Raw genomic sequence first — 48,931 nt, forward strand, 5'->3', positions numbered from 1 at the left:
GGATTAAGCCCGGCTCAAGCCCCCGGCACCGTTCACGCGGGCAGGCGGCACTTGCGTTCAAGCACATGGGTGAGCATTTTCCATCCTGCCAAATCCCCCCACCCCCTCCCCCTCCAGTTAAAATCCGGCGCTAGCCTCCGCGCGCAGCGCGGCCCCACTCAAACCCGCTCCGCGTCAAAATGCCCATCCCCTTCGCGCCCCGCCGCGCACTTCTGGCTCTAGCCCTCACCCTGGGCGCCACAGCCGCCTGGGCAGCGCCTGACGTGCCGGCCACCACCGCGCCCGCCAGTAACTGGAAGATCTCTGCCGGCCCGGGCTTGTACGCCGCGCCGGATTTCCCCGGCTCGCGCAGCACGCTTGTTTATCCGATCATCTACCAGGACATCGACTACGGCGGCCGCTTCTTCTCGCGCGGCTTCGACCTGCTCGGGGTCTACGCGCTCAACAACGATATCTGGCAGATCGGCGCCGACTTCCAGTTCGACCCGACCTGGCGCAAAAGCAAGAATGACAGCCGGCTCAGAGGCCTGGGCGACGTCAACATGACCATGCGGGCGCGCGCATTCGCGCAGGCGCAGGTGTCGTTCGTGACGTTCTCGGCGGATGTGGCGCAGGATATCGCTGGCCAGGGCCAGGGCCTGATTGCGAATGGCGATGTGCTGTTCAGCCTGCCAGCCGGTAAGTGGCTATTCACATTGGGGCCAGGAGTGACCTGGACCAACGGCAAGTACATGCAGACGTTCTTCGGCGTCACGGCGGAGCAGAGCGCGCGTTCCGGCCTGCAGACGCATGCCGTGGGTGCTGGCCTGCGCGAGTGGCATGCGAACGGCATCGTCAGCTACGAGATCTCGCGCAACTGGTCCGCGCTGGCCTCCGTGACCTTTGCCCGGCTGCAGGGCGACGCGGCCAGCAGCCCGATCACCGAGCGGCGCCAGCAATGGACCACCATGGGCGCCGTGACCTACCGTTTCCGCTAAGCGCGGGCAGCACGGGTAGCGCAGGTAGCGCGAGGTAGCGAGAGGCAGGCTGGATGGGCGGGATGGCCAGATGGCCGGGCCTTCCGCCGTCAGGGCCGGCCCGGCCCCGACGCCACCGCATTCGCGCTCGCGCTCGCAGCCGGGGCGGCGGGCCGCAGCACCAGCCAGACGGCCATCCCGATCAGCGCTCCGCCGGCGGCGTGTGCCCACGACAACTGCTCGCCAAGGAAGATGGCGCCCCAGACGATGCCGAACGGGGGGATCAGGAAGGTCACGGTCAGCGAGCGAACCGGACCCAGGTCGGCAATCAGCCGGTAGTACAGGATGTACGCAATCGCCGTGCAAAGCATCCCCACCCCGAGCATCGCCATCCACACGCCCGGGCCGGCCGCCGGCAGCGTGTTTTCGCGCATCAGTGCAACCGCGCTGAACGGCAGCAGGAACAGGGTGGCGCCAATCATGCTGCCCGTTGCCACCAGGCGGGCGTCCAGACCGCCCTGCGCGGTGATCCAGCGCCGCGCGAGAAAGCCCGCCAGACCGTAACATGCTGTCGCCACCAGGCAGGCGGCGGCGCCGAGCAGCACCTGGGGCGAGAATGCTACCGGTCCGGTGCGGGTCAGCACCGCGACACCGGCAACGCCGAGGACGACACCGCCGGCCTTGGCCAGCGTCAGCCGCTCGCTAAAGCACAACGCGCCGATCAGCACGCCCATCAGCGGCGTCATGGCGTTGAACACCGCGGAGTAGCCTGCCGGCAGCCACAGCGCCGCAAAGGAGTACATGGCGAACGGGATGCCCGAGTTGATCACGCCCAGCACCATGACCTGGCGCCACTTGCCGCGCATGTCCCAGCGCACGCGCATCATCGCCAGGCAGGCCAGGAGCGTCAGCGCCCCGATCAGTACCCGCAGAAAGGCGGCGGTCAGGGGACCAAGCACCGGCGCGCTGATCCGCAGGAACAGGAAACTGGCGCCCCAGATGGCGGCAAGGCTGAGCAGGCGAATCAGGTCGGTGGGTTTCATGGCGGGGAGGGGGAAGGAGACGAGACGAAACGAGGATGGCGTGCCCGGATTAAACCCCGGTGCCGGTGTGGCCGCAAGCTGGTTTCGGACATCTCCCTGCCCCGGATTACCGCCAATAAGTGAATTAACAGGCTTTTTTTAGCGGGATCGCCACGTTGACACCCTACTGAAGAGGGGACAGCTACATGAGTTGCGTGACAAGTCGTGTTTAGTTATTTTAAAATCTGATCTGCGCCAGAGTTAATTGACCCCTCCGACGCATTCCCGACAAGCCGCCACTCACGTGGCGGCTTCTTTTTTTTGCGGCGCACGGTTCACAACTATAAATCAACGTCAACCGCAATGGGAGATGACGCGTTTGCAGCGTCATGAAACGACAGTTCCTTGGCTTGCTAGCCCGCATTTACGTCCTCCAATTTGCCGTCGAGGTACCGGCCACCGTGGCCATGCTCGCCGAGATGCTGATGGAGTACGGCTTCCAGGTGGACATTGGCACCGTCCGTCCCTTGCTGCGCGCCTTGCAGATGGAAGGCTACATGGAAAGCGTCCTGCGTGACGGCATCGGGCGTGTCTACCTGATCACGGAACGTGGCCGGGAAGAACTGCGCAGCAGCCGCAGCCATGTGGACGATCTGTATCGCCGGCTGCACTCGCGCAGCGATCCCTCGGAAGCGTCCCACAGCTGACTGCCAGCACGGCGGCCAGGCTTGGCCGCTTTTTGCGCCGCGCCCCGACGGCGCTCGCGCCAGGGCAGCGTGAGTCCACACTCACGCCATCGCCTCTCCTCACATTACCCCTGCATGCTGTCCACCAAAAACGCCCAAACGGGGACGTTTTGCCGCAACTCGTCATGCGACGAATAACGTACCCGTTTCTGCGTGGACCACCATGCTTTGCATCAATGAAAGCGCCCGGGCAAGCCGTACGCGCTAGATTGCGCACCACTTGCCCGGGCTAGCTGTCTGGCGCTGATCGCCAGCTTCTGCTTCTTTGCCTTCTGACTGATTTACTTCTTCTCGGCCTTGCCTTCGTAGCGCTTGCTCCACTCGGCAAGAATGCGGTCCCGGTTGGCGCTGGCCCACGTGAAGTCGTTCTTGATCAGGCGCTTCTCGTAGTCGGCCGGCAGCAGCGGATCCGGCTTGGCGATGCCAGGGATGGCCAGCACCGCGAAGTTCTTCTCGTACAGCGCCATGGCGTCGGACGAGGCGGAGAAGTCGGCCAGCTTGCGCGCCGCATCCGGGTTCTTGGTGCCCTTGATGATCGCGGTGGCCTCGATGTCCCAGCCCAGGCCTTCGGACGGCAGCACGATGTCGATGGGCGCACCTTCCTTCTTGGATTTCATCGCACGGTATTCAAACGCGATGCCGATCGGGAACTCGCCTTGCGCCGCCATCTTGCAAGGCTTGGAGCCGGAGTGCGTATACAGGCCGATGTTCTTGTGCAGGGCGTCCATGTAGGACCAGCCCTTTTGCTCGCCCATCATCTGCAGCCAGGCGCTCACATCCAGGTAGCCGGTACCCGACGACGCCGGATGCGGCATGACAATCTTGCCGGCGTATACCGGCTTGGTCAGGTCGGCCCACGACGTGGGCTTGGGCAAGCCCTGCTTTTGCGCCTCGATGGTGTTGAAGCAGATTGCCGCGCCCCATACGTCCATGCCAACCCATGCCGGCGGATTGGCGGCGCTGCGGTATTGCGCGTCCACCGCCGCCAGGTTCTTCGGCGCGTACGGCTGCAGCATGCCTTCCTTGTCGAGAATGGCGAGACTGGAGCCGGCCAGGCCCCACACCGCGTCGGCACGCGGCGCGGCCTTCTCGGCCAGCAGCTTGGCGGTCACGATGCCGGTGGAGTCGCGCACCCACTTGATCTCGATGTCCGGGTTGGCCTTCTCGAACGCGGCCTTGTAGGCGGCGATCTGGTCGGCCTCCAGCGCGGTGTACACCGTCAGCACGGTATTGGCATGGGCGGCGCCGGCCAGCAGCGCGAAGGCGGCCACGGCGGTGGCGGTGCGGAACAGGTGAGTCATGGTTTCTCCTTGTAAGGCGTGTCGTGAAATTCGGGTCGTGAAAGGCGTGTCGTGGCGCAGGCGCCGGTTTGCGACGGCGAATCAAGGCGCCGGCGCGCGCCAGGCTTGCGTGCGGCGCAGCCAGCCGCGCGCGGCGCCCATCAGCAGCAGGCAGGCCAGCGCCGAGGTCAGCAGGATCAGCGTGGACATGGCCGCGGCCGGCGCGGTGTCGCCGGCGTCATCCATGTTCAGCACCGAGATCGCGGCCAGCACGGTATCGGGGCTGTACAGGAAGATCACCGCGGATACCGTGGTCATGGCCGAGACGAACAGGTAGCGGAAGATATCGATCAACGCGGGCAGGCAGATCGGCACCGTCACCCGCCAGCAGGTGATCAGCGGCGCCACGCCCAGCGACAGCGCGGCGGCCTCGAACTCGGCATCGAGCTGGCGCAGCGCGGCGGCGGCGGTGAGGTGGCCGGTGGTGTAGAAGTGGGCCACATTGCAGATCACCAGCAGCGTCATGGTGCCGTAGAGCGCGTGCAGCGGATTGGACGGCGCGTTGAAGAAGAACACATAGCCCAGCCCGAGCACCAGGCCGGGCACCGCCATCGGCAACACAAAGCCGGCACGCAGTACGCCATGCAGCCATGCCGGCCCGCGCGTGCGCTCGGTCAGCCACGCGCCGAAGAAGATCGCCAGCGTGCCGGCCAGTGCGCTCAGCGCGGCCAGGCGCAAGCTGTTGCGATAGGCCAGCCAGCCGCCACCATCCATATTGTCGAAGTCGTAATGCGCCAGCGTGAGCTGCAGGTTGTATGGCCACAGCTTGACCAGCGAAGCACCCACCGCCGCCGCCAGCATGGTCAGCAAGGCGGCGCCGATCACCATCACCACCAGCGTGCAGCACGTGTCGCGCAGCCCGTCGCGGCTGGGCACATAGACCTGGGCACGGCTCGACATCTGCGCGCGTTGCCGGCGCTGCATGGCGATGTCCACGCCGAACGTCAGCAGCGCCGGCAACAACAGCAGCATGCCGATCAGCGCGCCGCGCGCGAACTGCTGTTGCCCCACCACGGCCTTGTAGGCTTCCAGCGCCAGCACCGGATAGCCGCCGCCCACTACCTTGGGCACACCAAAGTCCGTCACCACCAGCGTAAACACCAGGCATGCCGCGCCAAACAGGCCGTGCCGCGCGCCCGGCAGCGTCACCGTGAGGAAGGTGCGCCAGGCGCAGGCCCCCATGGCGCGCGCGGCCTCGTACAGGCGCGCGTCAGCCAGCGAGAGCGCGGCCATCAGCACCATCAGCGCATGGGGAAACGTGTAGAAGGCCTCGCCCAGCACGATGCCCCAGAAGCCATAGATGCCGCCCGCGCCGAATGCGCCCTTGAAGACGCCCTGGTTGCCGAACAGGTAAACCAGCGCGATGCCCGGCAGCAGCGAAGGGGCAAACAACGGCAGCAGCGCAATGCCCCGCCAGAGCGGCTTGAGCGCAATGCGGGAGCGTTGCAGCGCGTAGGCAAAGCCAAAGGCCAGCGGCACCACCAGCGTGGCCACGGTCAGCGAGACGGCCACGCTGCGGCCCAGCAGCGGCAGGAAATTCGGGTTGGCGACCAGTTCGGCCACGCGCGCGGGCAAGGCCCAGCGCCCGGCGTCATCGAACCACGCCTGGCCAAACAGCGCCAGCAGCGGCAGCACCAGCGCCACGGCCAGCCCGGCAAGCCAGAGCCACTTCATCGCGGCGGGCGCGGCATGCGCGATGCGGTCCGCCGCGCCGCCGGTGCCGCGCCCGCAACTGACAGCGGCATCGCTTTCGGCCTTCGCCCCGGCCACGGGCCATGCGCGCGTCATGCGAACACCTGCAGCGCCTGGCTGGGCAGCGACACCCAGAACTTGTGGCTACCCGGCGCCGGCAGCAGATGGCGTTCCTCGCGCAGCACGTCGGCAAACAGCGTGTGGCCCGGCAGGCGGTCAGCCTCCAGCATCAAGCGGTAGCGGCTGCCCAGATAGGTCTGGTCGACAATGCGCGCCAGCAGGCGGTTAGGCTCGCCCTCAACCGGGTGCAGCCGGATGGCCTCCGGGCGGCAGCATAGCCGGGCTGCGCCATCAGCCACCTCGCTGGCACGGGCCGGGGATACGGCCAGGTCGAGTTCGCCCACGCTGAAGGTATCGCGCCCGCTGAGCCGGCCATCCAGCCAGTTGGCCTGGCCGATGAATTCGGCCACGAAGGCCGAGGCCGGGCGCTCGTAGATCTCGCCGGGCGTGCCGACCTGGGCGATGCGCCCGCCCTCCATCACGGCGATGCGGTCCGCCATCGCCATGGCCTCATCCTGGTCGTGCGTGACCATGACGGTGGTGACGTTCAAGCGCCGCTGCAACTGGCGCAACTCCAGCCTCAGGTGCTCGCGCACCCGCGCATCGAGTGCCGACATCGGCTCATCGAGCAGCAGCAGCGACGGCGCCGGCGCCAGCGCGCGCGCCAGTGCCACGCGCTGCTGCTGGCCGCCCGAGAGCTGCCCGGGGAACTTGCGCTCGCTGCCGGCCAGGCCTACCAGCGACAGCATTTCCGCGACGCGGGCCTCGCGATGCGCGCGTCCCATGCCGCGGCCCTGCAAGCCGTAGGCCACATTCCGGGCCACCGAGAGATTGGGAAACAGCGCATAAGACTGGAACAGGATGCCGTAGTCGCGCGCCTGCGGCGGCAAGCCTGTCAGCTCGCGCCCGCCGGCGTGGATACGGCCCGTGTCCTCGCGCTCCAGCCCCGCAATGATGCGCAGCAAGGTGGTCTTGCCGCAACCCGATGGGCCCAGCAGGCACAGCAGTTCCCCCTGCGCCACCGACAGCGAAACACCGTCCAGCGCCTGGAACCCTCCCGCCCCTCCGAAACGCTTGCCTACCTGCTCGACCGCCAGGAACGCGCGGCCCGGCGCGGACTCACCTGCTTGCATGGACAACCCTCTGCGCTTTGATAACAGCGGGCAGCATAGGAGCGGCGCATGCCAGCCGTGTGGCAGTTGGGCAAAGAATCCCGATGCGGGTATCGGCGGATTTTGGGGATGCGCCTCAATCCGCGGCCGGCAGCCGTTGCGCCCAGGCCCGCATGGTCACTTCACCGCCTGCCGCGCAGATCTCCATCAGGCCGGCCAGCGGCACCGCCTGGCAGAACAGGTAGCCCTGCACGGCGTCGCAGCCATGTTCGCGCAGGAAGGCGAATTGCGCGGGCGACTCCACGCCTTCGGCCACCACCTGCAGGTGGAGCTGGTGGCCAAGGGTGATGATGGCGGCCGCCACGGCCTGGTGATGCTCATCGTGCGCCACATCGTCGACGAAGGATTTGTCGATCTTCAGCTTGTCGATCGGCAGCCGCGTCAGGTAGCTCAAGCCCGAATAGCCCGTGCCGAAATCGTCGATCGACAATCCCACGCCGAGCGCGCGCACGCGCTCAAACGTGTCCATGGTCTTGCTGCCGCCCTCGATCAGGATGCCCTCCGTCACCTCGATGGTGAGGCTCGACGCCGGCAGCCCGGCGGCCGCCAGGCATTGCGTGACCATGGCGGGAAACCCTTCCTGGCGCAGTTGCAGCGGCGAGATATTCACCGCCACATCCAGCTCCACGCCAAGCTCGCTGCGCAGTTGCTGGATCTCGCGGCAGGCCGTGGCCAGGATCCACTCGCCCAGCGGCATGATCAGGCCGCTCTGCTCGGCAATCGGGATGAACTCCGTTGGCGGGATCACGCCGCGCTCCGGCGTTTCCCATTGAATGAGCGCTTCCACGCCGGCAATGCGCAACGTGGCCGTGTCAACGATGGGCTGGTAGCGCAGCTTGAACGCCTGGGTGGCCAGCGCACGCCGCAGCAGCCCCTCGATGGTGAAACGTGCCATGGATGCCTCGGCCATCTCGCTGGAGAAACGGCTGAGCTGCGCACCGCCGCGGCGCTTGGCCGCGTACATGGCGGCATCGGCGTTCCTGAGCAGGTCGGCCAGGTTGTCGCCGTCGTCGGGGCACAGCACCATGCCGATCGAGGGCGTCACGCGCAGGCGCTGGTTGCCTAGCTGCAGGTCTTCCGACAAGCGGGCCAGGATCTTGGCGGCGACCAGCTCGGCCTCGCTGTCCTGGCTCAACGGGTCGAGCACCACCACGAACTCGTCGCCGCCCATGCGGGCGACCAGATCGGCGTAGCGCACCGCGGCCTTGAGGCGATCGGCCACGATACGCAGCACCTCATCGCCGATGTGGTGGCCGAGCGATTCGTTGATGCGCTTGAACTGGTCGAGATCGAGCAACAGCAGCGCGATGCGCTCGCCCTTGCGCAGCGCGCGCTGCAGCACCAGTTCCGTGCGCGCATGCAGCTGGGCGCGGTTGGGCAGGCCCGTAAGCGCGTCGTGATGCGCCAGGTGCCGGATGTATTCGTCGGCACGCTTGCGCTCCGTCAGGTCATGCGCGATGGCGAGATAGCCGCCGGCATCCAGGCCGCCGATGCCGGCCTCGCCAGCAAAGGCCGGGGCCGGCGGGTCCCCCGTGCCGCCGGGCACGTGCGCCTCGGGCAGCGCGGTCAGCGTCAGTTGCACCGGCAGGCGCGAGCCGCCCTTGCGGACATAGGTCCACTCCTGTTCGTCGGTCAGCCCGAGCCGGGCCTTGCCGACCACGGCGGCCAGGCCCGGCGCCACCGGCTCGCCCAGCTCGTTGGTGAGCACGGCGGCGCGCGCCGTAACCTCCTTGGGATCGAGGAAGTCCAGATAGCGCATGCCCGCGGCCACCTCGCTGGCCTGGTACCACAGCATGCGCTGGCCGGCGCGGTTGATGCCGGTCACCGTGCCGTTGCGGTCGAAGGTGATGACGCACAGCGCGGTGTGATCGAGCACGCGCGCGCTGCGCTCAGCCACGTCGGCCGCCACCAGTTCGGCACGGCGGATGGCGCTCAGGTCGGTCACTACCCACAGCACCCGGCCGGGCCCGGCAGCGGGCACCGGCGTCACCGCCACGCGCACGGGAATGATGGTGCCGTCGGACCTGCGGGCGTGACTCTCCAGCCGCCCCTCCAACGCCGTCGCGGCCAGCGTGGCGGCATCGGGCAGCAAGGTGGCGATGAGGGTGCCGGGGAACTGGTCCGGCGCCTTGCCGAACAGTGCGGTGGCCGCCGCGCTGGCGATCTGGACACGGCCGCCGGCATCGCATACCAGGAAGGCATCGCTGGCGCTGGCCAGGCCCGCGCGCTGCAGGGCGCTATCCGCCTGCCGGCCCTGGCGCACCCGCGCTGCGAGCTGCCACGCGCTGCGCCGCTGGCGCGCCAGGCCAAACACAATCCAGGCTAGCAGCAGCGTGCCTGCCGTGCCGCCCGCCAGTACCAGCATGGAGCGCCGCGGGCGATGCGCCGATTCGAAGGCTGGCGTGGTGGTGGCGCGCAAGGTCCAGACCCTGCCGCCATAGGTCAGCTCGCGTTCGGCCTGCAGCAACGGCGCCGGGACCGGCGCGCCAGCCGGCACGGGCTCGGCGTCACCGGCCAGGAGCGCGCCGGGGTTGGTGTCGCGTCCTTCATAAAGCAGCAACGACAAGGTGCCGGCCGCAGGCAGGCCGACCCCGCGCAGCAGGTCTTCCAGGCGCAGCGAGGTATAGACGTAGCCGGTCACTGCCAGTTGCCGCTGGGTGGGGGTGTTCAGCGGCAGGCCACTGCCGTACACCGGCAGGTACAGCACCGCGCCACGCTGCGGCGCCTGCGTTTCGCTTTCCCGCGTGAGCTCCACGCCAGCGCTCAGGCGCGCCTCGCCGCTATCGCGGGCAGCCTCGGCGGCAGCGCGGCGCACGGGATCGGACATGATGTCAAAGCCAAGCGCGCGCGTGATGCGCCCGGCGAAGGGCTCGACATACACAACTGGCGCGTACACGTCGCGCGGGCCCAGCGGGTAGACCTCGAAGCCAGGCTGGCCCTCGCGGCGTATCGTCTCGACCAGCCAGTCGAGCTCGCGTGGCGGGGTCAGGCGCGCATAGCCGATCGAATGCGTGCCGGGCGGCAGGTCATCGAGCTGGGTGGTGTACAGGTAGTTGCGCCACTGCTCGCGGGTGAGGGCGGGATCGGCGGCGAACAGCCCGGTGGTGCCGCGCAGCAGCTGCTCGTTGTCCTGCAAGCGCCTTTGCAAGGCGGAGAAGACCGGCGAGAACACCGCCTCGAAATCGTCCCGCGCCACCTCGGCTTCAAGCGTATGCATGCCGCGCCACGCGCCGCCAGTCGCCAGGGCGCCGGCCGCGGCAACCAGCAGGGACAGCAGGACTGGCGAAATTGAGGGCAGTTTCATGAATTGGGGGTGCGCATGGGAGCCCTCGGTGGCCTCGCCCTGCCGCCGCAGGGCGACGGTCCACTATACCGTGGCGGCAATGGCTCGCCCACCCCCGGCGCGCCACCGTAACGTACGGCGCCACACGCTGGCGGGCGCGGCCCGCGCGCGCCCATGCCAGACTCGCGCGGGGCTAGCGCTTGTGGTAGGGTTGGCGGGCCTGCAAGCCTGCCGAAGCCCGACTCCCGGCAACCGTGCGGGCCGGCCGTCCAGAAGGCGCGCGCCGTCCCCCGACACCGCCGGCTCGCATGCCCCAAGTTTCGCTTTCCCTGAAGGCGCGTCTCGCGCTGATTACCACGGCGCTTGCCGCCGTGCTTGGTACCGGCATCGTGCTGGCATCGCTCTATTACGCCCACGACGACCTGCGCGCCGCGCTGCAAGACCAGCAGGATTCCATCGTCAAGCTCGCCTCGGACCAGCTCGACACCGCCATGGAAGACCGCGTCACCCTGCTGTCCCATGTGGCGCCGCAACTGGCCGGCGAGCTTTCCCGCCCGGGCGCCGAGCTGCGCCTGCTGCTGGAGCGGCGGATTCCCGTGCCAGGCGCCTTCAATGCGTTCATGCTGGCCGATGCCCAGGGCCGCGTGCTGGCCAGGGATGGCGTGCAGGTCAGCATCGCCGACCGCGACTACTTCCGCGAAGCCGCGCGCACCCTCGAGCCCGTGATCACCCCGCCTATCCGCGCCCGTATCAATGGCGCGACCGGCGTGCTGGTGGCGGTGCCCATTGTCTCGAAGCAAGGCGAATTCCTTGGCGTGCTGGGGGGCTGGCTCGACCTGTCGAGCGCCAACTTCCTGGTGGAGATCACCCACAACCGGCTCGGCACCACCGGCTTCTATTGCCTGGTATCGGGAGGTCGGATGCCGGTCTATGTGCGGCACCCCGATCCGGCCAAGGCCACGCAGCCGGCCCGCGCGCTGGGAGACACCTGCGGCGTCGACGACCACAGTGGGCGTGTCGAGTTTCTCTCGCCCGCCAGGCCGCTGATCTCGCGCTACCTGATGGAGAGCACCGGATGGGAACTGGTAGCGGTGCTGCCCGCGCAGGAGGCGTTCGCGCCGCTGCACGCCATGCAGGTGCGCTTTCTCGCGCTGGCGCTGCTGTCGCTGGCGGTGGTGGCCCTGCTGATCTGGCTGACGGTGCGGCATCTGCTGACGCCGCTCACGCGCCTGCACCAGGTGGTAAGCGACAGCGCGCGCGACCTCGCGGCCTACGAGAAACTGCCGGCGCAGCAGCGTGACGAGATCGGCGACCTGGCGCGCGCCTTCGGGCAGTTGATGCGTGACGTGCGCGAACGGCGCGAGCAGCTCGACCTGAGCGAGCGCCAGTTGCGCGCGGTCACCGATACGCTGCCCGCGCTGCTGGCCTTTATCGGGCCCGACGAGCGCTATGTCTTCAATAATCTCGCCTACGAGCGGACTTTCGGCATTACGGTGCAGGCGCTGCGCGGCATGACCGTGCGCGAGGTGATCGGCGACACCCGCTATGCCCGCGCCCGGCCGTTCCTGCAAAAAGCGCTGGCGGGCAGCGCGGTGACGTTCGAGACGGAAGAAAACGATCCGGATTACCGCTGCATGGAGACCAGCCTGCGCCCCGAATGGAGCGCGGATGGCAGCCATGTGGTGGGCGTGCATGTGCATGTGCAGGACGTGACCCAGCGCAAGCTGGAGACCCTGCGGCTTTCGCGCATCTCCCGGCTCGACCACCTGACCCAGTTGCTCAACCGCAACGCCTTCGAGGCGTTGCTGCAGGCCGCCATGGCGCGCAGCCGCGAAGACGGCCGGCTCATGGCGCTGCTCTACCTGGACATGGATCGCTTCAAGGCGGTCAACGACTTCCACGGCCACATCACCGGCGACCTGCTGCTGCAGGCCTTCGGGCGGCGCCTGCAGCGCTGCGTGCGCGAGCGCGACACGGTGGCCCGCCTGGGCGGCGACGAGTTCGCGGTAGTGCTGGAGGATATCGGCGGCGCGGCCAATGCACAGCGCATTGCGCAGGCCATCGTGCATTCGGTGAGCCGGCGCTTTTTTATCGACGGGGTGTTTGCCGATGTGGATGTGAGCATCGGTGTGGCGCTCTACAAGGGCGCGCCCATGCCGGACCAGGAGCTGATGCGCCAGGCCGATGCCCTGCTCTACCGCGCCAAGGCGGCAGGCCGGGGCCGCTTCGAGATGGGGCCGCCGGAACTGCTGGACAGCTGACTTAGCTCGCCTGGCTGACTTACTTGCCTTCTTCGAACGGCACGTGCTTGCCATCGCGCGACTGATAGCCGAGCTTGGTGTCCGCACCCATCATCCGCTCCCATGCCACCATGGCATCGGCCACGGCCTGGGGCTCGCCCTTGAATACCAGCACATCGTTGCCGCAGCTCGGGCACTGCCCGCCAAACACGGCATCGATGCCGCGCAGGTTGGGGGCGTCGATGGCATCGAAGGTACTGAACGCCGTCTTGCACGCGCCGCACACCAGTTGCGCAGGCCGCATGCCTTCGAGCCGCGCGCGGGCCTGGTCGGCACGCTCGGCCTGGCTGCCCCGTTGTTTTGCTTCACCCATGATGGACTTCCTTTGCGCAGCCGCCTGGCTGCGCTTGACTTGATTGATTCATCCGTTGCGCGCCCCCTCAGAACGGCGCGGGGCCCACAGCGGACTGCGGCGCCACCGGCGGGAACACGATCTGCCCGGTCTGGCGTTGCAACGCATAACGCACATAAACGCCGGCATACCACTGGCGATAGTCGCGCGCGTTGTCGATGCCGAGCATGCCGCCGACAAACAGCTGCTGGGCCGCCTGGTACTCCATCGAGCCAACCAGATTGTAGGCCAGACCGGTCTTGGACTGGCCGGGATAGACGTTATTGCCGGCCGCCGACTGGGCCGCTCGATCGGTCGGGAAATAGTCCGACGCATCCTCGCGGAACGCCTGCATGCCTAACGCGCCGCGCACATTGTAGGCCAGCCGGCCGCTGCGCCCTGCCAGCGAGAGCGGCACGGTCACGGCGAAGTAGGTCTGCGGGCTAAAGTAACCGCCCTGGCCGAAGGTGAAGTAGCGCAGGTTATCCGCGTACCCCATCGAGGTGAAGTTCACGCCGCTCATCAGGCGCTGCTCGGCGTTGTCGACCAGGCGCAGGTAGAACCCGCCACCGCCTTCCCAACGCGTGTTGCGCTTCACATCGTGCCCGGTCAGCAAGCCGTAGCCGCCGTAGCCGTAGATGCCGAAGAAGCCATCGTCCCAACCCAGGTCGACGCGCCCGCTGCTGTTCATCACGCCCCCCCACTGCAGGCCGGCACGGTCATCGCGCGCGCCTGCGTACGACAGCAAGCTGTCGGTGACGGGGCGGCGCGATGCGCCGAGCGACAGCGTGGTGCGTTGTGTCAGCGGCAGGTTCAAGCGCACACCGGTATTGACGTCGGTGTAGCGAAAGCCCAGCGGCGTGCTGCCAATGTCAGCCTTGATGCGATCCGATTCATAGGCCACACCCAGCGCCACACCAAAGGCATTCTGCTGGCCGGCGGACGCGGACTGTAGCCGCGTGCCGGCCGAGTTGACGAGCGCGCCGCCCACCGGGACCGCCAGCGGGCCGCCGCCAAAGCGCGAGGCGCTGTTGAAGTCGCTGCCGACCGAGCCCGCGTCCAGCGCAACCGGTGTCACGCGCGCCACCAGCTTGCCGTTGCCGACGGCCATCTTGGCTTCAGCCACCACCTGCATCTCGGTGAGCTGGCTCATGCCGGAGTCGCCATTGCGCCCGCGTAGCACAGGGCCACCGGCGAGCGTGCTGGTGCGCTGCGATTCGATCTCGTTGAGTTCCTGCTGCGCGGTCTTGGGCCCGGTCGGGTTGGCCTGAGAATCGGCTTCGGCCAGCCAAGGCGCGCGCGACTGCGCGCCAATCGGCTGGCGCGCGGGGGGGGGGGGGGGGGGGCGCCCCCGGCGCGGGCGCCGCCGCGTAGCCGCCGGCGGCTGGCGCAGCGTACTGCGCAGCGGGATACTGGGGTGCCACGGCCTGCTGCGGCACGGGATATGGCACGCCCGGTTGCTGGGCCGCCTGCGCGTTGGCTGGATAGGCGGGGTAAGCCTGACTGGCTGGATAAGCCTGCGCAGGCGCCTTGGCCGCGCGTGTGTTCTTGCCGCGCGTGCTGGCGGGCGCCTGCATCGGCATGGGCGCTTGCACCGGCTGCGCATAGTAGGCCTGCGGCTGCTGGATCTCCGATGCCATGCCCTGCCCGGCAGCGGACACCGGCGCCGGGATGTAGGGTTGCGAGGCCTGTGCGCCGGCGGTCATCATCACCGGCGCGGGCGCCATTGCCGGCTGGGACGCTGCCGCGGCGCGCGTGGGACCGGGCACGATCAGGTACGGCGCCTGCGACCCGGGCGGCGGCAACTGCGAGCTGCCGCGCTGGCCGGGCAGGCCGACAAACGGGTTGGACGGTACGCGGTCGAAGCCCGCGCCATCCGGGCGCGCGCCGGCCGAGGATATGCCCGCGGCGTTCTCTGCCGCCACCGCTGCGCGGAAGTACTCGGCGGCGCGCGAGGTCTTGCCTTGGGCGCGGTAGAGCCGCCCGGCGGCGGTCAGCACCTTGGGCGATCCGGGCGCCTGCGCCAGCGCCATCTGCAGCGTGCCTTCGGCCCAGCTGTATTCCTTGGCGGCGGTGGCGGTGCCAATCGCCGCCAGCATCAGGTCGAGGTTGCGCGGGTCCTTCTCCAGCACGCTCTCGTACAGCGTCAGGGCCTTCTTGTTCTCGCCCGCCTGCGCGTACATGCGCGCCAGGCTGGCGCGCACGGCACTGTTGCCGGGGCGCTCGGAGAGCCCCGGCGCCAGCATGTCGTAGGCAGCCACGAGGTCGCCGCTCTCGGTCAGCGCATCGGCCTGGCGCACGATGTAGGCGACCCGCAGGTCGTCATAGTCGCGGCGCTGCGAAGTACTCAGGTTGGCATTGGCAAGCTGGCGCAGCACACCGGCCAGTTCCACGTCCTGCTTGGTCTTGAGCAGAATGGCGGCGTACTGCAGTTGCATGCCGATGTCAGGGCGCACCGTGCGGCCCATGACGTTGCGCATCAGCGAGAGCGCACGCGCCTCGTCGCCCGCATCGGCGTAAGCCAGCGCCAGCGCGCCGAGCTGGTCGGGGTCCTGCTGGGCGTAGCGTTCGGCTTGCTGCAGTACGCCCAGCGCCGCGGCCTGCTGGCCGGCGGCGGCGAGCCCGCTGGCTCGCTCGGCTTCGGCGTGCACCCACAGGCGGCGTTGCAGGGTGCCCATGTCGCGGGTGCGGTTTTGCGGGGGAATGCGCTCCAGCGCTTCAAGCCCGCTTTGCCAGTCGCCGGTTTCGGCGGACAGCAGCGCGCTGGCATACAGCGCGTCCGGCATATTGGGGTTGGACAGCAGCAGGCCGTCCATGACGCTGCGCGCCTGCTCCTTCAAGCCCATCGACGCATAGGCGCGCGCCACATCCAGGCGCACCCACGGGTTGGTCGGGTCGGCCGCCATCGCGTCTTCCAGCGCGCGGCGCGCGCCGGCGGTATCGCCGCGCTGCAAGGCGGCGCGGGCCTGGCCACGGGCTTCCTCGGCGCGCAGCTTGCCCAGCGAGCCCACCTTGTCCTGCTGGGCGGGCGTCAGGTTCTGCACGATGGCGAGCGCCTCCGCGCTCTTGTTCTGCGCCGCCAGCACGCCTACCAGCCCGCGCGTGGCGTCGGGGTTGTCGGGCTGCTGCTTGAGCACGCGGCGATACGCGGCTTCGGCCGGGGCATACTGGCCTTCCTCGGCCATCACGTCGGCCAGCGCCACCTGGGCGGAAGGCTCGCGCGGGTCGAGCTTGACCGCCCGCTCCAGCAGGCTGCGCGCCTCGGCCCGGTTGCCGGCGCCGCGCGCGGCGCTGGCCTGCTCGGACAGCAGCCAGTATGTGGCGCTGTTCTGCGCGCTGCGATAGCGGCCGCCGGCCCCACGCTTGGCAGCCTGGTCGAGGAAATCCAGGGCCTCGGCAAACTTCTCCTGCTTGAGGCGCAGCACACCCATGCCGCCGAGCGCGTCGGCGTCGCCGGGGCGCTCCTGCAGCGCGGTCTGGAACCGGTCGCCGGCGCGTTCGAGGTCGCCGGCATCCATGGCATCGAAGCCTTGCTGCACGATCTGGCGCACGGGGTTGCCGGCAGCGCCTGCCGCTTGCGTGGCTTGCCGCTGTTGCTGCTGGGCCTTGACCGCATCGAGCTTGGCGCGGATGGTGGCGTCGTCGGGATGGCTTGCCAGCCAGGCCTGGTACAGCGGCGCGTCCGCCGGGCGGCCGCCCAGCCAGGTCAGCGCCCGCCGCCAGCTCTCGCTGGCCTTGCCAGCTACGTCACTGCTTTTAGACAGCGCCTCCAGCTGGCGAATGCCGTCGCGGCGGGTGGACTCGCGATAGGTCAGGTGCTGCGCCAGCGCGAGCTGCGCGCGGTTGTCCGACGGATTGGCGCGGGCCAGTTGCTCCAGGCCCTTGCGGGCTTCATCCCAGCCCTGCGCCGTGCCGCCCAGCGTCTGGTAGTACTCCAGCGCCAGGTTGCCTTGCGGCACCGCGCCGCCCGCGGCTTGCTGATAGCGCTTGACCGCTTCCTCGCTCTGGCCGCTGCGCGCCAGTTGGCGCGCCTGTTCGACCTGCTGGGTCGCGCCGCCGCTGCTGATCACCTGCGTGAGGCGCGCCACCAGCGGGGAGTTGGGCTGGGCCTTCTTCAGGCGCTCCAGGTAGGTGCGCGCGCCATCCGGGCGGCCCGCCTCGGCTTCGGCCACGCCCATGCCATACAGGGCTTCCGGCTGGGCCGGATTCAGGCGCAGGATCTTCTGCCACGCTTCGGCAGCGCGGTCGCTGCGGCCGCGTTCCTGCCAGTACTTGCCCTGGTCCACCAGCAGCTTGACCGGGTCTTCCTGCGCCGTGGCGGCCGCGGCGAACGCCGTCAGCAGGCTCAGCACCAGCGTCTTGGCACGCAGGCCCTTGCCGCGCGCGGTGTCCGCAGCTATATGCTTCCCGCTCGCCGAGCGGGGGGTGTTCGCGCGTCCGTTCATGGCCGGGCGCTTGCGGTTCGACATGTCTTCTCCCACTCCAGCTCCAGTTGCCCCGAAGGCGCGAACCGGTAGCGGCCTTCGGCAAAGCCGAGGCCGAATAATCCCAATACGGTGTCGTAGTACGTGGCGGCGGATTTGCCCGTGGCCGAGTCAATCATCGTCTGCGCCCGGGTGCGCTGCACCGCGGCTGCAGGCGATCCGGCCGCCTGCAGGAACGGCACCAGTGCGGCGGAAAAGCCCGTCGGGCCGTCGCCGTCCACCGCGCCGCTGTCGGCGTGCATGCGCTCAGGCGGCGCGGCGCGTCCCGCCATGCGCTGCGCCTGCGGCGCCAGTGCCTTCATCAGCATGCGGCCAGCGGCGTCACCGCGTGGCGTCACGCCGGCCCACAGGTAGACGCGGATAGCGTCGTAGCTGCTGACATCGCCCTTGTCCGGGTCGGTGAGAAAACCGGTGCCGGCCGCGTCGCTGCGGTAGGCCGACCAGTCGGGCACGATGCCCTGCCTGGCCACCGCGTCGACCAGTTTTGCGGCCTGCGTGGCGAGCGTGCCCCACGGGCCGGACGGCTCGGCCGCGGCCAGGCGGCGCAGCACCGGCACCGGCAGGTAGCTGGCATTGAGGCGCCACTGGCGCGGGCCATCGGCATTGCCTTGGACAAAGCCCTGCGGGCCCGGCAGCAGCATGGTGCCAAAGCCGGGCAGCGACACCACCTCTTGCTTGGCGACCAGCTTGAGCAGCGCGCGCGCCTGCTCGCCATAACGTGGCTGCTTCCACAACCGCGCGGCTTCGAGCAGCGCGAAGGCGAACCACAGGTCGGCATCCGATGCGGGGTTCGCATCGATCACGCCCCACGAGCCGTCGGCCCGGTGGCCCCACTGCCAGGCAGGCAGCTTGTCCTGCAGGTTGCCCGCGCCGAGGTTGGCAACGCTCCATTGCCACAGGCGCTCGAAGGTAGCGCGGTCGTTGGCCATCAGGGCGAACACCATGCCGTAGGACTGGCCCTCGGAGGTGCTTTGCTGCTCCTTGGTGGACGGGTCGAGCACGCGGCCGTCGGCCTGCACGAAGCGGGACAGGAACTGCTGGTACAGCGGCCACGCACAGGCCGCCGGCGGCGATGCCTTCGGCACGGCGGCATGCGCCAGTGCGGGCCAGCCACCCAGCGCCCCGAGCGCGGCCAGCCCCGGCAAGCCCGCAAGCCATACGCGGCGTGTGCGGTTCACGCTCACTTGTGTTCCCCCAGCTTGCGGCGCGTGGCGCGCGCCCGCAGCGACAGATACATCAACACCGCCAGCAGCAGCGCAGCGCCGCCGATCATCAGCACCATGGCAAGCGGCCGCTGCGATAGCCACCACTGCACATAGGTCCAGGGCGGCAGCTTGCCCACGTGGTAGTTCTGCTGTGCCGCCAGGCTGTCGATCTCCTTGCCGCGCACCAGCGCCAGGCTGCCTTGCACCTTCGTGACCCGGTCGGGATCGAGCAGCACCTCGGTCACGGTCTGCAGGCCTTGCGGCGCGTTGCTGGTGACGGCCACCACACTGCGCCCTGACGCCAGTGGCGACTCGAAGGCGCTTAGCGCGGCATCGGTGCTGGCGCTGCTGACCGACATGCGCGTCTCGACCGGGCGGTTGCGCGTGCCATCCGCGCCGTTCCACCAGCCCGTCACGGCGGACACCAGATCGGTCAGCGCAAAGCGCTTTTCGTTGCCGGCCAGCATGACCGGCATGCGCTCGGCCCATTGCGTGAAGAGCGGCTGGCTCTGCGTGGTGCCGATCACCAGCAGGTCGCGCGCGGCCTGCTTGTCGACCTGCGCGGCGCCGCTCACGGCCACGCCGGTGGCGGGATAGCCGGTGGATTCGCCCATGCGCCCCATCAGCGTGAGGTAGGTCGAGTAGTCCTCGGCAGCGGGCTTGTCCGGCAGGATGACCGCGGTCTCGGAGAGGTCGGCCATGCGCGTGAACGGGAAGCCGCTGTTGCCGAACACCGCCAGGTCAGGCAGCGCGATAAAGTGCGGCAGGCCGGTGATGTTGATGGTCGAGTCCGGGTCGATCGCGCCCTTGACGTTGTCCAGCATCACGTCCTTGCACGCGCCCTGCTTGAGGTAGTCGTAGTAGAAATGGAACTGCAGCTGCGACTGCGCGGGCAGCATGAACAGCGGCAGCTCGATGCGCTCGTCGACCGGCACCGAGCCATCCGGCAGCACTTTGGCCAGCAACTGGCTGGCACGGCCATCCTGGTTCTTGACCGAGCGCAGCGCGTAGGCGCGCAGGAACTGGCTGCTCACGCTGATGTTGAGGGTGGACTTGTCCACCACCGGGCGCGGCGTATAGCGGTACTTCAGGTCGATCGGGATGCCCTTGCTGCGCCAGCCGAACAGGTCGGGCGGCAACCGGAAATTCACCCGCACCAGGTCCGGGTTGTAGCCCGAGACATTGAGGTCGCGCACCTCGGCTAGCTCGCCGAAGCGCACCGGGCGGTCGCTGCGGATCCAGTTGGGCGCGTCGTAGGGCACGCGCGGTGCCACGTCGTCGAGCTTGTTGATGGTGGCGCTCTGCCCGGACAGCGCGCGCGCGCCAAGCGTGAGCGCTTGCGCCGCGGTCTTGAGCTCGGCGCTGTCGCGGCCCATCACCAGCAGCAGCTTGCCGTTCGCATCGCCCGGATTCGGCACCACCGCGATCGACGGCCCGCCGATGGCGGGCACCTGCACGCCGGCGGGCTTTTCCTCGTTGGTGACGAACACCACCGCATTGCCGGTGGCCGGTACCTGGTTGAGCGTGGCGGCAAACGACGCGCCGCGATAGCCGGCCAGCGCGCCGAACCACGACGAGACCGTGCCGGCGGCTTCCAGCGTGGCCGTCGACGGCGCGCCGGCGAACACGAAGGGCAGCCTGAGGCGGCTAACGTCGCGGCGATCGAAGAACGGCAGCGGCAGCAGCGCCAGGTCATTGGCCAGCGCCACCGGCGTGAGCGTGAGCTCCAGCACGCTGCTGTTGCCAACGGTAGCCCACAGGCTGGAGTGGAAGGGATCTTCGCAATCGGTGGTGTAGTGGCCGATCAACTGCAGGTTGAGGCGGTTGAACTCGGTGATCAGCCGCGGCTCGATCGGCACATCGCGCTCCAGGCTGTTGCCCGCGGTGTCCTTGGGCACCGGCACGGTGCCGGCAACCTCGCCGTTGACCATCACATTGATATGCGACAACGCCGGTATCAGCGCGGGCGAATACGTGTAGCGCAATTTCAGGCGCGCGCCGGTCACGACCTCGTCGGCGCGGATCGAGAACGGCACGCCGTTGATGGCGTCCACGCCGCGCAACTGGAACGGTGCGATGGCGCCCAGCTGCTTGAGCGTGAGCTGCACGGTGCGCGCGCCGCTGCGGGGTGCCGCTGCGGCGGCCTGCGCCGCCACCCCGGCGGGCGACTGCGCGGCGACCGCGTCGCGCGTGGTGTCGGGCATGCCGGCGCGCTGGGCGCCGGCCGGGGTCACCGTCAGCAAAGCGAGCGCGAGCAATGCGCTAAGGCGGGTCGCGGCGGGCCGGCCCGAGGTGCGGCGCGCGGTTGAGCGCGCAGGCGAGCGGTCGGTCAGGCGTGGTGTCTTGGTCAAACGCATTCTCTATTTTTTGCCAGTGGTCCGGTGCGTGTTCAAGCCGCGGCCCGAACCGTTCCGGGACGCGGCGCTGGGCCGACGAGGCCGATCACCGGGTGGAAGCGCCAGGTTCTGGACGGCGCAACAATTGGCGCATCTCGCGCCCGAGGTGGAACATCACGTTATGGAAGCCAAGCAGGCCAATGCGCAGGATCTGGCCGGCGGCCAGCCCCGGGGCATCCGGCCGCTTGCGGCCCCACGAATCGATCCATGCGTCGGCTCGCGCAAAGGTGCACTGCACGAAAGCCATCTCCTCGCGCGGGCTCATTTCCGCCAGCTCCAGGCCGGTGTGCGTGTCGCCCTGGAACACCACCTTGGCGGGGAACATGTGCTCGTCGTTCTGCAGGTAAAGCGAGATCTGCACCTGCTCGCCCACAGCTGCCTTCATACCCGGCGGCAGCCGCATGCCGATGCCGCCCTCGGCGAAATCGATGGTCTCGCACACCAGCGTGCGGCCATCGGGAAAGTGCAGGGTGGCAGGCAGTTTCATCGCCACGCGGTGCGCCACGCGGATCTGGCGCGTCTCGCTGGCGACCGCAATGGAGGCGCCGAGGATGATCAGGTTGTAGAACGTCCAGATCAGGTTGAGCACCACGGTGGTGGCCTCGAACTGGTTCCACAGGAACAGCCGCAGGAAGCCCACCACCACGCCCAGCACGTTGAACAGCAGCAGCACCAGGTAAGGCCGCGAGATTACCCAGTCGAAGTAGGCTTCCTCGATCACGCCGCCCTTGGGCGTCACGTTGAACTTGCCGGCCGCAGGGTTGACGAACGCCACCAGCACGGGCCGCATGATGTACCACGCAAGCACGGATTCGTACACCTCGTTCCAGAACGAATGGCGGAACTTGCCCTGTATGCGCGAGTTGGTCATGTTCGCGTGCAGCAGGTGCGGCAGCGCGAAGGTGGCGATGGTCAGCGCCGAGGCCTGGATCACGTGGGCGCCGAACAGCAGGTAGGCCAGCGGCGCCGTCAGGAACACCAGCCGCGGCAAGCCGTAGAAGAAGTGCAGCATGGCATTGAGGTAGCACAGCCGCTGCGGGATCGACAGGCCCGGCCCGAACAGCGGGTTGTCCACCCGGCAGATCTGCGCCATGCCCCGGGCCCAGCGAATGCGCTGCCCGACGTGGCCTGAGAGGCTTTCCGTGGCCAGCCCCGCAGCCTGGGGGATCGCCAGGTAGGCGGTGCCGTAGCCCTTGCGGTGCAGCTTGAGCGCGGTGTGTGCGTCCTCGGTCACGGTTTCCACCGCAATGCCGCCCACTTCCAGCAACGGCGCCCGGCGGATCACGGCGCACGAACCGCAGAAGAAGGTAGCGTCCCACAGGTCGTTGCCGTCCTGCACCAGGCCGTAGAACAACTCGCCCTCGTTGGGGACCTCCTGGAATGTGCGCAGGTTCTTCTCGAACGGATCGGGCGAGAAGAAATAGTGCGGCGTCTGCAGCATGGCCAGCTTGGGGTCCTTGAGGAACCAGCCCATGCTGATTTGCAGGAAGGAGCGCGTGGGAATGTGGTCGCAATCGAAAATCGCCACATACTCGCCGTGCGTGCCCTTGAGCGCTTCGTTGATGTTGCCTGCCTTGGCGTGGCGATTGTGGTTACGCGTCACATGGGTAACGCCAACCTTCTCGCAAAACTCGCGGAATTCCTCGCGCCGGCCGTCATCCAGCACGTAGACGTTGATCTTGTCGCGCGGCCAGTCCAGCGACATCGCCGCGAATACCGTCGGCTTGACCACCGACAGCGGCTCGTTGTAGGTCGGGATGAAGATATCCACGGTCGGCCAGCTGGCAATGTCCGCGGGCATGGCCACCGGACGGCGCTTGAGCGGCCACGCGGTCTGGAAGTAGCCCAGCATCAGCACCACGAACGCGTAGATCTCTGCCAGCACCAGGCCAATGCCAAAAGCGGAGTCGAACCAGCCGCCCAGCCCCACCGTTTCCGTCAGGCGCCAGTACATATAACGGCTGGAGGCCGCGATCGACAGGATCACCATCATCAGCGTGGCGAGGTGGCCCTTGACCCGGTTCAGCCAGACCGCCAGCCCGAAGCACACCGCGGCAAACCCGACCTGCTGCCAGAAATCCAGCGGCACCGTGATGACCAGCGCGAACATGAACAACCCGGCCAGCAACGCCAGCATCCGCGCCACGGCGCTGTCCCAGAAGGGAAGCGCGACGAAGGTGTTGCCGAATCGCTGCAATGCGGCCGACAGGACGTTGGGCTTGTCGTTGACCTTGCTTTTGACTTTATCCTTGCCCTTGGCCCGTGCGCCCTTGGGCGCCGCGGCGGCTTTTGCCTTGGCTGGCTTCACGCGGCTTCTCCGTAAGCGGCCAGGGCCTGGCGCACCCATGCGGCGCAGCGCTGCAGGTCGTGCGTGGCCTGGCTGTGAGGGTTGTACTCGAGCACGCTGCGGTCGTAGGCCAGCGCCTCCGCCACCGCCTGGTCCTGGTGGATCACGCCCAGCACACGCTCGCCGAGCTGGGCGCGCAGCACCTGCACCACATCTTTGCCAAGCTGACGGCTCACGTCGACCTGGTTGATCACCAGCATATGGCCCAGGTAATCGGGCCGGCCCTCGCAATAGGTGCGGATCAGGTCTTCCATCAGGGGCATGGTGGCGTAGGACGCGGCATCCGGCAGCGACACCATCAGGCACAGCTGCGCACATGACAGTGCCTGGCGCATGTATGGCGACGGGCCCGGCGGCGTATCAATCACAACGACATCGTCGCGGCCCAGGCCAAGTCCGGCAAGCTGGGCGCGCAGCCATCCCGGATGGGTGGAGAGGTGCGCTTCAAACGCGGAGCGGTCGGTCTCGTTGAGTGAGCCGAACGGCATGACCAGCACGCGGGAGCGGCCCTTGTACATGCTCTGCTGCCACGCTTCTGCGGCCAGCGTGGCGCGCGCATGCCCGGCAACTTCCTGCGGCGGCATGCCGAAATGCAGGCGCAGCGCATTCTGCGGATCCAGGTCCACGGCGAGTACGTTCTCGCCGGCAACCGCCAGCGCTTCGGCCAGGTTGGCCGACAGCGTGGTCTTGCCCACGCCGCCTTTGGCCGAGACAACAGCAATGATCTTCACGAGCGATTCAGCCGATCTAGAAAGGAGCGGCGCGCGGGTGCGCGCTCGCTGGTGGTGGCGGGCTCCTGGCGGCCTTCGAGGCGGGCGAACACCTTGGATAATTCGGTGTCGGCGGGGCGGGCCGGCTCAGCCGGCGGCGCGGCCGCGGGAGCCGCCGGGGACCAAATGCTGGCCGGCTGGGGCGCGGGGACAACCGCCGGGTTCGCTGCGGCTGCCGATGGAGGCGGCGCAGCGGCAACTTCCGGCGCTGAAAGCGGCATCGGGGCCGACATCACCGGCGCCATGCCTTGCGGCGTGCGAAAACGCGGCATCATCGCCGAGGCGGGCACGCCCGTTGCCGCCAAAGCAGCCGGGGGGGCAACCCGAGCGGGCGCAGCCTCGGCGGCGTGAGCCGGCTCCGCGGCAGGCGCAAGCTCGCCTGCCGGCAGGGCCGCGCGCCACAATGGCGCGGGCGGCGCGGCCTGTGCCGCTGCCGCACCGGCAGCCTCATGCGCATGCGGCGCGGCGGGCTGCACGGGAGGCACTACGGCGGCGCGGTCGACCCGCACGGACGTCAGCAGCGGCCAGCGCTCGCGCGCCTGCATCGCCGCGTCTTCGCGCACGATCTCTTTGTATGACTCGGCCTTGCCGCCGAAACGATGGAACAGCTTGGACAAATCGTCGGATTGACTCATGGGATCTCACTCACGCAAGGCTGTGCGCCAGCGCCAGAACTGCCGCAAACCGCTAGCGGCTCTTCAACGCCCGAACCGGAATTCCACGCATCCGGTGGCATCGATCGGTGTACTTTGGCTGACCCGCAGGGTCTCGGACGAGCCGAGCATGCGGAACCAGTGCTGGTACGCCCCCTCCAGGAATGCCGGCGACCAGGTGTCGGCTCCGTCTCCCAGCGCCGCGTTCAGCGGCGCGCAGAAATGCCGGACCACCAGAGCCCCCCCCACATCCTCGATGTTGGTCCAGCCCCAGTCCACATCCAGCCAGATCTGCGCGACGGCGCGCTCCAGCTCGGCAAGCGTCGCGCAGGCGCCAGGATCGAAACGCTTGGCAAATCGCGCACCAACACGCCACATCACGGCGCGCAGGCCAGCCACGTCCATGGTCTCGGATAGTTCTTCGGCGAGCGCCGACAGTACATCACGCCATTGCGACGAGCAATGCCGCTCAGTGAGATATTGCAGAATTGCTTGATTCACCCCGAGATCCTGTTTTAATGGCTTACTGTCAATATTTTTCTTATTGTTGGAGCGTCATTTTCTTACCAACCCTGCGATCTGGGCAAATGCTTTGCGAGCAACAATGGTTATGTTCCATCCTCGCAACATCCACAACGGCGGCCGCCGTACCCCGATCCGGGCGATTTCCCGCGCGGGCAGGCGCCACGGCCTTTTGCGGTCGACCCAAGCCTGACAGTTTCCACGTCATAGGGAAACCCACCCCCTTCCGAAGCGGGGAACACTTTACGTTGCCAGTTTAATGTCTCTACATTAGCGCAGTAAGGTACTGCTGCCGGTCCGCAAAGACTGCCCACGATGCCATTCTGGCGCGATAAGTCGCAGACCAGTGCATGTAATTTCTCCATGTGGGGAAATAGCGCGGGTTTTGGGCGAGAAACGATAGGACCGGACCCGTGGCAGTCAAGCAAGCGGCTGCGGACTAGTCCGGCATGACTTGCGCGCCGGGGCGGGCCGCAGCGACGAACGCATCGATCAGGCGCGCCCCGCGCCGTTCGCGCAAAGAATAAAGATATTCGCTCATTTCCTCGCTACTATCCTCAAAATCCAGCATTTTCAGCTGCGGATGACTCGACACCTCGTGGCGGGCAATGACGGATACACCGAGTCCGCGAATGACCACCGCGCGCATCAGCGGCCGGCAACCGGCCAGCGCGGCTATCGGCACCCGACGGGGCCAGCCGCCGCCCGCCGCGATGGAACCGCTCGACGCCGCAGGCCTCCTCCAGCGCGCGGATCTGGGCGGTGATGGTCGGCAGCGACAGGCCGAGCCGCTTGGCTGCCTGGGTCACGCTGTCGATGCGGGCGACCATGAAGAAGGATTTGAGCTGGGCAATGGGCATGCTGCAGACGCGTGGTGATAGCGCGGGTGAATCGGGCGCCGTTACAGCCGGGGGCGTATTCTAAGGCCCGGGGATCTGTTGCCACGCCGCCGTCGACCGAACAGGAGAATGCCATGCCCGAGCGCAAGCAGGACGCCACCCGGATCGAGACCGACAGCCTGGGCGACATACCGGTGCCTGCCCGGCACCTGTGGGGCGCGCAGACCGAGCGTTCGCGCCAGAACTTCCGTATCGGCTGCGAGACGATGCCGCCCGCGCTGATCGAAGCATTCGCCATCCTCAAGCTCTGCGCAGCGCGTGCAAATCGAGCGCTGCACGTGCTCAAGCCGGAACTGGCCCACGCCATCGAGGCGGCGGCGCAGGAGATCATCGCCGGCAAGTGGCCGGGAGAGTTTCCGCTCTCGGTCTGGCAGACCGGCTCCGGCACGCAGACCAACATGAACCTGAACGAGGTCATTGCCAACCGTGCGATCCAGCTGCTAGGCGGCGAGCCGGGCGCGAAGCAGCCGGTGCACCCCAACGATCACGTCAACGCCAGCCAGTCTTCAAACGACAGCTTTCCCACGGCGATGCATATCGCCGCCACCCGGGCGATCCAGCTGCAACTGCTGCCCGCGCTGGAGCGCTTGCAGCAGGCGCTCGGGCGCAAGGTGGACGCGTTTGGCGACATCGTCAAGGTGGGCCGCACGCACTTGCAGGACGCCGTGCCGCTGACGCTCGGCCAGGAGTTCTCCGGCTACGAAGCCCAGGTAGGCGATGCCCAGTCGCGCCTGCGCCAGGCCATGCTGCGCGCCATGCCGGTGCCGCAGGGCGGCACCGCAGTGGGCACCGGGCTGAATGCACCGCATGGTTTTGCCGCGGCCTTTGCGCGCGCGCTGTCGGACTACACGGGCCTGCCGTTCGAGCCCGCGCCGAACCGCTATGCGCTGCAAGCCTCGCACGATGCGCTGGCCGACCTGTCGGGCGCGCTCAACACCACGGCATCGTCCTTCCTGAAAATCGCGCGCGATTTCATGCTGCTCGGCTCCGGCCCGCGCGCGGGCTTTGCCGAACTGATCCTGCCTGCCAACGAACCCGGCTCTTCGATCATGCCGGGCAAGGTCAATCCCACCCAGGCCGAGGCGCTGGCCATGGTGTGCTGCCGGGTGATCGGCAACCACACCACCGTCACGCTGGCCAATGGCCTCGGCACGCTCGAGCTCAACGCGTACAAGCCCGTGATCATCTACAGCCTGCTGCAATCGGTCACGCTGCTTGCCGATGCCGCCGCGAGCTTTGCCGAACGCATGGTGCAGGGGGTACAGGCGGATCGCGAGCGCATCGCCGAGATGCTCGGGCGCTCGCTGATGCCCGTGACCGCGCTCAACCCGCACCTCGGCTACGACCGCGCCGCCGAAATCGCCAGGCTGGCGCTCACGCGCGGCCTGCCGCTGCGCGAGGCTGCGCTCGCTTCGGGACATGTCACGGCGGCCCAGTTCGATGCATGGGTCGACCTGAAGGACATGACCAGGGAAATATGAGGCCGCCAATCAGGCTCGCGATATGAGGCCGCCGCTTAGCGCTGGCCCTTCTCGCACACGGCGCATAGGGTTCGGCGAACGCCGGTTTGCTATCAGTGGCCGCCTGACAAGGTGCATGGGCCGGCCTTTGTTGCCGAAAAGCAAAAGCGTACCCGTTTCTGCGTGCCTTCAAACCCCACCTGCAACGGCAAGAAAGAGGCTCGCGCCTACTTGCCCGCGGCCTTCTGCCGATAGCGCGCCAGTTCGGCGCCTAGCCACGGAGCGCTCTCCACCGGCTGGGCCTGGCCGCACTTGACCAGGTAAGGCTTGCCGCTGACGCTGCTCTTGCTCGCGCCCAGTTCGATAAAGCGCTCGCTGGTGCCAATGACGCCCTTGTCGGCCAGGTAGTCGTATTTCTTCTTGAGGTGGGCAGCCGCATCTGGCGCTGAAAACCAGCTGCCATTGCGGTTGAACTGGCAATTCGAGCCGGCCAGGTAGGCAAAGAGATGGGTGACCTCGGCCTGCGTGGCGGGCGGCGGCGCCGCTGCGGCGGGGGCCATGGGGACTGCCAGCACGGTGGCCAGGAGCAGGGCGGACAGGAAGGCAGGCTTCATTTTCACGGAGTCGATCAGTCGCATCCGCTGCATTAGAGCGGCATTCCCGCTCCGGTTCAAGGCTTGACGAATGGCCAGAGCGCCCGCCGCGCGGGCGGAACCAACTGCCCGCGCGGCAAAGCGTACCCGTTTCTGCGTAACAATCCGGAGCGTCAGCCGATCGCGCCACCGCCATCGAGCAGCACCGTAGAACCCGTGGCAAAGCCAGTCCCGGCCAGGTAAAGGATGGCCTGCGCCACGTCTTCAGGCTGGCCAATGCGCTGCGCCGGGAGCCGCGCGGCCACGTTTTCGAACATGGCCGTGCGCGCGGCGCCATCGAGCTTGTCCCACAGCGGTGTGGCGATCAGACCCGGGGAGACGGTATTGACGCGCACCGGCGACAGTTCCAGCGCCAGGCCGCGGCTAAGCGCGTCCAGCGCGGCATTGATGGCGCCCTGCAGCACCGATGCCTTGCTCGGCCGCACGCCCAGGAAGCCCGAAACCAGCGTCAGCGAGCCATGCGCGCGGATCGGCACCAGGCGCGCCACGCGATAGGCGCCCCAGAACTTGCTGTTCATCGCGGCGTAGGCATCGGCCAACGGCAACTGGCGCACCGGGCCGGTGGGCGTCTGCGCGGCGGAGATCACAACGTGGTCCCACGGGGTGGCGCCGTCCATGAACTGCGCCACGCTGGCGTCGTCGGTGATATCGACCGTGGCGCCGCCGACCGTGCCGGCGCTGGCCAGCGTGCGTACAGCGGCATCGACTTTTTCCTGCGAGCGTGAGGCAATCGTGACGCTGGCGCCGCGCTCGGCAAAGGCAGCCGCGGTGGCCAGGCCGATGCCTGAGCTGCCGCCAACCACCAGCACCCTGGCGTTCTTGAAATCGGGAAACATGGCAAGACTCCTTGAATTTCCTTCAATGGCCAATCCATGCGGCAGGAAGGAAGGCCGCATGCTTGCCAGCCATTATGGTCACGGCGCGCCGGCGGATCATCCACCCAGGATTGGAAGCACTCTTGGCAGGCATTTGATAATCGAGGGCGCGCCGCCGCTACAATGCTGCGGTGCAGCTTAGGCCCCGTCCCGGGTCCGCTCACCCTCCTCCCAGCGGTCGCCAACCGCCCCGAAACAACCTCCTGCCCATCATGAAGCCGCTCCTGCTCGTCCTCAGCCACGTCAGCGCCCAGCATCTGTCCTGGATTGCCGAACAATACGAGGTGCGCTACGCGCCCGACAGCGCGGCCCGCGCCACGCAGGTCCGGGAGGCCGGCGCCCGCGTGCGCGCGGTGCTGACGATCGGCTCGGTCGGCCTTACCGCCGCGGAGATCGACGCCATGCCCGCGCTGGGGCTGGTGTGCGCGCTGGGCGCGGGGTACGAGAACATTGCCGTGGCCCACGCCCGCGCGCGCGGCATCGTCGTGGCCAATGGCGCCGGCACCAACGACAGCTGCGTGGCGGACCACGCCATGGCGCTGCTGCTAGCCACCGTGCGCGCCATCCCCGCGCTGGACCAGGCCACGCGCGCCGGCAAGTGGCGCACCGCGCTGGCGCTGCAGCCCAATGTGTCGGGCAAGCGCATGGGGATTCTCGGCCTCGGCACCATCGGCCGGCGTATTGCGCAGCGCGGCCTGGGCTTCGACCTGGAGGTGGGCTATCACAACCGGGCCCCGCGCGACGACGCGCCGTATCGCTATTTCGACAGCCTCGGCGCGCTGGCCGAATGGGCCGACTACCTGATCATCGCCACGCCCGGCGGCGCGAGCACCCGCCACCTGGTCGACGCCAAGGTGCTGGCCCAGCTGGGCCCTGGCGGTTTCGTGGTCAATATCGCGCGCGGCAGCGTGCTCGACACCGCGGCGCTGGCCGATGCCCTGCGCGCCGGCAAGCTCGGCGGCGCCGGCCTTGACGTATACGAGACCGAGCCCGAGCCGCCCGCCGCGCTGTTCGACTGCCCCAATGTGGTTCTGACCCCGCACGTGGCAGGCTGGTCGCCGGAAGCCATCGACGCTTCGGTGCGGCAGTTCCAGGAAAACAGCCGGCTGCATTTTGCCGGCAAGCCTGTGCTCACACCGATAGGCTGACGAGAGGCGCCGCCGCGCGCTCACGCGACGGGAAACACCACCCGCACGCGCAGCCCGGGCGCGGCGTCTTCCAGCGAGACCTGCGCGCCATGCGATTGCGCGATCTCCGCCACGATGGCCAAGCCCAGCCCGCTGCCCCCGGTGGGCGCTTCCGGCACCCGGTAAAAGCGGTCGAACACGCGCTCGCGCTCGGCGGCGGGAATTCCCGGGCCATCGTCCTGCACGATCAGTTCCGCGCTCTGGGTACCCGATTCCCTTACGCCCGTCATGGCGCGTCCCTGGCCAACCAGCACATCGACCCTGCCGCCTGCCGGCACATAGCGCAGCGCATTGTCGACCAGATTGGTCAACAGGATGCGCAACGCATCGACGTCGCCGCGCACCACGGCCGGCCCGGCGGCAGCGTCGAGCCCAAGGTCGATGTGACAGTCGAGCGCGGCCTGGGTCATCTCCGCCACCACGCTTTGCGCCAGCGCGCGCAGGTCCACCGGCTCATGCGGGGGCGCTGCCGCGCCGGGCTCCTGGCGCGCCAGCGTGAGCAACTGGGCCACCATGTGCGTGAGCCGCTCCAGCCCCTGGCGCAGCTTGCCCACGGCCTCCTGCCGCTCCTCGGCCGTATCGGCGCGCTCCACCAGCTGGGCCTGCAACTGCAGCGCGGCCAGCGGTGTGCGCAGCGCGTGCGCGGCGTCAGCCACGAAGGCGCGCTGGGTATCGATGGCGTGGGACAGCCGCGCCAGCAACTGGTTGAGCGCCTCGGTCAACGGCGCGATCTCGTCCGGCATGCTGCTGAGCGCCAGCGGGGCCAAAGCGTTGGCGTCACGCTGGCGCACCCCGGCGGCGATCTCGCGCAAGGGCCGCAGGCCACGTCCCACGGCCACCCACACCAGCCAGCCGATCAACGGCAGCAGCAACAGCAGGGGCGCCACTGTGCGCAGCGCCATGCGCGCGGCTACCTCGCTGCGCGCCGACATCGGCTGGGCAATCTGCACCACGCCGAGCCCGAGCTGCACGCTGTAGATCCGCCATTCGCCCTGCGCGGTCTTGACGTTGGAAAACCCCAGCTCGGCGCGCGGCGGCAACGCGGGATGCGCGTGCGACAGATACAGGCTGCGCCCGGAGCCGTCCCAGATATGGATCACCACGTCTTCATCGGCATGGAACAGGCTGTCGCCAGGCGAGCCCGGCGCACCGGGAGACTGCTGCGCAACGAACGGCGGCATCACCGGATCGGCAAACTGGCTGGGCAGCGCGGCGGCCACCTGCTTCATCTGGTAGTCGAACAGTGCGTTGGCTTCCTGCCGGGCCTGCCCGTAGATCAGCGCGGTAGCAATGGCGATGCCGGCCAGCAGGCCCAGGGCAAGCCACCACAGCAGGGTTCTCTGGATCGAACGCATCAGCCCGCGCTCCCGGATTCGAGCTTGGGCACCACATAGCCCACGCCGCGGATATTGCGGATCAACCCCGCGCCGAATTTCTTGCGCAGCGCGTGGATGTAGACCTCCACCGTGTTGCTGCCGACTTCATCGCCCCAGCCGTACAAGCGCTCCTCCAGCTGCGCCACCGACCACACCTTGCCGGGCCGCGCCAGCAGCGCCGAGAGCAAGCCGAACTCGCGCGCCGACAGGCGCACCGCCTCGCCGTCAAGGGTGGCTTCGCGGGTCACGGGATTGATCACGATGCCGCCATAGCGCAGCAACGGCTCCGCCCGGCCTTCGGCGCGGCGCACCAGCGCGTGCATGCGCGCGGCCAGTTCCTGCAGGTCGAAGGGCTTGACGAGGTAGTCGTCGGCGCCGGCGTTCAGCCCCGCCACGCGATCGGCCACGGCGTCGCGCGCGGTCAGGATCAGCACCGGCGTATTCACGCCACGCGCGCGCAGCGCGGCGAGCACCTCCAGCCCGGAGCGGCGCGGCAGGCCCAGGTCGAGCAGGATCAGCGCATAGCAGGCCTCGCCCTCGGGGCCGCCCGACTGGGTGGCCGCGGCCAGGCCGGCCTCGCCGTCCTGCACCCAGTCCACCGCGAAGCCTTCCTGGCGCAATGCCAGCTTTACGCTATCGCCGATCATGGCGTCGTCTTCCACCAGCAACACTCGCATGGTCAGGTCCGGGTCAGGCAGGATTAGGTTGGTTGCGCGGATTGGCTCGGCCGGCGCCGCCGGCATCGCCGCCGGCGCCGTGCGTGATCGCTTCCTCCAGTGCCTGCGCCAGTCCGGGCAGCGCTGGGTACTGCGCGTTGATCACGTAAACCGGCAGGCTTTCCAGGTACGCGCTCAACCGCCCCTTGGCGGTAAAGCGCGCGTTGAACGCGGAGTTGCGCAGCGCGGGCACGAAGCGCGGCACGATGCCGCCGCCCAGGTAAACGCCGCCACGCGCACCCAGTACCAGCGCAATATCAGCCGCCACGGAACCCAGCAAGCCGCAAAACACGGCAAGCGCGCGCTCGCAGAGTGGGTCGTGCCGGTGGATCGCGCCTTCGGTTACCTCTGCCGGCTCGAGCTGGCGCGCCAGGGGCGTACCCGTTTCTGCGTGCAACGCGGCATGGGTCAGCGATAGCCCCATGCCCGACAACAGACGCTCGGCGGAGACACGGCCGAAGGCCTGCTGGGCCGCGCGCCACGCGGTCCATTCGTCTTCGGTCTGCGGCATCAGCTCGATATGGCCGCCCTCGCCGGCCAGCGCCACGGCCGGCCCGGAGCGCGCGGGCACCAGCCCGGACACGCCCAGCCCGGTGCCCGGCCCCACCAGCGCGAGCGGCGCGCCGGTCACGGCCACGCCCTGGCGCAACAGCGTCAGGTCGTGCGCGCCAAGGTGTGGTAATCCCAGCGCCAGCGCGGTGAAATCGTTGATGGCCAGCAGCAGGTCCAGGCCCAGCGAGCGCTGCATCTGCGAGATGGAGAACGCCCAGGCGTGATTGGTCAGCTTGACGCGATCGCCGGTCACCGGGTTGGCCAGGCCAATGGCCGCGTGGCGCGGCCTGGCGCTACCGGGCGGCAAGCCGCCGAGGTAGTGCTGCACGGCAGCCTCGAGCGAGGGGAAATCGGCCACTTTAAGCGCGGTCACCGGGCCGATGCGCTGCGGCGCGGTCTCCAGCGCAAAGCGCACATTGGTGCCGCCGACATCGCCCAGCAGGCGTGGAAAGCGCCGCATGGCGTCAGGCCGAGAAGACATCGGTGCCATGCCGGTGCCGGCTCAGCACCAGGCTGATGGGAAGCGCCGGGGTGGGTCCCTTGCAGGCGCGCGCGAACACGGCCGTCTTGACGGGCCCCGCGAACGACACGAAGACGCGCTCGGCAGCCAGCAGCGCCGCCAGGTTCAGCGTGATGCGCGCGTGCGGCGCCTCGCGCGGATGCGTCACCATATAGCCTGGCTGCGGCTCAGCAAGGGCCTGCTCCAACTCGGGCGCCTCGGGAAACAGCGAAGCGGTGTGGCCGTCCTCGCCCATGCCCAGCACGATCACGTCAGGCTGGCGCCAGGCCGCATTCAGCCGGGCCACCGCGCTGGCCGGGTCCGCCACTTCGGCGGCGTCAGCCACCAGCGGCACGAAGGCGGCCTTGCCAGCCGCCTCGCGCAGCAGGTGGCGGTGCACCAGCGCGCCGTTGCTGTCGTCATGGTCGGGCGGCACCACGCGCTCGTCGACCAGCGTGATGGTGACCGCATCCCAGCGGATGGTGCGATGGCGCAGGCGCTCGAACATCGCCACCGGCGAGCGGCCGCCGGACACAGCCAGCACCGCCCAGCCGTTCACGCCGATGGCGATCTCCAGCGCGTGGGCTACCGAGATCGCCATCGCTTCGGCCAAGTCCGCCTCCGAGGTATGTTCGTAGCGTCGCATGGGCAGTGTCTCCTGTTTGAATGAGGGTCTATCAACGATCAACGATCAGCGCTCGCGGCTCACACCTCTTCGTGCCAGAGCGAGCCGTCGCGCGACATCAGCGCGGAGGAGGAAGCCGGGCCCCATGTGCCAGCGGTATACGCCTTGGGCGGCACGGTGCTGCCCGCCCACGTATCGATGATGGGCTCGACCCAGCGCCACGCCTGCGCCTGCTCGTCGCGCCGCACGAACAATCCAAGGCGGCCGCGGATGACATCGAGCAGCAAGCGCTCGTAGGCGCCCGCGCGGCGCACCTTGAAGGAATTGGCGAAGTCCAGGTCGAGCGAGGTGCCCGTGAGCGCCACCGTATCGCCCGGCTGCTTGACCAGGAAATACAGGCGGATGCTTTCCTCCGGTTGCAGCCGGATCACCAGCCGGTTCTGCGGCGACAAGGTCAGCGGGCGCGGGAAGATGGCGTGCGGCACATCGCGCAAGTGGATGACGATCTCCGCCACGCGCGACTGCATGCGCTTGCCGGTGCGCAGGTAGAACGGCACGCCGGACCAGCGCCAGTTGGCGATCTCGGCCTTGATGGCGACAAAGGTCTCGGTATGGCTGTCGGGCGCGATGCCCTTCTCGTCCAGGTAGCCCACCACCGGCTTGCCGCCCACGGCGCCGGCCCGGTACTGCCCGCGCACGGTTTTCTCGGCCACGTCCTGCGGCGTGATGGGCTTGAGCGCCTTGAGGATCTTGATTTTTTCGTCTCGAATCGCATCCTCGGACAGGCTGGTGGGCGGCTCCATCGCCACCATGCACAGCAGTTGCAGCAGGTGGTTCTGCACCATGTCGCGCAGCGCGCCGGTATTGTCGTAGAACTCGCCGCGTGTTTCCACGCCAAGCTCCTCGGCGATGGTGATCTGCACGTCCTGCACCCATTCGCGGCGCCACAGCGGCTCGAACAGCGCGTTGCCAAAGCGGATCGCCATCAGGTTCTGCACCGACTCCTTGCCCAGGTAGTGGTCGATCCGGTAGATCTGGTCTTCGGCGAAGTACTGCGCCACGGCCGAGTTGATCGCATCGGACGAATGCAGGTCGTGCCCGAGCGGCTTCTCCAGGACGATGCGGACATTGGGATGATTGAGCCCGGTGCGCGCGAGCTGCTCGCAGATGGGGACAAAGATATGCGGCCCGGTGGCGAGATAGCACACCACCACCTCGGGCGAGCGCTGCAGCACCTTGGCTGCCAGCGCGTCGAAGTGCCCGGGAACGCGGGCATCGGCCTGCACATAGCTGATGCGCGCAAGGAAGGTGGCCCAGGCTTCGGGCGGCGCATGCTCAAGGCCCGGCCGCACGCTCTGCTCCAGCGAGCCGACGTAGTCCTCGGTGGAAAGGGGATGGCTGCCAGTGGCAAGAATGCGGGCGTTGGGATGAAGCAAACCCGCGCAGTGTGCATCGAACAGCGCCGGCAGCAGCTTGCGCCGCGCCAGGTCCCCGGTGCCGCCGAACAGCACCATGTCGAAATCGGGCATGCTCACCCTGTACTCCTTGTCTTGGCCAACGTGAGTGCGGCGCAAGAGCCCGGCGGGGCCCGCGGGGTTCCAGGAACACCAGCGCGCGTCACTTTTCCGAGTGCCGCGGTGCGCCGCATAAGTTCCGGCCAGTTTAGTTGAGTCGCCGCCGCTTGGCGAGGCGTGGAACGCTCGGCGCGGCCCCGGAGGTTTGCCGCCTGCGCACTAGCCGAGCAGCAGCCCCACCCACAGGCCGCGAGCCTGGAGCTGGTAGGCGCGCGTGGCCTCGATCAGGGCGCGGCGGGGCGCCGGGTCCATGATGGCCTCGGGCAGCAGCGGATCGCGCACGATGGCGCGGATGATGGCGCGGCCCACCAGCATGGCCTCGCGCGCGCCGGCATCCGGCGCCATGCGCGCCAGCTTGGCCTGGCTGCGCTCAAGTTGCGCCAGCGCGCGGCGGTACGCGGATTGCAGCGCCGGCACATCCCACAACCGGGCCATGCGCGCGGCGGCATCGGCGTCGAACTCGCGGCCCACAAAGAGCAGGCTGGCGCTGGCCATGCCGAGCCGGGACAGCGCTGCGCGCATGGCCGGGGCGCCGCCCGCGAGATTGTCCGGGCGCACGTTGATGCCAGCGGCCAGCACCCGAAAGCCGGACAACGACAGCGCACGCGCATGGTGGCGCCAGGCGGTCTTCTCGCTGCGCGCCACGGCGGCGTCTTGCACCACCAGCCAGTCGCCGGCCCAGTGCCCCAGCCGGCTCTCTTTTTCGAACCAGTGCTCTACCTCGTCGTAGACCGGGTTGCCTTCCGCCAGCACCGCGTAGCAGCCACGCTCCGTCTTGACGATGCGGCCCTGGCGCTGCAGGCGCGTCAGCGCCACCCGCACGCTGGGCGTGCCGATGCCCATCACCTCGGCGCCGCGCGCCAGCGCCTGCACCGGCAGGGTACGCTCCGGAAGGCCGTAGAGCAGGTCCAGGACCAGGTCGGTCGCCGAGGGCTCGCGGATCTCTATTTCATGCATGGGTCGAAAGCGGGAGCAACGTAGGCGGTAAAGGATGCCGCGAAGGGTAAACCAGAAATATTTCTTTTCTTGGCACAAATATATCATTTTATGAAATATTTATGCATGTGGAAAAACACCTAGAAAGTACCCGATTCGTACGATTCGCCCTTGCCAGGCGCAGGCACCGAGGATGCGCGCATGGATAGTAAATAGTAAACCCAGCCGGCCCGGTCCTCACCGTCATTCTGGACCGCGCCGACAAGCGCAACGCCGATCGTGTTCGAGGAGGGCATCCCCGGGGGCAGGACGGGGGCGGGGCGAACACGCCCCGGCTCGGCAAAGCGTACCCGTTTCTGCGTAGCCAGGGCGGGATGCAATGGCAGCGAAATCAGCCCTGTCGGGCCAGCGCCGAACGCAAGCCAGCATGCATGGCCGGCCCGGCGGCCACGATCCCCTGGCACCCCCACGTAAACGGCTTGCCATCCAGCGCGGTTACCACGCCACCCGCCTCGGTCACCAGCAACACGCCTGGCAACCAGTCGTAGTAATCCTGCCCGCACTCCCAGTAGCCGTCCAGCGCGCCACCGGCAACCAGCGCCAGCAACAACGACGTGGGACCGTATACGCGCTGCCCGAACACCTGCGGCAACAAACGGCCAAAGCGATCCAGAAAAGCCGCGGTATCGTTACGCACCTGCCCAGGCCAGTTGGGATGTGCCGTGGCGATCAGCGCCGAGGCCAGCTCCCCACGCGCGTTGGCGCGCAATGGCGCCCCGTCGCAATCGGCGCCCTGGCCGGCCACCGCCCGATACGTCCGCCCGGTGGCCGGGTCATGCACCAGCGCCAGTGCTGGCACCCCTTCTACCACCAGGCACAGTGCAATGGTCCAGCCCGGCATGCCGCTCAGGTAGTGCAGGGCACCATCGATGGGGTCGCAAACCCAGTAAGCGTCGGCATGCTCCGGTGCCTGCTGCTCGCCGCTCTCCAGTTCCTTGTCGGAGAACGGAATCTGCGGCCAGCGCTCCAGCAAGGCCCTTTTCAGCGTCGAGCCGACGGCGCCGCTGTGCTGCTCGAACGCCGCCCGCAGGGCCTGGAAGTCAGCAGGAGCGCTGCGTGGCTGCTGCGTACGCAGCAGCCGGCCTTGCTGGGCGAGCAAGGCGCTCAGGCTATCAAGCACAGCCGCCACGGGCTGGCTGAGACGTTCGGAGAGGAGCTGAGTGTTGACGTTGACGTTGGTCTTGGTGTCGGCATTCACAGTGCATCGCTCCTGGTTGGGTTGGAGCAGCCAGTCTAGGCACTCGCCGCATTGCCATCTAACGATAAAATGCCAACTTATATTCGAAACGGGCCAAACCGATGTCGCTACGAGAAATCCGACCGATCGCGCATGAAGCCGCCCGGGAACAGGTACCGCATGCGCATGCCGAGGGTCAGCTGTTCACGGTGAAGTCCGGCGTGGTCAGCATCGAGGCCGGCGGCGGGCGCTGGCTGATGCCGACCGGCTGCATCGGCTGGGTGCCGCCGTATGCATCGCACGGTGCGCACATCCATGGCGCGATGGCCGGAATGAGCCTGTATTTCGACGAGGCGTGGAGCCGCGCCGCCATGCCGGAAACCCTCAAAGTGGTACGCCTGTCGCCGCTGCTGGCCGCGCTGCTCGACACGCTGGCGCAAGCCGAGCCGCCGTGCGGGCCGGTGCTTGCGCATTACCTGGCGGTCTTCGCCGATGACTTCATCCGCCAGCCGGCACAAACGCTGTTCCTGCCCATGCCCCAGGAACCGCGCCTGCTGCGCATGGCCACCGCCTTGCTGGCCAGCCCGGACGACAACACCGGCCTGGATGGTTGGGCGGCGCGCATCGGCATGGCCCGCCGCACGCTCACCCGCCACTTTCAGGCCGACACCGGCTGGAGCCTGGCGCAATGGCGCCAGCAGTTGCGCATGCAGGCGGCCATGGAGCGGCTGGTGGCAGGCGAAAGCGTCACTGCCGTGGCGCTCGGCCTGGGCTACGCCAGCGTCAGCAGCTTCATTGCCCTGTTCCGCCGTTACACCGGCACCACGCCGCGTGCCTACCTGGCACTGGGCAAGGACTGAGGAGCGACAGGCGCGCAAGGCCACGGCCACTCGCGGGTGCAGCAAGCGCCAACCCACCCGCTCTTGTATGCTACGGCTATTGCCGCCGAAGAAGCCTGACCGCGCCATGAGCCACAAATCCCGCAGCCTCCTGCAGTCGATCTTCAGTCACCCGCTCAGCAACAACATCCACTGGCGCGAGGTGGAGTCGCTGCTGCAGCAACTCGGCGCGAAGGTGGAGCCGATCCAGGGCGCCCGCTTCAGGGTGGTGCTCAACGAGTATGAGTTCTACCTTCATCACCCGCACCATGGCAATGTCTGCGCCAAGCAGGAGATCAAGCACCTGCGCGATTGCCTGGCCGCCGCCGGCATCACCCCTCCCGACGGCGACGACAAGCCGAAGTGACCCGGCGCTTGCCCCGGGGCAGGCCCCGTGGCGAACCCCGGCACGGCCATGCTCATCGGCCGCCAGGGCCAGCCATTGCCCCAGCCCATCCATTCCTACGGATTTCCATGACCAATCTTTCCGCCTTCCTCGTTACCAATAAATGGCCAGCCTTGCGCCCGGAGCGGATCCAGCTCTATTCGCTGCCCACGCCCAATGGCGTCAAGGTCTCGATCATGCTCGAGGAAACCGGCCTGCCGTACGAGCCGCACCTGGTGCGCTTCGACACCAATGACCAGTACACGCCGGAGTTCCTGTCGATCAGCCCCAACAACAAGATTCCCGCCATCCTGGACCCGAACGGCCCCGGCGACCAGCCGCTGGCCCTGTTCGAGTCCGGCGCGATCCTGCTTTACCTCGCCGACAAGAGCGGCAAGTTCATCCCGCAAGATCCCGCCGGCCGCTACGAGACCATCCAGTGGCTGATGTTCCAGATGGGGGGCATCGGGCCGATGTTCGGGCAGCTGGGATTTTTCAACAAGTTCGCCGGCAAGGAATACGAGGACAAGCGCCCGCGCGACCGCTATGTCGCGGAAGCCAGGCGCCTGCTGGCCGTGCTCAACGCACGCCTGGCGAACCGCGCCTGGATCATGGGCGACACCTACACGATTGCCGACATCGCGACCTTCCCCTGGGTGCGCAACCTGATCGGGTTCTACGAGGCCGGCGAGCTGGTCGGCATCGAGGACTTCCCCCACGTCACGCGCGCGCTCGAGGCCTTCCTGGCGCGTCCCGCCGTGGCCAAGGGCCTGGATATCCCGAAGCGCGTCTAGATCAGTCAGCCATCTCCACCACCGCCGCGGCGGGTGCCGCGGCATAGTGATCGAGTTGCATGGCAAAGCTGGCGCGGCCCGAGGTCAGCGCGCGCAGGCTGCCGATATAGCCGAACATGCTGGCCAGCGGCACATGCGCCTGCACCACCGTGGTGTTGCCACCACCGCGTTGCAATTGCCCGCGCACCATGCCCCGGCGCCGGTGGAGTTCGCCGATGACGTCGCCCACATGATCGGCGGGCGTCACCACTTCCACGCTCATCACCGGCTCCAGCACCACGGGCGCAGCCTGCCGCGCGGCTTCACGCAAGGCGGCCGCGGCCGCGGTCTCGAAGGCCAGGGCCGAGGAGTCGCGCTCGTGATAACTGCCGTCCAGCAAGATGGCCTGGACATCCACCACCGGGTAGCCCGCGAGCACGCCCTGCGCGGCCGCGCGCCGGATGCCGGCCTCCACCGCCGGCACAAACTCGCGCGGCACCGCGCCACCGCTGATGCGGCTCTCGAACCGGACGCCCTCGCCACGCGCCAGCGGCTCGAAGCGCAGCACCACTTCCGCGTACTGTCCCGGGCCACCGCTCTGCTTGCGATGCAGGTAGCGCACCTCGGCGGCACGGGTCAGCGTTTCGCGATACGCCACCTGCGGGCGGCCTACCGTGACCTCGACGTGAAAACGCGTGCGCAGCTTCTCCAGCGTGACCTCCAACTGCAACTCGCCCATGCCGGACAGCAACGTCTGCCCGCTCTGCGGATCCAGGCGCAGGCGCAGGCTCGGATCTTCCTGCACCAGCACTTGCAGGCCGCGCGACAAACCGGCCTGGTCGGACTGGCTCTTCGGCTCGATGGCCACGTCGATCACCGGCTTGGGCGTGTCGATCGTCTCCAGCACCATGGGGTGCGCGGGATCCGTCAGCGTGTCGCCGGTGATGGTGGCCTTGAGGCCCGCTATCGCCACGATGTCGCCGGCCACGGCAACCCGCAGCTCCTGCTTGCGGTCCGCGTGCATCTCGTACAGCCTTGCCACCCGCTCGCGCTTGCCACTGCCCGCGTTGAGCACGGTGTCGCCGGCAGCGAGCCGCCCGCGATACACGCGCACGAACGTCAGCGTGCCGTGCGCGTCGTGCACGACCTTGAAGGCGAGCGCCACCAGTGGCTGGCCGGCGTCCGCGCTCACTGCATGACGGCCCGCTTCGCCAGGCGCAGGCAGGTAGGCTGTCACGGCATCGAGCAACGGCTCCACGCCCTTGTTCTTGAAGGCGGAACCGGCCAGCACTGGCACCACGGCGCCGCTGATGGTCGCGCGCCGGATGGCTGCGCGCAAGGCGTCACCGGCCGGCTCGCGGCCCGCCAGGTAGTCTTCCAGCAATGCATCGTCCTGCTCGGCCAGCGTCTCCAGCAGACGCTGGCGCCAGGCCGCGGCCTGCTCCGCCAGCGCCTGCGGCACGGCATCGGTCACGTAGCCCGTGCCGCCTTGCCATAGCAGGGCCTGCATGGCGACGAGATCGACCACGCCGTGGAAATCGCCTTCGCGGCCGATCGGCAACTGCAGCACGAGCGGCACCACGCCGAGGCGTTCCTCGATCATGCCGGCCACGCGAAGGAAATCCGCGCCGGTGCGGTCCAGCTTGTTGATGAAGGCGAGGCGGGGCACGCGGTAGTGGTCCGCCAGGCGCCAGTTGGTCTCGGTCTGCGGCTCCACGCCGGCCACGCCGTCGAACACCACCACGGCGCCGTCGAGCACGCGCAGCGAGCGGTTCACCTCGATGTTGAAATCGATGTGGCCCGGGGTATCGATCAGGTTGATCTGGTGCCCGTGCCAGAACACGGTGGTGGCCGCGCTGTTGATGGTGATGCCGCGCGCCTGCTCCTGTGGATCGAAATCCATGGTGGCGGCGCCGTCATGCACCTCGCCCAGCCGGTGGCTGGCACCGGTGTAGAACAGGATGCGTTCCGACGTAGTGGTCTTGCCCGCGTCCACGTGGGCAATGATGCCGATGTTCCTGAGTTTCCTGCTTTCGTTTCTGCTTTCCATGATGGGCTGCCTGAATGCAAACACCCTGGCGGGTGCGTGCCTGCCAGGGTGTTCGTGGTCCCTGGGAGGCGATCTGCGAGGCCTCCCGGACTGCATCTGCAGCCTGGAGGCTATGGGATCGCTTGCGAGGCGGCGCCGGCATGCCGCATGCGGCACGCAATGGTCTCGGTGACTACGCCAGACGACGCCGTTACCGCACCAAGGGACGAGCGCAAGCCCCCGTTCCCTTGGCCGGTTTGAATCGTGGCAATCAACTTGTCGTAGGTACGCATGGCGTCTCAGATGGTGGCGAAACAAAAAAACAAAACCCCGGCGGGCCTGCGGGCCGTCCGGGGTTGGCGATGATCGGTTTCGTCGTTCCCGGAACTGGCCTTGCAGCCTTCCGGGCGGGACGCTCGGAAGACTAGACGTGAATAGCCAGCAGCACGCGTTCACCGTCGGGTGCCGCGGCAAACGCTGCGATGGCAGGGCGTTGCGCTGCTTGCTTCATGTCGTTTGGACTCCAGAGAATGCAGCGGAGTCTAGCACTTGTGGAGCAAACGTGCAGCGGCTCATACTTGCGCCAGCCGCGCACCGACCGCGCACCAACCGTGCGCCCCTCCCCAAAGTGCACTAGGCTGAAAAGGCACCCACGCAGGAGATCCCCATGCCAAGTCACCCAGTCCTGGAACGGGTCACCGCCCGCATCGTCGCGCGCAGCGCCGCCACCCGCCAGACCTACATGGATCGCACCCGCGCCATGGCGGGACAGAAGGTGGAGCGCGCGCAGCTCTCGTGTACCAACCTGGCGCACGCCGTGGCAGCCATGCCCGAGCAGGCCAAGATCCGCCTGAAGGCGCAGGAGCGCCCCAACCTCGCCATCGTCTCCTCCTACAACGACATGCTGTCGGCGCACCAGCCCCTGGCGGAGTATCCGCAATGGCTCAAGGAAGCCGCGCTGGAGGCGGGCGGCACCGCGCAATTCGCCGGCGGCACGCCCGCCATGTGCGATGGCGTGACGCAGGGCCAGGACGGCATGGATCTCTCGCTGTTCTCGCGTGACGTGATTGCGCTATCCACCGCGGTGGCGCTGTCGCACCAGATGTTCGACGGCGCGCTGTACCTCGGCGTGTGCGACAAGATCGTGCCGGGGCTGGTGATGGGCGCGCTGTCGTTCGGCCACCTGCCCGCCATCTTCGTGCCAGGCGGCCCCATGACCACCGGCATCGGCAACGAGGAAAAGGCGCGCGTGCGCCAGCGCTATGCCGAGGGCAAGCTCAGCCGCGCGGAGTTGCTCGAGGCAGAGAGCCAGTCGTATCACGGCCCGGGCACCTGCACCTTCTACGGCACCGCCAACTCCAACCAGATGCTGATGGAGATCATGGGCCTGCACCTGCCCGGCACCGCCTTCGTCAATCCCAACACGCCGCTGCGCGAAGCCCTCACGCGCGAATCCGCGCGTCAGGCGCTACGCCTTGTGCATGGCGGCGATCGCTATACGCCGGTGGCGGACGTGCTCGACGAGCGCGCCTTCGTCAATGGCATCGTCGGTCTGCTCGCCACCGGCGGCTCCACCAACCATACGTTGCATCTGGTGGCGATGGCGCGCACCGCGGGCATCATGCTGGGCTGGGACGATTTTGCCGAGCTATCGGAAGTGGTACCGCTGCTGGCGCGCGTGTATCCGAACGGCAGCGCGGATGTAAACCAGTTCCAGGCCGCCGGTGGACTCGGGCTGGTGATTCGCGGCTTGCTGCAGCTTGGCCTGCTGCACGACGACGTGACCACCGTGGTCGGCAAGGGCCTGGCCGACTACACGCGCGAGCCGGTGCTGCGCGATGGCCAGCTCACCTGGATCGACGGGCCCGAAGCGCCGCTGGACGACACCATCGTGCGCGCCGCCGGCCAGCCTTTCGCGCCGGAAGGCGGCATCAGGCTGCTCGACGGCAATATCGGCCGTGCCGTGCTGAAGATCTCGGCGGTCAAGCCCGAGCACCACATCGTGCAAGCCCCGGCGCTGGTGTTCCACACGCAAGACGCGCTGATCGAAGCGTTCAAGCGCGGCGAGCTGGAGCGTGACTTTGTCGCGGTGCTGCCATGGCAAGGACCGGCCGCCTGCGGCATGCCGGAGCTGCACAAGCTCACCCCCACGCTGACCGTGCTGCAGGACCGCGGCTTTCACGTGGCGCTGGTAACGGACGGACGCATGTCTGGCGCGTCGGGCAAGGTGCCGGCCGCCATCCATGTATGCCCCGAGGCATTGAGCGGCGGCGGCATCGCCCGCGTGCGCGATGGCGACCCGATGCGCGTGGACGCGCATGCGGGTGTGCTCACGGTGCTGGTGCCGCAAGCGGAATGGGCCGCGCGCTCGGTGACGCCGCCCGACCTCTCAGCCAACCGGCACGGCGTGGGGCGCGACCTGTTCGCCAATTTCCGCCGTCACGTGAGCACGGCGGAGGCGGGGGCCTGCTCGCTGTTTGCCGAGGAAGGCTGACGGGAGGTAGCTAGTGTGCGGCTTAGAAGCTATGGCTGATGCCGGCACCGAACCCGGTGCCGCCACCTGCGTAGCGACTGTGGCGATACGACACCGCGCCATACAGCGTGGTGCGCTTCGATAGCGCATAGTCCACCCCGCCGGTTGCGTAGTCGGTCACGCCCACCGTGCCATAGCCCTGGAAATCGCGCGCGCCCGAAAGCTTCAGCGTATAGGCGCCCACGCGCCAGTTGACGCCAAGCGTGGCGGCGCTGCGCCTGGCGCTGGCGTCGCCGAGGAAGGCCTGGCTCGCGGCGCTTAGATGGGTCTGGCTATACGAGGCCATCAGCCGCACCTTGGTGAACGCGTAGGCCAGCCCCGCGAACCACGTGTTGTCATAAGCCGAATTGCGCTCCGCCGTCAGCATGGCCGACCAGGGCCCGCCGTCGTAGTTGAGCGAGGCCGCCAGCGGCCGCGTGCGGTCCCGGTTGCCGGCGGCGTCCGGCGTTTCGTTCTTCTCCACGCCGGCGGATACGTGCACGTGCATCCCGCCCCATTTCGGCGAGTCGTAGAACACGCCGTTGTTCAGGCGCGAGTATTCGCCCGCGGGGCCATTGTGATACGGGTCGGTGCGATAGGACGGGTGGTACACGTACCACGCCACGGAACTCACGCGGTTGAAATTGTCCCAGCTGTCGTACTGCCAGTCGTATTGCCACATCGGCGTCAGCGCACGGCCAACGCGCAGATCGCCATAAGGCGACTGGATGCCAATCGTGGATTCGCCCTGGAAGTACGGCGTGGCGCCGCTGGCTTCGAGCCGGCCATTGCCCATGTCGAAGCGCGTTTGCAGGTTCAAGGTAGCGGCCCAGCCGGGGGCCAGGGTCTCGCTGCCGCGCAGGCCGATGAAGCTGCGCTGCATGGTGCCGAGCACAATGGGCTGGCCAGGCGCGGGACGGAAGATGCCGACGTCGGCAAACCCGTACAGCGTGAGGCTGCCCTGCGCGTGCGCGGTCGGTGCGGCAGGGGCAAGCACGGCGGCGCAGGCCAGCGCCGGCAGGCACCGCGCGAGCCTTGCGCGCGGCGCACTATGGGAGATGCCTTTATTGGCAGGAGAGACGTTGCGCAAGTTGAGCGGCTTGCGCGCGATGGGGTTCAGTTCGAGCTTGTATGCAGGCAGCAAATCCAATTCCGGAGATTGAAGGCATGCCGTGTTCCGCCGCGTGGCGCAGCGAAACGCGGATACCGGTGAAGACCCCAAGGGGGCGGGAGACAGACAAAGGCCGATGGCGGCGCGGACGCTCGCCGCCAAACGGGATCGCCGCCGGCGCAAGCCGAAGAGCTTGGTTCGTCAGCTCAGGCGATGCGAGGGACTCGGCGCGGCGGGCGCGGCTGCTTGCGCGTCCTCGGGCACGCGCCACTCCTGCACCGGCACGGCGATGGCGCAGCCGGCGGCTTCGAGCACCTGCTTGATGCGGTGGTAGAAAGCGAAGCGCACGTTCCAGTAATCCCCGGCGGCAACCCAGCAACGCACGTTGAGCGTCACGCCCTGCGCGGCGTAGTTGATCACCATGGCCTCGGAGGCCGGGTCCGCCAGGATGCGCCCCTCAGCCGCAAGCATGGCGCGCAGCGCATCGAGCGCGGCCTGGATGTCGGCGCCAAAGGTGACGGTGACTTCGATGTCGAGCCGGCGGGTGGGATTCTCGCTGTAGTTAGTGATGGCACTGCCCCAGATCTTGCCGTTGGGCACGCGCAGGCAAACCCCATCGAAGGTGGTCAGCTCGGTCATGAACAGACCCGTCTCGCGCACCGTGCCGGCCACACCCTGCGCGTCGATGTACTGGCCCACGCGAAACGGCCGCAGCAGCACCAGCATGATGCCCGCGGCAATGTTCTGCAGCGTGCCCTGCAACGCCAGTCCGATGGCCAGGCCGGCGGCGCCGAGCATGGCGATGATGCTGGCGGTCTGCACGCCAAATTGCGACAGCACCAGCACCACCGTGATCACGCGCACGATCCACTGCGTGACGCTGGCCAGCATCGGGCGCAAGGTGGCGTCCACGCGCGGGCGGTCAAACGCGCGCAGCACCGCGGCGCGGGCGCGCCCGGAGAGCCACCAGCCCAGGATCAGGATCAGCATGGCGGCGATGCAGTTCAGGCCTTGCTGCACCACTAGTTGCAGCAGGTACGCCCAGGCTGCTTCCAGCTTGTGGGGCTCGATGAAGTTCAGGTTCATGGATTCGGCTCCGGCGATCAATGTGAAAAGGCTGGACATGCGCGGCTCAGGATGCATCGTCGTCGCGGCGGCGGTGCGCCAGTTTCCCCGCGTCCGGCAGCGTGGTTTTGAGGTAAAGCGGGTCGATCTTCAGTGTCTGCATGTGGGCAGGTTCATGGTTTGGTTCGAAAGACTTCAGGAAGAGGTTGGTACGCACGAGCGTGGCATCAGGCCTTGAGGCGGAACGGCAGGTCAACAAAGCGCGCGGCCGATGGCACTGCCGGCGCCGGGCAGCGCGCTCGGCAGGTCGGAATGCTGGAACTCGCCGCTGGCCTCGCCACCCGTGGTTTCGAAGCCAATGGCGTAGGCGCGCAGGTCGGGCGTACCCGTTTCTGCGCGTAATCCGGTGATCAGGCTGGGGTCCGCGCCGCCCGACAACAGCACGCCCATCGGCACGTCCACCACGGTGAGGTGATGGCCGACCGCGCGCGCCCCCTGGCGAACAGGTTCTCTCCATCGGGACCACGCTTGGCCTGGTCGCGAGTCATATCGGCGAGCGCGTGCAGGTCGGCCATGACCTGATCAAAGCGTAGTTCTCCGGCAATGCCACACATGTTTGGTCACTCTCTTGCCACTGGCGGCGTCCGGACTGCCAAAGCCGGCGATGGCCCGGCTTGATGTCAGGTGATTGCCTGCATTTGAATGAAATTGACAATAATTCAGGGACAAATGACGGGGGAATTGGTTTCCCCCCGAGGCGCGGCGGCAGCTGGACGAATCGGCGCCAGCCCTGCGTGGGCAAGGGCTGGGCCCGATTGAAAAAAATTTCGCCGGAGTGGGCTTGGGAGTACTTTTTACGTGGGGAGAATCGCGCGCGCCCCCTGCGTGGGAGCACGCAGAATTGGGTACGCTTTGGTGCGCGGGAGGTAGTGCGGAGGAAGAACGGGCGTTGCACCCCGCCGGTGCCAGGACCGGCCGGCCCGGACCTTATTTCAAGCCGTGACGGGGTGATCGTGCAAGCGGTCGCGCGAGGCCAGCGAGGGGAACAGGCGCATCCACACCACCACCACCACCAGTGTGCCGATGCCGCCAAGCAGCACCGCGCCAACCGGCCCGAACAGCGCAGCGGTCACGCCGGACTCGAACTCGCCAAGCTGGTTGGACGCCCCGATAAAGACCGAGTTGACGGCGCCCACGCGCCCGCGCATATCGTCGGGCGTATCGAGCTGGACCAGCGTGGAGCGCACCACCACGCTGATCATGTCGGAGGCGCCAAGCATGACCAGTGCCGCCATCGACAGCGGCAGCCAGTGCGAGATGCCGAACACCATCGTCGCCATACCAAAGACGGCCACCGCGCCGAACATCACGCGGCCCACGCGGCGGTTCATCGGATGGTGGGCGAGCCACAGCGCGGTCGCCAGCGCGCCGATGGCGGGCGACGAGCGCAGCAGGCCCAGGCCCCAGGGGCCGGTATGCAGGATGTCGCGCGCGTAGATGGGCAGCAGCGCGGTGGCGCCGCCCAGCAGCACGGCAAAGAGATCCAGCGAAATCGCGCCAAGCAGCACCGGCCGGCCGCGGATGTACGAAAACCCCGCAAACAGCGTGGCGATGCTCACCGGCGTGGTCAGCCGCTGCGCAGCCTGGCGCAGCTTGAGCGCGGTGACCAGGCAGGCGGCCACGGCGAACAGCGTGGCGCTGATGGCGTAGACGACGCCCGGGCCGGCCACGTAGGCAAAACCGCCCAGCGCGGGGCCGATGATGATGGCCGTCTGCGTGGCGGAGCTGGACAGCGCCACCGCGCGCGGAAACATGCGTGGCGTGACCACGCTGGGCAGCAGCGCCTGCAACGTCGGCGTCTCAAAGGCGCGGGTGGCACCGATCAGGGCCACGAACACGAAGATGTGATCGCGCGTGATCGAGCCCGACAGGCTCGCCACCGCCATCGACACCGCGATCAGCGCTTCCAGCGTCTGGCAGGTGCGCACGATCAGCCGCCGGTCAAAGCGGTCGGCCACATGGCCAGACATCAGCAGCAGCATCACAGAGGGCAGGAACTGCACCAGCCCCACCATGCCAAGCATGAACGGGTCGCGGGTGAGATCGTAGATCTGCCAGCCTACCGCCACCGTAAAGATCTGGTAGCCGATGGTGGTGCACAGGCGGGCAAACCAGAACAGCCGAAATGAAGGGTCGCGAAAGACTGAGTCCGGCTCGGGGGCCGGAACGGAAGCAGGGGTGGACATGGATGGCGGTGGTGACGGGGCGGCGGCGGGGCAAAGCTGGGACGGATTCTATCCGAGGCCCGTG

37 protein-coding genes and 2 pseudogenes are annotated in these 48,931 nt (G+C 68.0%); 9 read left to right on the top strand and 30 right to left on the bottom strand.

The annotated features are described in order from the left end of the window. The first annotated feature begins 179 nt into the window (after nucleotides 1–179). Entirely contained in the window at nucleotides 180–977 is a 798-nt protein-coding gene (locus AC1RWI_RS25315; RefSeq protein ID WP_492869507.1) for a MipA/OmpV family protein, read from the top strand. Nucleotides 978–1,066: 89 nt separating this feature from the next. Here AC1RWI_RS25315 and AC1RWI_RS25320 read toward each other — a convergent pair whose 3' ends face one another. Beyond that, a complete protein-coding gene (locus tag AC1RWI_RS25320) occupies nucleotides 1,067–1,999 on the bottom strand; it encodes a DMT family transporter (protein ID WP_043357435.1) in 933 nt (310 codons plus the stop codon). 368 nt (nucleotides 2,000–2,367) lie between these two features. Here AC1RWI_RS25320 and AC1RWI_RS25325 point away from each other — a divergent pair, with 368 nt between their 5' ends. Then, nucleotides 2,368–2,685 (top strand): PadR family transcriptional regulator, encoded by a 318-nt coding sequence (locus AC1RWI_RS25325; RefSeq protein ID WP_043357438.1) that lies wholly within the window; start codon nucleotides 2,368–2,370, stop codon nucleotides 2,683–2,685. Between the two features lie 320 nt (nucleotides 2,686–3,005). Here the strand turns inward: AC1RWI_RS25325 and AC1RWI_RS25330 are convergent, their stop codons facing one another. From AC1RWI_RS25330 to AC1RWI_RS25345, 4 genes are all read right to left on the bottom strand, one after another. Then, a complete protein-coding gene (locus tag AC1RWI_RS25330; protein WP_043357439.1) occupies nucleotides 3,006–4,025 on the bottom strand; it encodes a putative 2-aminoethylphosphonate ABC transporter substrate-binding protein in 1,020 nt (339 codons plus the stop codon). 81 nt (nucleotides 4,026–4,106) lie between these two features. Further along, nucleotides 4,107–5,852, bottom strand: a complete 1,746-nt coding sequence (locus AC1RWI_RS25335; protein WP_492869510.1) for a putative 2-aminoethylphosphonate ABC transporter permease subunit — start codon at nucleotides 5,850–5,852, stop codon at nucleotides 4,107–4,109. Continuing rightward, nucleotides 5,849–6,949 carry a putative 2-aminoethylphosphonate ABC transporter ATP-binding protein gene (locus AC1RWI_RS25340; RefSeq protein ID WP_043357442.1) on the bottom strand — a complete coding sequence of 367 codons (1,101 nt, stop codon included), beginning with the start codon at nucleotides 6,947–6,949 and terminating at the stop codon, nucleotides 5,849–5,851. The genes AC1RWI_RS25335 and AC1RWI_RS25340 overlap by 4 nt, the downstream gene beginning before the upstream one ends. 115 nt (nucleotides 6,950–7,064) lie before the next feature. Beyond that, nucleotides 7,065–10,292, bottom strand: a complete 3,228-nt coding sequence (locus tag AC1RWI_RS25345) for a bifunctional diguanylate cyclase/phosphodiesterase (RefSeq protein WP_492869513.1) — start codon at nucleotides 10,290–10,292, stop codon at nucleotides 7,065–7,067. Nucleotides 10,293–10,579: 287 nt separating this feature from the next. On the opposite strand from AC1RWI_RS25345, the gene AC1RWI_RS25350 reads away from it, so the two are divergent. Next, on the top strand, nucleotides 10,580–12,532 hold the full coding sequence (locus AC1RWI_RS25350) for a sensor domain-containing diguanylate cyclase (RefSeq protein WP_043357446.1): 1,953 nt from the start codon (nucleotides 10,580–10,582) through the stop codon (nucleotides 12,530–12,532). A gap of 19 nt (nucleotides 12,533–12,551) precedes the next feature. On the opposite strand, the gene AC1RWI_RS25355 is transcribed toward AC1RWI_RS25350, so the two are convergent. The 11 genes and pseudogenes from AC1RWI_RS25355 to AC1RWI_RS25405 all read right to left on the bottom strand — a co-directional run. Beyond that, entirely contained in the window at nucleotides 12,552–12,884 is a 333-nt protein-coding gene (locus AC1RWI_RS25355; RefSeq protein WP_043357448.1) for a hypothetical protein, read from the bottom strand. Nucleotides 12,885–12,951: 67 nt separating this feature from the next. After that, nucleotides 12,952–14,055 (bottom strand): cellulose synthase subunit BcsC-related outer membrane protein, encoded by a 1,104-nt coding sequence (locus tag AC1RWI_RS25360; RefSeq protein ID WP_492869516.1) that lies wholly within the window; start codon nucleotides 14,053–14,055, stop codon nucleotides 12,952–12,954. Further along, a complete protein-coding gene (locus AC1RWI_RS25365) occupies nucleotides 14,021–17,371 on the bottom strand; it encodes a tetratricopeptide repeat protein (RefSeq protein ID WP_492869518.1) in 3,351 nt (1,116 codons plus the stop codon). The genes AC1RWI_RS25360 and AC1RWI_RS25365 overlap by 35 nt, the downstream gene beginning before the upstream one ends. Then, nucleotides 17,344–18,570 (bottom strand): cellulose synthase complex periplasmic endoglucanase BcsZ, encoded by a 1,227-nt coding sequence (bcsZ, locus tag AC1RWI_RS25370; protein ID WP_492869520.1) that lies wholly within the window; start codon nucleotides 18,568–18,570, stop codon nucleotides 17,344–17,346. Before bcsZ ends, AC1RWI_RS25365 begins: the two co-directional genes overlap by 28 nt. Continuing rightward, the gene (gene bcsB, locus AC1RWI_RS25375) at nucleotides 18,567–20,948 is read right to left on the bottom strand and encodes a cellulose biosynthesis cyclic di-GMP-binding regulatory protein BcsB (RefSeq protein ID WP_492869522.1); all 2,382 of its coding nucleotides are present in this window, start codon (nucleotides 20,946–20,948) and stop codon (nucleotides 18,567–18,569) included. The genes bcsZ and bcsB overlap by 4 nt, the downstream gene beginning before the upstream one ends. Nucleotides 20,949–21,033: 85 nt before the next feature. Then, nucleotides 21,034–23,295 carry a UDP-forming cellulose synthase catalytic subunit gene (gene bcsA / locus AC1RWI_RS25380; protein ID WP_492869524.1) on the bottom strand — a complete coding sequence of 754 codons (2,262 nt, stop codon included), beginning with the start codon at nucleotides 23,293–23,295 and terminating at the stop codon, nucleotides 21,034–21,036. After that, nucleotides 23,292–24,065 carry a cellulose biosynthesis protein BcsQ gene (bcsQ, locus tag AC1RWI_RS25385; protein WP_043357453.1) on the bottom strand — a complete coding sequence of 258 codons (774 nt, stop codon included), beginning with the start codon at nucleotides 24,063–24,065 and terminating at the stop codon, nucleotides 23,292–23,294. Before bcsQ ends, bcsA begins: the two co-directional genes overlap by 4 nt. Continuing rightward, entirely contained in the window at nucleotides 24,062–24,739 is a 678-nt protein-coding gene (gene bcsP, locus AC1RWI_RS25390; RefSeq protein WP_492869527.1) for a cellulose biosynthesis protein BcsP, read from the bottom strand. The genes bcsQ and bcsP overlap by 4 nt, the downstream gene beginning before the upstream one ends. 63 nt (nucleotides 24,740–24,802) lie before the next feature. Next, on the bottom strand, nucleotides 24,803–25,258 hold the full coding sequence (gene bcsD, locus AC1RWI_RS25395; protein WP_492869529.1) for a cellulose biosynthesis protein BcsD: 456 nt from the start codon (nucleotides 25,256–25,258) through the stop codon (nucleotides 24,803–24,805). A 460-nt stretch (nucleotides 25,259–25,718) separates the two neighbouring features. Then, a complete protein-coding gene (locus AC1RWI_RS25400; protein ID WP_492869531.1) occupies nucleotides 25,719–25,850 on the bottom strand; it encodes a hypothetical protein in 132 nt (43 codons plus the stop codon). A gap of 100 nt (nucleotides 25,851–25,950) precedes the next feature. Next, nucleotides 25,951–26,139: pseudogene (locus tag AC1RWI_RS25405) on the bottom strand (helix-turn-helix domain-containing protein); the annotation flags it as partial. 113 nt (nucleotides 26,140–26,252) lie between these two features. On the opposite strand from AC1RWI_RS25405, the gene AC1RWI_RS25410 reads away from it, so the two are divergent. Further along, nucleotides 26,253–27,659, top strand: a complete 1,407-nt coding sequence (locus AC1RWI_RS25410) for a class II fumarate hydratase (RefSeq protein WP_043357460.1) — start codon at nucleotides 26,253–26,255, stop codon at nucleotides 27,657–27,659. Between the two features lie 206 nt (nucleotides 27,660–27,865). On the opposite strand, the gene AC1RWI_RS25415 is transcribed toward AC1RWI_RS25410, so the two are convergent. Together AC1RWI_RS25415 and AC1RWI_RS25420 are read right to left on the bottom strand one after the other, a co-directional pair. Then, entirely contained in the window at nucleotides 27,866–28,252 is a 387-nt protein-coding gene (locus AC1RWI_RS25415) for a YfeK family protein (RefSeq protein WP_043358657.1), read from the bottom strand. A gap of 152 nt (nucleotides 28,253–28,404) precedes the next feature. Beyond that, the gene (locus AC1RWI_RS25420) at nucleotides 28,405–29,127 is read right to left on the bottom strand and encodes an SDR family oxidoreductase (RefSeq protein ID WP_043357461.1); all 723 of its coding nucleotides are present in this window, start codon (nucleotides 29,125–29,127) and stop codon (nucleotides 28,405–28,407) included. A 251-nt stretch (nucleotides 29,128–29,378) separates the two neighbouring features. Here AC1RWI_RS25420 and AC1RWI_RS25425 point away from each other — a divergent pair, with 251 nt between their 5' ends. After that, entirely contained in the window at nucleotides 29,379–30,314 is a 936-nt protein-coding gene (locus AC1RWI_RS25425) for a 2-hydroxyacid dehydrogenase (protein ID WP_492869534.1), read from the top strand. Nucleotides 30,315–30,334: 20 nt separating this feature from the next. Here the strand turns inward: AC1RWI_RS25425 and AC1RWI_RS25430 are convergent, their stop codons facing one another. From AC1RWI_RS25430 to AC1RWI_RS25460, 7 genes are all read right to left on the bottom strand, one after another. Then, complete coding sequence (locus AC1RWI_RS25430) at nucleotides 30,335–31,708, bottom strand: ATP-binding protein (protein WP_492869536.1); 1,374 nt, start codon at nucleotides 31,706–31,708, stop codon at nucleotides 30,335–30,337. After that, nucleotides 31,708–32,406: a response regulator transcription factor gene (locus AC1RWI_RS25435; protein WP_043358660.1), complete on the bottom strand. Its 699-nt coding sequence runs from the start codon at nucleotides 32,404–32,406 to the stop codon at nucleotides 31,708–31,710. The genes AC1RWI_RS25430 and AC1RWI_RS25435 overlap by 1 nt, the downstream gene beginning before the upstream one ends. Before the next feature lie 13 nt (nucleotides 32,407–32,419). Next, nucleotides 32,420–33,478, bottom strand: coding sequence for a glucokinase (gene glk, locus AC1RWI_RS25440; RefSeq protein ID WP_052495223.1), 1,059 nt, complete (start codon nucleotides 33,476–33,478; stop codon nucleotides 32,420–32,422). Continuing rightward, nucleotides 33,462–34,142, bottom strand: coding sequence for a 6-phosphogluconolactonase (pgl, locus tag AC1RWI_RS25445; RefSeq protein ID WP_492869539.1), 681 nt, complete (start codon nucleotides 34,140–34,142; stop codon nucleotides 33,462–33,464). Before pgl ends, glk begins: the two co-directional genes overlap by 17 nt. Before the next feature lie 59 nt (nucleotides 34,143–34,201). Beyond that, complete coding sequence (gene zwf / locus AC1RWI_RS25450) at nucleotides 34,202–35,650, bottom strand: glucose-6-phosphate dehydrogenase (protein WP_043357470.1); 1,449 nt, start codon at nucleotides 35,648–35,650, stop codon at nucleotides 34,202–34,204. A gap of 204 nt (nucleotides 35,651–35,854) precedes the next feature. Beyond that, nucleotides 35,855–36,652, bottom strand: a complete 798-nt coding sequence (locus AC1RWI_RS25455; protein ID WP_043357472.1) for a PaaX family transcriptional regulator — start codon at nucleotides 36,650–36,652, stop codon at nucleotides 35,855–35,857. A gap of 370 nt (nucleotides 36,653–37,022) precedes the next feature. Further along, entirely contained in the window at nucleotides 37,023–37,889 is an 867-nt protein-coding gene (locus AC1RWI_RS25460; protein ID WP_492869541.1) for an inositol monophosphatase family protein, read from the bottom strand. 101 nt (nucleotides 37,890–37,990) lie between these two features. Between AC1RWI_RS25460 and AC1RWI_RS25465 the strand changes: the two genes are divergently transcribed. The 3 genes from AC1RWI_RS25465 (at nucleotide 37,991) to AC1RWI_RS25475 (ending at nucleotide 39,925) form a co-directional block, all read left to right on the top strand. Further along, nucleotides 37,991–38,728, top strand: coding sequence for a helix-turn-helix domain-containing protein (locus AC1RWI_RS25465; protein WP_043357474.1), 738 nt, complete (start codon nucleotides 37,991–37,993; stop codon nucleotides 38,726–38,728). Between the two features lie 106 nt (nucleotides 38,729–38,834). Continuing rightward, nucleotides 38,835–39,113, top strand: a complete 279-nt coding sequence (locus tag AC1RWI_RS25470; RefSeq protein WP_492869543.1) for a type II toxin-antitoxin system HicA family toxin — start codon at nucleotides 38,835–38,837, stop codon at nucleotides 39,111–39,113. Between the two features lie 107 nt (nucleotides 39,114–39,220). Continuing rightward, nucleotides 39,221–39,925 (top strand): glutathione S-transferase N-terminal domain-containing protein, encoded by a 705-nt coding sequence (locus tag AC1RWI_RS25475; protein ID WP_043357476.1) that lies wholly within the window; start codon nucleotides 39,221–39,223, stop codon nucleotides 39,923–39,925. A gap of 1 nt (nucleotide 39,926) precedes the next feature. Here AC1RWI_RS25475 and fusA read toward each other — a convergent pair whose 3' ends face one another. Beyond that, the gene (fusA, locus tag AC1RWI_RS25480) at nucleotides 39,927–41,954 is read right to left on the bottom strand and encodes an elongation factor G (protein WP_492869545.1); all 2,028 of its coding nucleotides are present in this window, start codon (nucleotides 41,952–41,954) and stop codon (nucleotides 39,927–39,929) included. A gap of 646 nt (nucleotides 41,955–42,600) precedes the next feature. Between fusA and edd the strand changes: the two genes are divergently transcribed. Next, nucleotides 42,601–44,427, top strand: a complete 1,827-nt coding sequence (gene edd, locus AC1RWI_RS25485; RefSeq protein ID WP_492869547.1) for a phosphogluconate dehydratase — start codon at nucleotides 42,601–42,603, stop codon at nucleotides 44,425–44,427. A 22-nt stretch (nucleotides 44,428–44,449) separates the two neighbouring features. Here the strand turns inward: edd and AC1RWI_RS25490 are convergent, their stop codons facing one another. The 4 genes and pseudogenes from AC1RWI_RS25490 to AC1RWI_RS25505 form a co-directional block, all read right to left on the bottom strand. Next, entirely contained in the window at nucleotides 44,450–45,589 is a 1,140-nt protein-coding gene (locus AC1RWI_RS25490; RefSeq protein ID WP_492869549.1) for a porin, read from the bottom strand. A gap of 168 nt (nucleotides 45,590–45,757) precedes the next feature. Further along, nucleotides 45,758–46,642, bottom strand: coding sequence for a mechanosensitive ion channel family protein (locus AC1RWI_RS25495; protein ID WP_492869552.1), 885 nt, complete (start codon nucleotides 46,640–46,642; stop codon nucleotides 45,758–45,760). 231 nt (nucleotides 46,643–46,873) lie between these two features. Then, a pseudogene (locus AC1RWI_RS25500) lies at nucleotides 46,874–47,098 on the bottom strand (asparagine synthase-related protein); the annotation flags it as partial. Between the two features lie 515 nt (nucleotides 47,099–47,613). After that, the gene (locus AC1RWI_RS25505) at nucleotides 47,614–48,867 is read right to left on the bottom strand and encodes an MFS transporter (protein ID WP_043357483.1); all 1,254 of its coding nucleotides are present in this window, start codon (nucleotides 48,865–48,867) and stop codon (nucleotides 47,614–47,616) included. Nucleotides 48,868–48,931 lie beyond the last annotated feature (64 nt).

Source organism: Cupriavidus sp. MPR-AND1C (assembly GCF_058809705.1).

Coding starts and splice junctions, on each gene's coding strand:
- AC1RWI_RS25315 (WP_492869507.1), top strand. CDS start 180: ATGCCCATCCCCTTCGCGCCCCGCCGCGCACTTCTGGCTCTAGCCCTC.
- AC1RWI_RS25320 (WP_043357435.1), bottom strand. CDS start 1,999: ATGAAACCCACCGACCTGATTCGCCTGCTCAGCCTTGCCGCCATCTGG.
- AC1RWI_RS25325 (WP_043357438.1), top strand. CDS start 2,368: ATGAAACGACAGTTCCTTGGCTTGCTAGCCCGCATTTACGTCCTCCAA.
- AC1RWI_RS25330 (WP_043357439.1), bottom strand. CDS start 4,025: ATGACTCACCTGTTCCGCACCGCCACCGCCGTGGCCGCCTTCGCGCTG.
- AC1RWI_RS25335 (WP_492869510.1), bottom strand. CDS start 5,852: ATGACGCGCGCATGGCCCGTGGCCGGGGCGAAGGCCGAAAGCGATGCC.
- AC1RWI_RS25340 (WP_043357442.1), bottom strand. CDS start 6,949: ATGCAAGCAGGTGAGTCCGCGCCGGGCCGCGCGTTCCTGGCGGTCGAG.
- AC1RWI_RS25345 (WP_492869513.1), bottom strand. CDS start 10,292: ATGAAACTGCCCTCAATTTCGCCAGTCCTGCTGTCCCTGCTGGTTGCC.
- AC1RWI_RS25350 (WP_043357446.1), top strand. CDS start 10,580: ATGCCCCAAGTTTCGCTTTCCCTGAAGGCGCGTCTCGCGCTGATTACC.
- AC1RWI_RS25355 (WP_043357448.1), bottom strand. CDS start 12,884: ATGGGTGAAGCAAAACAACGGGGCAGCCAGGCCGAGCGTGCCGACCAG.
- AC1RWI_RS25360 (WP_492869516.1), bottom strand. CDS start 14,055: ATGAGCCAGCTCACCGAGATGCAGGTGGTGGCTGAAGCCAAGATGGCC.
- AC1RWI_RS25365 (WP_492869518.1), bottom strand. CDS start 17,371: ATGTCGAACCGCAAGCGCCCGGCCATGAACGGACGCGCGAACACCCCC.
- bcsB (WP_492869522.1), bottom strand. CDS start 20,948: ATGCGTTTGACCAAGACACCACGCCTGACCGACCGCTCGCCTGCGCGC.
- bcsP (WP_492869527.1), bottom strand. CDS start 24,739: ATGAGTCAATCCGACGATTTGTCCAAGCTGTTCCATCGTTTCGGCGGC.
- AC1RWI_RS25400 (WP_492869531.1), bottom strand. CDS start 25,850: ATGCTGGATTTTGAGGATAGTAGCGAGGAAATGAGCGAATATCTTTAT.
- AC1RWI_RS25410 (WP_043357460.1), top strand. CDS start 26,253: ATGCCCGAGCGCAAGCAGGACGCCACCCGGATCGAGACCGACAGCCTG.
- AC1RWI_RS25415 (WP_043358657.1), bottom strand. CDS start 28,252: ATGAAGCCTGCCTTCCTGTCCGCCCTGCTCCTGGCCACCGTGCTGGCA.
- AC1RWI_RS25420 (WP_043357461.1), bottom strand. CDS start 29,127: ATGTTTCCCGATTTCAAGAACGCCAGGGTGCTGGTGGTTGGCGGCAGC.
- AC1RWI_RS25425 (WP_492869534.1), top strand. CDS start 29,379: ATGAAGCCGCTCCTGCTCGTCCTCAGCCACGTCAGCGCCCAGCATCTG.
- AC1RWI_RS25430 (WP_492869536.1), bottom strand. CDS start 31,708: ATGCGTTCGATCCAGAGAACCCTGCTGTGGTGGCTTGCCCTGGGCCTG.
- AC1RWI_RS25435 (WP_043358660.1), bottom strand. CDS start 32,406: ATGCGAGTGTTGCTGGTGGAAGACGACGCCATGATCGGCGATAGCGTA.
- glk (WP_052495223.1), bottom strand. CDS start 33,478: ATGTCTTCTCGGCCTGACGCCATGCGGCGCTTTCCACGCCTGCTGGGC.
- pgl (WP_492869539.1), bottom strand. CDS start 34,142: ATGCGACGCTACGAACATACCTCGGAGGCGGACTTGGCCGAAGCGATG.
- zwf (WP_043357470.1), bottom strand. CDS start 35,650: ATGCCCGATTTCGACATGGTGCTGTTCGGCGGCACCGGGGACCTGGCG.
- AC1RWI_RS25455 (WP_043357472.1), bottom strand. CDS start 36,652: ATGCATGAAATAGAGATCCGCGAGCCCTCGGCGACCGACCTGGTCCTG.
- AC1RWI_RS25465 (WP_043357474.1), top strand. CDS start 37,991: ATGTCGCTACGAGAAATCCGACCGATCGCGCATGAAGCCGCCCGGGAA.
- AC1RWI_RS25470 (WP_492869543.1), top strand. CDS start 38,835: ATGAGCCACAAATCCCGCAGCCTCCTGCAGTCGATCTTCAGTCACCCG.
- AC1RWI_RS25475 (WP_043357476.1), top strand. CDS start 39,221: ATGACCAATCTTTCCGCCTTCCTCGTTACCAATAAATGGCCAGCCTTG.
- fusA (WP_492869545.1), bottom strand. CDS start 41,954: ATGGAAAGCAGAAACGAAAGCAGGAAACTCAGGAACATCGGCATCATT.
- edd (WP_492869547.1), top strand. CDS start 42,601: ATGCCAAGTCACCCAGTCCTGGAACGGGTCACCGCCCGCATCGTCGCG.
- AC1RWI_RS25495 (WP_492869552.1), bottom strand. CDS start 46,642: ATGAACCTGAACTTCATCGAGCCCCACAAGCTGGAAGCAGCCTGGGCG.
- AC1RWI_RS25505 (WP_043357483.1), bottom strand. CDS start 48,867: ATGTCCACCCCTGCTTCCGTTCCGGCCCCCGAGCCGGACTCAGTCTTT.